At 72.8% G+C, this 54,069-nt stretch carries 58 protein-coding genes and 2 tRNA genes (1 of these 60 only partly in view); 40 read left to right on the top strand and 20 right to left on the bottom strand.

Features of this window, described 5'->3' with window-relative positions:
• From AB0302_RS04755 to tadA, 11 genes are all read right to left on the bottom strand, one after another.
• On the bottom strand, positions 1-1,933 hold the 5' portion of the coding sequence (locus tag AB0302_RS04755; protein ID WP_366370689.1) for a hypothetical protein. Its footprint begins 230 nt before the window's first position; 1,933 of the gene's 2,163 nt are visible here — the first part of the coding sequence; it begins with the start codon at positions 1,931-1,933; the stop codon falls past the left edge of the window.
• A complete protein-coding gene (locus AB0302_RS04750; RefSeq protein ID WP_366370688.1) occupies positions 1,930-2,571 on the bottom strand; it encodes a VTT domain-containing protein in 642 nt (213 codons plus the stop codon). The genes AB0302_RS04755 and AB0302_RS04750 overlap by 4 nt, the downstream gene beginning before the upstream one ends.
• The gene (locus AB0302_RS04745) at positions 2,568-3,620 is read right to left on the bottom strand and encodes a pseudouridine synthase (RefSeq protein ID WP_366370687.1); all 1,053 of its coding nucleotides are present in this window, start codon (positions 3,618-3,620) and stop codon (positions 2,568-2,570) included. The genes AB0302_RS04750 and AB0302_RS04745 overlap by 4 nt, the downstream gene beginning before the upstream one ends.
• Positions 3,621-3,659: 39 nt before the next feature.
• Positions 3,660-4,910 carry a sugar phosphate nucleotidyltransferase gene (locus AB0302_RS04740; protein ID WP_366370686.1) on the bottom strand — a complete coding sequence of 417 codons (1,251 nt, stop codon included), beginning with the start codon at positions 4,908-4,910 and terminating at the stop codon, positions 3,660-3,662.
• Between the two features lie 13 nt (positions 4,911-4,923).
• Positions 4,924-5,823, bottom strand: coding sequence for a DNA-formamidopyrimidine glycosylase family protein (locus tag AB0302_RS04735; protein ID WP_366370685.1), 900 nt, complete (start codon positions 5,821-5,823; stop codon positions 4,924-4,926).
• Between the two features lie 27 nt (positions 5,824-5,850).
• Entirely contained in the window at positions 5,851-6,420 is a 570-nt protein-coding gene (locus AB0302_RS04730; RefSeq protein WP_298713594.1) for a VOC family protein, read from the bottom strand.
• Positions 6,421-6,545: 125 nt separating this feature from the next.
• Positions 6,546-11,750: an ATP-dependent helicase gene (locus AB0302_RS04725; protein ID WP_366370684.1), complete on the bottom strand. Its 5,205-nt coding sequence runs from the start codon at positions 11,748-11,750 to the stop codon at positions 6,546-6,548.
• The gene (locus AB0302_RS04720; protein WP_248118072.1) at positions 11,747-12,205 is read right to left on the bottom strand and encodes a 23S rRNA (pseudouridine(1915)-N(3))-methyltransferase RlmH; all 459 of its coding nucleotides are present in this window, start codon (positions 12,203-12,205) and stop codon (positions 11,747-11,749) included. Before AB0302_RS04720 ends, AB0302_RS04725 begins: the two co-directional genes overlap by 4 nt.
• A gap of 67 nt (positions 12,206-12,272) precedes the next feature.
• On the bottom strand, positions 12,273-12,791 hold the full coding sequence (locus AB0302_RS04715; RefSeq protein ID WP_366370683.1) for a hypothetical protein: 519 nt from the start codon (positions 12,789-12,791) through the stop codon (positions 12,273-12,275).
• Between the two features lie 154 nt (positions 12,792-12,945).
• A tRNA-Ser gene (locus tag AB0302_RS04710) sits at positions 12,946-13,036 on the bottom strand.
• A gap of 98 nt (positions 13,037-13,134) precedes the next feature.
• A complete protein-coding gene (tadA, locus tag AB0302_RS04705) occupies positions 13,135-13,686 on the bottom strand; it encodes a tRNA adenosine(34) deaminase TadA (RefSeq protein ID WP_366370682.1) in 552 nt (183 codons plus the stop codon).
• Between tadA and upp the strand changes: the two genes are divergently transcribed.
• From upp to AB0302_RS04690, 3 genes are all read left to right on the top strand, one after another.
• The gene (gene upp, locus AB0302_RS04700; protein WP_248118076.1) at positions 13,685-14,320 is read left to right on the top strand and encodes a uracil phosphoribosyltransferase; all 636 of its coding nucleotides are present in this window, start codon (positions 13,685-13,687) and stop codon (positions 14,318-14,320) included. The genes tadA and upp overlap by 2 nt on opposite strands.
• Positions 14,321-14,740: 420 nt before the next feature.
• Complete coding sequence (locus AB0302_RS04695) at positions 14,741-15,538, top strand: winged helix-turn-helix domain-containing protein (protein WP_248118078.1); 798 nt, start codon at positions 14,741-14,743, stop codon at positions 15,536-15,538.
• A gap of 10 nt (positions 15,539-15,548) precedes the next feature.
• Positions 15,549-16,073: a histidine phosphatase family protein gene (locus AB0302_RS04690; RefSeq protein ID WP_319075581.1), complete on the top strand. Its 525-nt coding sequence runs from the start codon at positions 15,549-15,551 to the stop codon at positions 16,071-16,073.
• Positions 16,074-16,157: 84 nt separating this feature from the next.
• Here AB0302_RS04690 and AB0302_RS04685 read toward each other — a convergent pair.
• A tRNA-Arg gene (locus AB0302_RS04685) sits at positions 16,158-16,234 on the bottom strand.
• Between the two features lie 245 nt (positions 16,235-16,479).
• Here AB0302_RS04685 and AB0302_RS04680 point away from each other — a divergent pair.
• The gene (locus AB0302_RS04680) at positions 16,480-18,321 is read left to right on the top strand and encodes a phosphoenolpyruvate carboxykinase (GTP) (protein ID WP_366370681.1); all 1,842 of its coding nucleotides are present in this window, start codon (positions 16,480-16,482) and stop codon (positions 18,319-18,321) included.
• 36 nt (positions 18,322-18,357) lie between these two features.
• Here AB0302_RS04680 and AB0302_RS04675 read toward each other — a convergent pair whose 3' ends face one another.
• Positions 18,358-19,542, bottom strand: a complete 1,185-nt coding sequence (locus AB0302_RS04675) for a globin domain-containing protein (RefSeq protein ID WP_366370680.1) — start codon at positions 19,540-19,542, stop codon at positions 18,358-18,360.
• Between the two features lie 44 nt (positions 19,543-19,586).
• On the bottom strand, positions 19,587-20,060 hold the full coding sequence (locus tag AB0302_RS04670; protein ID WP_366370679.1) for an Rrf2 family transcriptional regulator: 474 nt from the start codon (positions 20,058-20,060) through the stop codon (positions 19,587-19,589).
• A 117-nt stretch (positions 20,061-20,177) separates the two neighbouring features.
• Here AB0302_RS04670 and AB0302_RS04665 point away from each other — a divergent pair, with 117 nt between their 5' ends.
• Positions 20,178-22,391 carry a RecQ family ATP-dependent DNA helicase gene (locus AB0302_RS04665; RefSeq protein ID WP_366370678.1) on the top strand — a complete coding sequence of 738 codons (2,214 nt, stop codon included), beginning with the start codon at positions 20,178-20,180 and terminating at the stop codon, positions 22,389-22,391.
• 129 nt (positions 22,392-22,520) lie between these two features.
• On the opposite strand, the gene AB0302_RS04660 is transcribed toward AB0302_RS04665, so the two are convergent.
• Positions 22,521-23,996: a phosphomannomutase/phosphoglucomutase gene (locus tag AB0302_RS04660; RefSeq protein ID WP_248118085.1), complete on the bottom strand. Its 1,476-nt coding sequence runs from the start codon at positions 23,994-23,996 to the stop codon at positions 22,521-22,523.
• Between the two features lie 167 nt (positions 23,997-24,163).
• Here AB0302_RS04660 and AB0302_RS04655 point away from each other — a divergent pair, with 167 nt between their 5' ends.
• Positions 24,164-25,294: an MFS transporter gene (locus AB0302_RS04655; RefSeq protein ID WP_366370724.1), complete on the top strand. Its 1,131-nt coding sequence runs from the start codon at positions 24,164-24,166 to the stop codon at positions 25,292-25,294.
• 28 nt (positions 25,295-25,322) lie between these two features.
• On the opposite strand, the gene AB0302_RS04650 is transcribed toward AB0302_RS04655, so the two are convergent.
• Positions 25,323-26,621: a hypothetical protein gene (locus AB0302_RS04650; RefSeq protein WP_366370677.1), complete on the bottom strand. Its 1,299-nt coding sequence runs from the start codon at positions 26,619-26,621 to the stop codon at positions 25,323-25,325.
• A gap of 231 nt (positions 26,622-26,852) precedes the next feature.
• Between AB0302_RS04650 and AB0302_RS04645 the strand changes: the two genes are divergently transcribed.
• A complete protein-coding gene (locus tag AB0302_RS04645) occupies positions 26,853-27,722 on the top strand; it encodes a hypothetical protein (protein ID WP_319075589.1) in 870 nt (289 codons plus the stop codon).
• A gap of 379 nt (positions 27,723-28,101) precedes the next feature.
• Here the strand turns inward: AB0302_RS04645 and AB0302_RS04640 are convergent, their stop codons facing one another.
• Both AB0302_RS04640 and AB0302_RS04635 read right to left on the bottom strand, forming a co-directional pair.
• Positions 28,102-28,374, bottom strand: coding sequence for a DUF3263 domain-containing protein (locus AB0302_RS04640; protein ID WP_366370676.1), 273 nt, complete (start codon positions 28,372-28,374; stop codon positions 28,102-28,104).
• A gap of 30 nt (positions 28,375-28,404) precedes the next feature.
• Positions 28,405-28,821 carry an ImmA/IrrE family metallo-endopeptidase gene (locus tag AB0302_RS04635; protein WP_366370675.1) on the bottom strand — a complete coding sequence of 139 codons (417 nt, stop codon included), beginning with the start codon at positions 28,819-28,821 and terminating at the stop codon, positions 28,405-28,407.
• 137 nt (positions 28,822-28,958) lie between these two features.
• Here AB0302_RS04635 and AB0302_RS04630 point away from each other — a divergent pair, with 137 nt between their 5' ends.
• A complete protein-coding gene (locus AB0302_RS04630; RefSeq protein WP_366370674.1) occupies positions 28,959-29,714 on the top strand; it encodes a phage Gp37/Gp68 family protein in 756 nt (251 codons plus the stop codon).
• Here the strand turns inward: AB0302_RS04630 and tcmP are convergent.
• Together tcmP and AB0302_RS04620 are read right to left on the bottom strand one after the other, a co-directional pair.
• Positions 29,686-30,894 (bottom strand): three-Cys-motif partner protein TcmP, encoded by a 1,209-nt coding sequence (tcmP, locus tag AB0302_RS04625; RefSeq protein ID WP_366370673.1) that lies wholly within the window; start codon positions 30,892-30,894, stop codon positions 29,686-29,688. The genes AB0302_RS04630 and tcmP overlap by 29 nt on opposite strands.
• Positions 30,891-31,532: a hypothetical protein gene (locus AB0302_RS04620; protein WP_366370672.1), complete on the bottom strand. Its 642-nt coding sequence runs from the start codon at positions 31,530-31,532 to the stop codon at positions 30,891-30,893. The genes tcmP and AB0302_RS04620 overlap by 4 nt, the downstream gene beginning before the upstream one ends.
• Positions 31,533-31,759: 227 nt before the next feature.
• On the opposite strand from AB0302_RS04620, the gene AB0302_RS04615 reads away from it, so the two are divergent.
• The 32 genes from AB0302_RS04615 to AB0302_RS04460 form a co-directional block, all read left to right on the top strand.
• Positions 31,760-32,029 (top strand): helix-turn-helix transcriptional regulator, encoded by a 270-nt coding sequence (locus tag AB0302_RS04615; RefSeq protein ID WP_366370671.1) that lies wholly within the window; start codon positions 31,760-31,762, stop codon positions 32,027-32,029.
• Positions 32,026-32,427 carry a DUF4326 domain-containing protein gene (locus AB0302_RS04610; protein ID WP_366370670.1) on the top strand — a complete coding sequence of 134 codons (402 nt, stop codon included), beginning with the start codon at positions 32,026-32,028 and terminating at the stop codon, positions 32,425-32,427. Before AB0302_RS04615 ends, AB0302_RS04610 begins: the two co-directional genes overlap by 4 nt.
• The gene (locus AB0302_RS04605; protein ID WP_366370669.1) at positions 32,424-33,209 is read left to right on the top strand and encodes a BRO family protein; all 786 of its coding nucleotides are present in this window, start codon (positions 32,424-32,426) and stop codon (positions 33,207-33,209) included. Before AB0302_RS04610 ends, AB0302_RS04605 begins: the two co-directional genes overlap by 4 nt.
• Entirely contained in the window at positions 33,206-33,472 is a 267-nt protein-coding gene (locus AB0302_RS04600; RefSeq protein WP_366370668.1) for a helix-turn-helix domain-containing protein, read from the top strand. The genes AB0302_RS04605 and AB0302_RS04600 overlap by 4 nt, the downstream gene beginning before the upstream one ends.
• 62 nt (positions 33,473-33,534) lie before the next feature.
• Positions 33,535-34,323 carry a hypothetical protein gene (locus AB0302_RS04595; protein ID WP_366370667.1) on the top strand — a complete coding sequence of 263 codons (789 nt, stop codon included), beginning with the start codon at positions 33,535-33,537 and terminating at the stop codon, positions 34,321-34,323.
• On the top strand, positions 34,323-34,580 hold the full coding sequence (locus AB0302_RS04590; protein WP_366370666.1) for a hypothetical protein: 258 nt from the start codon (positions 34,323-34,325) through the stop codon (positions 34,578-34,580). Before AB0302_RS04595 ends, AB0302_RS04590 begins: the two co-directional genes overlap by 1 nt.
• Positions 34,577-34,924, top strand: coding sequence for a hypothetical protein (locus AB0302_RS04585; RefSeq protein WP_366370665.1), 348 nt, complete (start codon positions 34,577-34,579; stop codon positions 34,922-34,924). The genes AB0302_RS04590 and AB0302_RS04585 overlap by 4 nt, the downstream gene beginning before the upstream one ends.
• Positions 34,917-35,240, top strand: a complete 324-nt coding sequence (locus AB0302_RS04580; RefSeq protein WP_366370664.1) for a hypothetical protein — start codon at positions 34,917-34,919, stop codon at positions 35,238-35,240. Before AB0302_RS04585 ends, AB0302_RS04580 begins: the two co-directional genes overlap by 8 nt.
• Complete coding sequence (locus AB0302_RS04575; RefSeq protein ID WP_366370663.1) at positions 35,240-36,613, top strand: ParB/RepB/Spo0J family partition protein; 1,374 nt, start codon at positions 35,240-35,242, stop codon at positions 36,611-36,613. The genes AB0302_RS04580 and AB0302_RS04575 overlap by 1 nt, the downstream gene beginning before the upstream one ends.
• Positions 36,613-36,948 (top strand): WhiB family transcriptional regulator, encoded by a 336-nt coding sequence (locus AB0302_RS04570; protein ID WP_366370662.1) that lies wholly within the window; start codon positions 36,613-36,615, stop codon positions 36,946-36,948. The genes AB0302_RS04575 and AB0302_RS04570 overlap by 1 nt, the downstream gene beginning before the upstream one ends.
• A gap of 196 nt (positions 36,949-37,144) precedes the next feature.
• A complete protein-coding gene (locus AB0302_RS04565) occupies positions 37,145-37,708 on the top strand; it encodes a hypothetical protein (RefSeq protein WP_366370661.1) in 564 nt (187 codons plus the stop codon).
• Positions 37,709-37,889: 181 nt separating this feature from the next.
• Positions 37,890-38,309, top strand: coding sequence for a hypothetical protein (locus AB0302_RS04560; RefSeq protein WP_366370660.1), 420 nt, complete (start codon positions 37,890-37,892; stop codon positions 38,307-38,309).
• On the top strand, positions 38,306-39,247 hold the full coding sequence (locus tag AB0302_RS04555; protein ID WP_366370659.1) for a hypothetical protein: 942 nt from the start codon (positions 38,306-38,308) through the stop codon (positions 39,245-39,247). Before AB0302_RS04560 ends, AB0302_RS04555 begins: the two co-directional genes overlap by 4 nt.
• Positions 39,247-40,554, top strand: coding sequence for an HNH endonuclease (locus tag AB0302_RS04550; RefSeq protein WP_366370658.1), 1,308 nt, complete (start codon positions 39,247-39,249; stop codon positions 40,552-40,554). Before AB0302_RS04555 ends, AB0302_RS04550 begins: the two co-directional genes overlap by 1 nt.
• Complete coding sequence (locus AB0302_RS04545; RefSeq protein ID WP_366370657.1) at positions 40,551-40,874, top strand: VRR-NUC domain-containing protein; 324 nt, start codon at positions 40,551-40,553, stop codon at positions 40,872-40,874. Before AB0302_RS04550 ends, AB0302_RS04545 begins: the two co-directional genes overlap by 4 nt.
• Entirely contained in the window at positions 40,871-41,587 is a 717-nt protein-coding gene (locus tag AB0302_RS04540; protein ID WP_366370656.1) for a hypothetical protein, read from the top strand. Before AB0302_RS04545 ends, AB0302_RS04540 begins: the two co-directional genes overlap by 4 nt.
• Before the next feature lie 283 nt (positions 41,588-41,870).
• Entirely contained in the window at positions 41,871-42,140 is a 270-nt protein-coding gene (locus AB0302_RS04535) for a hypothetical protein (RefSeq protein ID WP_366370723.1), read from the top strand.
• 149 nt (positions 42,141-42,289) lie between these two features.
• Complete coding sequence (locus tag AB0302_RS04530) at positions 42,290-42,757, top strand: hypothetical protein (RefSeq protein ID WP_366370655.1); 468 nt, start codon at positions 42,290-42,292, stop codon at positions 42,755-42,757.
• Positions 42,732-44,219, top strand: coding sequence for a hypothetical protein (locus AB0302_RS04525; protein WP_366370654.1), 1,488 nt, complete (start codon positions 42,732-42,734; stop codon positions 44,217-44,219). Before AB0302_RS04530 ends, AB0302_RS04525 begins: the two co-directional genes overlap by 26 nt.
• Positions 44,220-44,238: 19 nt before the next feature.
• Positions 44,239-46,227 (top strand): phage portal protein, encoded by a 1,989-nt coding sequence (locus AB0302_RS04520; protein WP_366370653.1) that lies wholly within the window; start codon positions 44,239-44,241, stop codon positions 46,225-46,227.
• 14 nt (positions 46,228-46,241) lie between these two features.
• The gene (locus AB0302_RS04515; RefSeq protein WP_366370652.1) at positions 46,242-47,057 is read left to right on the top strand and encodes an HK97 family phage prohead protease; all 816 of its coding nucleotides are present in this window, start codon (positions 46,242-46,244) and stop codon (positions 47,055-47,057) included.
• Positions 47,054-48,298, top strand: coding sequence for a phage major capsid protein (locus tag AB0302_RS04510; protein ID WP_366370651.1), 1,245 nt, complete (start codon positions 47,054-47,056; stop codon positions 48,296-48,298). The genes AB0302_RS04515 and AB0302_RS04510 overlap by 4 nt, the downstream gene beginning before the upstream one ends.
• 17 nt (positions 48,299-48,315) lie before the next feature.
• Positions 48,316-48,534, top strand: a complete 219-nt coding sequence (locus tag AB0302_RS04505) for a hypothetical protein (RefSeq protein WP_366370650.1) — start codon at positions 48,316-48,318, stop codon at positions 48,532-48,534.
• Between the two features lie 14 nt (positions 48,535-48,548).
• On the top strand, positions 48,549-49,070 hold the full coding sequence (locus tag AB0302_RS04500; protein ID WP_366370649.1) for a hypothetical protein: 522 nt from the start codon (positions 48,549-48,551) through the stop codon (positions 49,068-49,070).
• Entirely contained in the window at positions 49,070-49,402 is a 333-nt protein-coding gene (locus AB0302_RS04495; RefSeq protein WP_366370648.1) for a hypothetical protein, read from the top strand. Before AB0302_RS04500 ends, AB0302_RS04495 begins: the two co-directional genes overlap by 1 nt.
• The gene (locus tag AB0302_RS04490; RefSeq protein ID WP_366370647.1) at positions 49,395-49,670 is read left to right on the top strand and encodes a hypothetical protein; all 276 of its coding nucleotides are present in this window, start codon (positions 49,395-49,397) and stop codon (positions 49,668-49,670) included. The genes AB0302_RS04495 and AB0302_RS04490 overlap by 8 nt, the downstream gene beginning before the upstream one ends.
• Before the next feature lie 5 nt (positions 49,671-49,675).
• Positions 49,676-50,047: a hypothetical protein gene (locus AB0302_RS04485; protein WP_366370646.1), complete on the top strand. Its 372-nt coding sequence runs from the start codon at positions 49,676-49,678 to the stop codon at positions 50,045-50,047.
• Positions 50,048-50,091: 44 nt separating this feature from the next.
• Positions 50,092-50,766 (top strand): hypothetical protein, encoded by a 675-nt coding sequence (locus AB0302_RS04480; RefSeq protein WP_366370645.1) that lies wholly within the window; start codon positions 50,092-50,094, stop codon positions 50,764-50,766.
• A 90-nt stretch (positions 50,767-50,856) separates the two neighbouring features.
• Positions 50,857-51,015 (top strand): hypothetical protein, encoded by a 159-nt coding sequence (locus tag AB0302_RS04475; protein WP_366370644.1) that lies wholly within the window; start codon positions 50,857-50,859, stop codon positions 51,013-51,015.
• Between the two features lie 19 nt (positions 51,016-51,034).
• Complete coding sequence (locus tag AB0302_RS04470; RefSeq protein WP_366370643.1) at positions 51,035-51,436, top strand: hypothetical protein; 402 nt, start codon at positions 51,035-51,037, stop codon at positions 51,434-51,436.
• Between the two features lie 59 nt (positions 51,437-51,495).
• Complete coding sequence (locus tag AB0302_RS04465) at positions 51,496-51,888, top strand: hypothetical protein (RefSeq protein ID WP_366370642.1); 393 nt, start codon at positions 51,496-51,498, stop codon at positions 51,886-51,888.
• Positions 51,889-51,903: 15 nt separating this feature from the next.
• Positions 51,904-54,069 (top strand): phage tail tape measure protein (locus AB0302_RS04460; protein WP_366370641.1); only part of this gene is annotated, 2,166 nt, incomplete at its 3' end.

Below are 54,069 nucleotides of genomic sequence, written 5' to 3'. Positions count from 1 at the left end.
CGAGGACCAGCACGGCCAGCAGCAGGAGGGTGGCGAAGAGCTCAGTGGGGAACCACGGCAGGGCCACGCCCCACGCGTTCAGCGCCGAGCCCAGCGTGGTGGGCAGGCCCGCCAGCAGGACACCGGCGAGCAGACCGGCGGCGCCGTCGGTGACCACCCGCTCCGCGCCCGTGCGCGCGGGCCGGTCCGTGAGACGCCGGATCACGCGCACCATCAGCGCCAGGGCCACCAGCCACACCAGCACCTCGAGCCCCCACGGGACGAGCACGGCGAGCGGGAACCACGTGCTGACGGCCAGGAGCGCGCCGGCCAGGGGCCAGCCGACCTCCCGCTGCCGTGAGGAGGCCGCCTGCCCGGGGGCCCACTGGTGGAGCACGTGCACGCCCACCGCCGCCCACAGCCCCGGCCACACGAGCGGGTGCAGCGGATACAGGGAGAAGACGGTGGTGGTGAAGCCGTAGCGGCCGTCGTGTGCGGCGCGGTAGGAGCCGAAGTCCAGGGCGTCCAGCCCGGGGAGGCGGCCGAACAGGCCCAGGCCCCACACGCCGGCGAGCACGAACACCAGCCACGCGAGCGTCAGGCCGGCCTGCCGCCGGCGGTCCTTGGCCGTCGCCGCGCGGCGCGGCTCGGGCGCACCCAGGGGCGCAGTGTAGGACGGGATCAGGGGGATCGCCGCGGTCGTGGGGCCGTCGGGTGCCGGCGCAGGAGCGGCCGCCGAGCGGATGGCCTCGGCCTTCGTGCTCAGGCGGTCCCGGCGGCGCCACTCGGGCAGCGCGACGCGGGCGCGGGCGAACAGCTCCTCGTCCGTCACGTCCTCGTCCGGGTGGGCGAGGAAGGGCCGCTGGGACGCCACGGGGATGATCTCCGGGCCCTCGAGCTCGCGCGCCGCCCGGTAGAGGGCCTGCGACTCCCGGTCCTGGTGGGCGCGCAGCCGGCTCGCCTCCTCGAGGGCCTGCTGGTCGCCCAGGTGGCGCTCGCGGTCGGCGAGCAGGCGAGCCTGGCTCAGGGCGCGGTCCGCGGAGTGCCCGGCGTAGCGGCGCGCGCGCTCGATCCAGCGCCGGCGCGCCTCCTCCGCCTCCCGGCGCAGACGCTCCTCCTCCGTGCGGCGGCGGCGGCGCTCGGCCTCCTCGGCGGCCGCGGCCTCCTGGCGGGCGCGCTCGCGCTCCTCGGCCTCGCGGCGCAGGCGTTCGGCCTCCACGCGTGCCGCGTGGCGCCGGCGCTCCTCCTCCGCCAGGAGCCGGGCGTGCTCGGCCTCGGCGCGCCGGCGCTCACGCTCGGCGGCCTCCGCCTCCTCCCGGGCGCGACGCTCGGCCTGGACGCGGGCGCGCTCGGCGGCCACCTCCGCCTCGCGGCGGCGCCTCTCCTCCCGCTCCTGGCGGTGGCGGGCGGCCTCCTCGGCCTGGCGGGCCTTCTGCTCGGCGCTCGCGCGGCGCTGGCGCTCGGCCTCCCGCTGCCGGCGGGCCCGCTGCTCCCCCTTGCGGCGGCGGGCGAGCTCGGCGGCGCGGCGACGGCGCTCCTGCTCCTCGGCCTTCTCCAGCGCCAGGGCCTCGGCCGCGCGCCCGGGGTCGACCGTCGGGGCCGCCTCGGGCTCCACCGGGCGGTGGCCGAGGGTCCCCACGAGGGGCGTGGTGAAGCGGGCGAGGTCCTGGCCGCCGATCCGGTCGAGGATGGCGCGCAGGTCTCCGTGGGAGCGCTGGCCCGCCGGCGAGCCCTCCGCGCGCAGGCTGTCCATGGCGGCGTTGACGTCCGCGCGGCGGCCTTCACGAGTGGTGCGCTGGGCGGGCGTCTCCGGGCGCGTCGGCGTGCCGCGCAGGGCACGCGCGTGGCGCTTGATCTGCCGGCGGGAGATCTCCCCGGGGGCGGCGAGCGCGTGCCGCGGGCGCGAGCGAGGGCTCTCGGAGGACTCCGCGGGCTCGGGAGACGCGCCGGTCATGCTGCCCCCTTCCCGGATCGTCGGCGCCATGCCACGATCCCCGCGATGATCATCCCTGCAAGGGTACCCAACGCCACCCCCACCAGTGCCGACGCCCACCAGGGGAGCCCGGTGGTCTGACCGGACACCCACCCGAGCCCCACCATGTAGACGCTCCAGGTCAGCGAGCCGAGGCCGGAGAGCCACAGGAACACGGGCCACCGGATGCCCGCGACCCCCGCCGCGGCCATGGAGGCGGTGCGCCCGCCGGAGACGAACCGCAGCACGAACAGCCCCGCGAGGCCCGTGGCCGGCCCGGCCTTGACCAGCAGGGAGCGGATCCCGCGGTGCACCCAGCGGCCCCACGCCCAGCGGTCGAGGCGCCTGGCCAGCCCGTGCCGGAAGAGCGCGTACAGGCCGATGTCGCCCGCCCAGCAGCCGAGCCACGCGGCGAGGACGGACGCCCACAGGCTGACCCGGCCCGCCAGCGCGAGCGAGCCCGAGCCGATCACCAGGATCTCCGACGGCACCGGCGGGACGGGCGCGTCGAGGGCCACGAGCAGCGCCGTGAGCGGGTGGAACCACGCGCCGAGGCGGTCCAGGAGGTCCGCGGGTCCGGTCTCCGTGGAGGCCGCCGCCAGGGCGGTCATGGCCGTCATCGCGGACGCTCCTGGAGCTGTGCCGGGGAGGCGAAGGTGCGCGGCTCGCCCGTGACCGGGTCGGTGAAGCTCAGGGACCGAGAGAGCAGCTGGAGCGGGCGGGCGAGGTCGTCCGGCGCGGCGTCCAGCAGCTCGGGGTAGAACGGGTCGAAGGCGATGCCCAGGCCCAGCGACGCGAGGTGGATCCGCAGCTGGTGCGTCCGCCCCGTGCGCGGGGTGAGCCCGAGGTGCACCACACGCCGCCCCGCGAGCATGCCCGCCGAGCGTCCGACGCCCAGCACCTCCACGCGCGTCTCCGCGTTGGCCCCGGCGTGGGCCACGTTCGACTTCTTCGTGCGCACCGGCGCCCCGGCGGCCCGGCCCGAGGCCGCCGCCGGGATCTCCTCGACCACCGACCGCAGGATCCCCCTGTCTTTGCGGATGCGGCTGCGGATGGTCAGGGGGAACCGCGTGAGGCGGGGGTCGTCGTCGGGGCGGGCCGCGTCGTCGTCGGGGTCCGCGGGCGACTCCGGGAGCACGGCGACCGCCTCGTACCGCTTGGCCACCGCGCGCCGCTCGAAGTGCAGGTGGTAGGCGCCGCGCGTGGCGGGGTTGGCGGAGAACATGACGACGCCGGCCGTCGCCCGGTCGAGGCGGTGCAGGGGCACGAGGTCGTCGAGGCCGAGCTCGTTGCGCAGGCGGACCAGCGCGGTCTCCTGGATGAAGCGCCCGCCCGGCGTGGTGGGCAGGAAGTGGGGCTTGTGGACCACCACGAGGTGCTCGTCCGCGTGGAGGATCTCGTGGGCGACCGGCAGGGGCTGCTCGTCCGGCAGATCGCGGTAGTACCAGAGGTCCTCGTGCGCGCCGAGCGGGGTGTCCGCGGGGATGGGCGCGCCGTCCACGGCCACGACCTCGCCCGCCGCGAAGCGCCGCCGGATGCCGTCCGGGTCCACGTGGCCGAAGCGGTCCAGCACGTACTCCTGCACGCTCGCCCAGGGCCCGGAGGAGGGCAGGCGCAGTCGGGTCGCGTTGACGCCGTCGCGCAGGGGAAGGGGGGAGGTCACGGCCACGGCCCCATCATTCCAGGCCGGGTGGACGGGCCCGCGCAGTCAGCCCTTCACGGGGGAGCCGGTGCCGGTGGTCTCGTCGCCGCTCTCGGGGGAGCGGTCGCGCGGGCCCAGCACCACGACCTCGTCGGCCGGCTCAGCCTTTCCGAACACCTCGCGCGCCGGGACGTGCCCGCCGACGTCGACGATGACCGTGTCCAGCACCGCGCCGGAGGGGACCGTGGCGTCGCCGAGGAGAAGGGATCCGCGCACCGTGGCGCCGGCCTCGACCACCACGCCCGGGCCGACCACGGAGTCCACGACCTCGCCCGCGATGCGGCAGCCCGGGCCGAGCAGTGAGCCGGTGACTCGCGCGTCGGGGGCCACCCACGCCGGGGGCGACTGGCGTGCGTTGGTGAGCAACGGCCAGCCCTCGGCGGTGAGGTCCAGCCCGGTGCCGTCGAGGATCTCGCGGTGGGCCCGGAAGAACGCGTCGAGCGTGCCGATGTCCCGCCAGTAGCCCTCGAGGCGGTGCTCGCGGACCCGCCCGCGGTCCACGAACGCGGGGATGATGCTCTCCCCGTAGTCGCCGAGCGAGCCGCCGACCGGATCGCCGTCCTCGTCGGTCTCGCCGTCCTCCTTGGTGCCGGCCTCGTCCTCGTCGGCCAGGAGCTCGCCCACCACCTCGGAGAGCGCCGCGACGTCGAACACGAACACCTCCGTGGCCACGAGCGAGCCCTCGGGGTCCTCGGGCTTGTAGTCGTAGGCGGTGACGGCGCCGTCGTCGTCGGCCTGGACCACGCCGAAGCGGGAGGGGTCCTCGTCCGTCCGGGTGGTCACGACGGTGAGCTCCGCGCCCGAGGCCGCGTGCTCGGCCAGCACGGGGCGCAGGTCCAGCTGGTAGAGGTGGTCCGCGGACATCACGACGACGGTGCTCGCCCCGAACTGCTCGAGGACGGGCACCTGCTGGGCGATCGCGTGGCCGTTGCCGCGGGAGAAGCCCTCTTCGGCGCGGCCCTGCGCGGGAGGCAGGATCCGCAGGCCGTGGCGCGTGCCGTCGAGGTCCCAGGGGCGGCCGCCGGCCAGGTGCTGGTTCAGCGTGAACGGGCGGTACTGCTCCACGATCCACACGTCCTGCAGCCCCGAGTGCGCGAGGTTGGACAGCGCGACGTCGATCAGCCGGTACTGGCCCGCGAGCGGGACCATCGGCTTGGCACGGGCCTGCGTCAGCGGCATGAGACGCCCGCCGGTGCCGCCGGCGAGCACGAGCGCGACCGTGGCACCCTCCGGGTCCTGGGGAAACGGGTCAGCCATGTGACCACCGTAGTCACCACTGGCAGTTCGGGCACCACCACAGCTGCCGCTCGGCGTCCTCGGGGGAACCGTAGTCCTCCTTGCGCACGCGCCCGCCGCAGCGCAGGCACGGGAAGCGATCGTGGCCGTAGACCCAGTAGCTCGGCTGCCGGCCGCGAGGCGGTCCGTCGAGGACCTCGATCGCGAACGGCCGGGACTCGTTGCGGCGGACATGCGTCGTGGCCCGCTGTGAACCGATCACCGGCGACGCCGGCGGGACGTTGGCGCGCAGCAGGTCCCCGGCCAGCAGGACGAGTCCCGGGACGTCGTCGACCTCGCCGATCGGGCGGTGGGGGTCGATCCCGGCGAGCAGCAGCGTCTCGCAGCGGTAGATGTTGCCGATCCCGGAGACGAGGCGCTGGTCCAGCAGGGCCAGCCCCACGGGACGCCCGGGCCGCTCGGTCAGGCGGCGCACGCCCTCGGTGAGCAGTGCCGCGGCGGTGGCGGGGTCGGCCCACCCGGGGTCGAGCAGGTCGGGGCCCAGGTGACCCACCACCGTGTGCTCGCGATCCGTGCGGACGAGCTCGAGCAGGCCCAGCTGCGCGCCGATCACGCGGTGCTCGTCCGTCTCCAGCACGCACCGCACCTGCCACGCGGGCGCGCCCCAGGGCGCGTCGAGGCCGGAGTCGAGCCAGCGCCCCTCCATCTTCAGGTGGGAGATCAGCGTGAGGGGCGCGGCGCCGTCGTCCTCGGCGGGTGGCGTGAGCCGCATCAGCAGGTACTTGGCCAGCGGCCGCACCTCGGCCACCGTCCACTCCTCGAGGCGCGCGGTGGCGTGCCGGGGCACGCGCAGGTCAGCATGCCGCAGCACCCGTCCCGCGAGCAGGGGGCGCAGGCGGTGCGCGGCGCGGACGAGCGAGTCGCCCTCGGGCATGTCAGGCCACCGCCACGACGGCGGCGCTCACACCGCGTTGAGCTGCCACGTCACGCCGAAGCGGTCGGCCACCCACGCGAAGCGGCGGGAGAAGCCGTAGTCGTCCGGGGGCATGAGGTCGGCGCCGCCGCCGGAGACGAGGGCGTCGTGGATCGCGTCCACCGCCGTGGGGTCCGGCAGCTCCACGAAGAGGCTGATCGAGGGGGTGAAGGAGAAGCCGTGCGGGGTGAACGAGTCGAAGAAGCGCAGCCGCTGGCCCGCGATCTCGAGCTCGCCGTGCGAGACCTTGCCCGCCCACTCGGCGCCGCGGGGCGTCGAGTCGTCGAACAGGTCGCGGCGGACCTCGGTGACTGGCAGGTGCTCCACGAACGCGGTGAGGTAGGCGTCCATGGCGGCGCCGGCGTCGCCCTCGAACATGAGGAACGGCGTCACGGAGGGCTCGGAGGGGTGCGGCATGGACTCGCCGAGGAGCTCGGCCTCGGGGTCGGCGCCGAACGGGCCGTCCGGCTCGGACGGGGCCACGGGATCCGTGCCGGCCAGTCCGCTCGCGGGGTCGTGCGTCAGGGTGTCCTCGGCGGTGCTCGGGTTCTCGCTCATGGGCGCGAACCTACCCGGCGCCGCCCGGTGCTGTCGTGCGCCCGCCGCCCGAGCCGCCACGCCTCCCGCGTGACGCCATGATGACGCGCCGCGGCTGCGGTGGGGCCTCCCCACGACGGCCTGCCTCAGCTGCGGTACCGGATGCCCGACGGCGACGAGTAGAACCCCGCGTCGAGCATCGCCCCGGAGAGGGGCGTCCCGAGGATGGGCGCGCCGTTGACCTTCTCGAGGCTCAGCCGCTCCGTCCTCCCGGTGCGCAGCGCCCACACGAGCGCCGCCGCGGCGGCCCGCAACTCCGCGGCGTGCTCCGTGAAGCACAGCAGGGTCTTGCCGCCGCGCTCCATGTACAGCACCAGCCGGCCGCGGATCAGCACGACGACGGCGCCCGCCTTCCGGCCCGGCCGGTGCCCCGTGGGGACCACCCCGCCCGGGCCCGGCGGCACCGAGGGCCAGTCGAGGGCCGCGCCGTAGGGGTTCGCGGGATCGGTGGCCGCGAGCGCCAGCGCCGGTGGGTCCGGCTCCTCCGGCCGGGCATGGGGGTTGACGGCCGGGCGGCCGGGCGGCGGTCCGAGCGGGCTGACCCAGCCAGAGGGCGGACCGCCGATCGCGCCGGGACCGTCCGCGCCCTCGCCGTCCTCGGTGCCCTCCTCCTGCGCGCGCTGGAAGCCGCGCAGCCGGTCCACCACGGCGCCCGTGGAGAACTGGGCGCCGCCGAGGCCCTCCACGAAGTGGCCGCGGCGCACCTGGCCGGCGTCCTCCATGCGGGTGAGCAGCTGGTACTGCCCCGCGAAGCCGCCGGGCACCTCCTCGGCCACCACGGAGCCGCGCGTGATCACGCCGTAGCGGTCCAGCAGCAGCTCGGCGGTGGCGTGGGCGCGCACGGTGGGATCCTGCTCCGCGGCGGGCAGTAGGGCCCAGCGCCCCGCCGCGCGCGCCTGCTCCGCGGCGGAGAGCCCGCCCACGCCGGGGGCGATGCCCGCGCTCGCCGACCCCGCCGCGCCGTCGCCGGCTGCGAGGCCCGCGTACCGGCCGCGCCCGCGCACCCCCGCCAGCCGACTGCCCAGCCCGCGGCCCGCACCGCCCGTGCGAGCGGTCCGCGCCCGCGGGGACTTCCTCCCCGTGCGGTGGGCCGTCTTGCCGAGCGAGAGCAGTCCGCGCACGGGCGCGAAGGTGTCGTTGCCGACGCGCCCGGCCCACACAAGCCCCCACAGCGCCTCGAGGACCGCGGGGCCGCGGACCGGGTCGGCGCCCTGCTCGGCCCCGAGGGCCACCACCCGCTCCACGAGCTGCGGGAAGAACCACGCGCCGCCCGAGCCGAGCACCGCGAGGATCCGCTCGCGCAGCGCGGCGTCCGCGGGGGCGGGCCCCTGCTGGGCCTCGGGCAGGCGGAGCGTGAGGTCGACGGCGTCGGCAGGGTGGATCGCCACCCAGCCGTCGTTGCCGGCGGCCTCCGCGGTCCCGGACCACACGTACTCGCCCGTGGAGAGCAGCTCGTCGAGCATCGTGGGCGCGTAGTCCCGCACGCGCGCCGGCAGCACGAGGGACTCCCACGCGCTCGCGGGCAGGGGCATGCCGGCCAGCTGGTCCAGGGCGACGGCCACGCCGTCCACGCCCTCGAGCGACGCCGGGGACGGGTGCCCGGGGCGGGGGCGCAGGTGCTGCCAGTCGGCGAGGAACCGGCCGTAGGCGGCCTGCTCCACCGGCTCCACCTCGGCGCGCAGGGCGGCGAGGGAGCGGCGGCGGATGCGGCGCAGCACCTCGGACTCGCACCACTCGGCGTCCAGGCCCGTCGCGCCGGGCGCGCCGTCCGGGCGGAACGCGCCGGTGCTGACCCGGCGCTCGGAGGCCAGGCGCTGCAGCACCCCCAGCACGACGGCGCCGCCCAGTCCGAGCGCCGCGCCCGCCTCGGCGGCCGTGAAGGGCCCGTGGGTGCGGGCGTAGCGGCCCACGAGGTCGCCGAGGGGATCCTCGACCGGCTCGAGGAACGTGACCGGCACGCCCATGGGGATCGGCACGCCGAGGGCGTCGCGCAGGCGGGCCGCGTCCTCGACCGCCGCGTAGACCTCCCCGCCTTCGCGGCGCAGGCGGAACGCCCGGTTGGCGCGGACGAGCTCGTCCAGCATCCCGGCGACGGCGGCCTCGTGCGCGGCGGGGTCCGGCTCAGACGCGGGTGTCTCACCGGCGGCCGGCTCAGGGTCCGCCGCCCCTGCCTCGACCTCCGGCTGTGTCCGCCGCGCCGCCTCCACCACGGTGAGCGGGCCCACGAGCCGCAGCAGGTCAGCGATGCCTTCGGCCCCGCGCACGCGCCGGTCCGGGGCGAGCCGCTGCAGCTCCGCCTCGACGCCGGCGACGACGTCCGCGTCCAGGAGCTCCCGCAGCTCCTCCGTGCCGAGCAGCTCGGACAGCAGCGCCGGATCGAGGGAGAGGGCCGCCGCGCGGCGCTCGGCCAGGGGGGAGTCGCCCTCGTAGATGAACTGGGCGACGTACCCGAAGAGGATGGACTGCGCGAAGGGCGAGGGCGCCGTCGTCGTGACCTCGACCATGCGGATCGCGCGCGAGGCCACCCGCCCGGTGACGTCCATGAGCGCGGGCAGGTCGTAGACGTCCTGGAGGACCTCACGGACCGTCTCGAGGATCACGGGGAACTGCGGGAACTTGCGGGCCACGTCCAGCAGCTGGGCGGCGCGCTGGCGCTGCTGCCACAGGGGCGAGCGCTTGCCCGGGTGGCGGCGCGGGAGCAGGAGGGAGCGTGCGGCGTTCTCCCGGAAGCGGGCCGCGAACAGCGCGGAGCCGCCCACCTCGGCGGTGACGACCTCGTCGAGCTCCTCGGCCGTGAACTCGAACAGCTCGGCGCCGGGCGGCTCCGTGTCCATGAGGGGGATCCGCAGGACGATGCCGTCATCGGCGGCCATCGCGGCGCCGGAGCCGGTCTCCAGGCCGTACCGCTGGGCCAGGCGCGCGCCCACCGCGAGCGCCCACGGGGCGTGCACCGCCATGCCGAAGGGGGAGTGCAGCACCACGCGCCAGTCGCCGAGCTCGTCCGTGAACCGCTCCACCACGAGGGTCTGCTCGGTGGGCAGGGTGCCCGTGGCCTCACGCTGCGCCTTGAGGTAGGCCACCAGGTTGTCCCGCGCCCACGGGTCCAGGCCCGCGGCCTCGAGGCGGGCGGGCGCGGACTCCGGGTCCGCGTCCACCTCGCGGCGGAAGCGCCCGACGGCGGCGCCGAGCTCGGCCGGCCTCCCGGCCGCGTCGCCGCGCCAGAAGGGGAGCTTGCCGGGTTGGCCGTACGCGGGGAGCACGAGCACGCGGTCGGCGGTGATGTCCACGATCCGCCAGGACGTGGCCCCGAGCAGGATCACGTCCCCCACGCGGGACTCGTAGACCATCTCCTCGTCCAGCTCGCCGACGCGACGCCCGCCCGAGCGCGCGGAGCCGGCCGAGGACTTCGCCGCGGTCTCGCCCGTGTCGCCTCCCGCCGCGCCGTCCGGGCCGCCGCCCGCGCCGGCGTCCGTGGCGAGGAAGACGCCGAACAGGCCGCGGTCCGGGATGGTGCCGCCCGAGGTGACGGCGAGGCGCTGGGCGCCGGGGCGGCCGGAGAGCGTGCCCTCCTCGCGGTCCCACAGGATGCGCGGGCGCAGCTCGGCGAACTCGTCCGAGGGGTAGCGGCCGGCGAGCAGGTCCAGCACAGACTCGTAGGCCGAGTGCGGCAGAGCCGAGAACGGGGCGGAGCGGCGCACGAGGTCGAACCAGGCCTCGGCCTCCACGTCCTCGATCGCGACGGCGGCCACCGTCTGCTGGGCCAGGATGTCCAGCGGGTTGGCGGGGACGCGCAGGGACTCGATGCACCCGGCCACCATGCGTTCGGCGACCACGGCGGTGTCGACGAGGTCCCCGCGGTGCTTGGGGAAGAACACGCCGCGGGAGACCTCTCCCACCTGGTGGCCCGCGCGGCCCACGCGCTGCAGGCCCGAGGCCACCGACGGCGGCGACTCCACCTGGATCACCTGGTCCACCGCGCCCATGTCGATGCCGAGCTCGAGCGAGCTCGTGGCCACGACGCAGCGGATCTGCCCGGTCTTCAGCGCCTCCTCCACGATGGCGCGCTGCTCCTTGGAGACGGAGCCGTGGTGGGCGCGGGCGAAGTCGGAGACCGTCCCCGAGCCGGTGCCGGTCTGCCCGGCCACCTGGGCGGGTCCGTGGACCGGGGTGCGCGGCGTCGCGGGGGCCGCGTCCCGCTGCGCCAGCCATCCGGCGACGACGTCGCCCGCCTGGGCCGGCTCGCGGAAGCCCGGGACGGCGTCGGGCAGGTCCGCGGCGGCGGCCGCCTCCTGGCGGGCCTCCCAGATCTCGTTGAGGCGGCCCGTGAGACGTTCGGCGAGGCGGCGGGAGTTGGCGAACACCAGGGTGGAGCGGCGCTCGGACACCAGGTCCACGATCCGCTCCTCCACGTGCGGCCAGATGGAGCCGCCCATCGCCGCGCCCCCGTCGGCCCCGCCCGGGGCGCCCGCCGGAGAGGATCCCGGACCCGTGTCCTGGGCACCCGAGGGGGCGGAGAGGTCGGTCATGTCCGGGATGGGGACGCTCACCGTGAGGTCCCACTGCTTGGCCGAGGCGGGCCGCACGATGGTGACCGGCTGCACGCCGCCGAGGAAGCGGGCGACCTCGGAGGCCGGCTCCACCGTGGCGGAGAGGCCGATGCGCTGCACGGGCCTCTCGAGCAGCGCATCGAGGCGCTCGAGGGACACGGCCAGGTGGGCGCCGCGCTTCGTGCCGGCGACGGCGTGCACCTCGTCCACGATCACGGTGCGCACGCCGGCCAGGGCCGAGCGACCCTTCGAGGTGAGCATCAGGAAGAGGGACTCGGGCGTGGTGATGAGGATGTCCGGCGGGTCCTGCAGCAGACGGCGCCGCTCTGCCGCGGGGGTGTCCCCGGACCGCACGCCCACGCGCACCCGCGGCACTGCCCGGCCGAGGGTGCGTGCGGTTTGCGTGATGCCGATCAGCGGGGCACGCAGGTTGCGCTCCACGTCCACGCCGAGCGCCTTGAGCGGGGAGATGTAGAGGACGCGGGTGGCGGAGACCTCCGGGTCCGCGGGCTCGCGCACGAACGAGTCCAGCGCCCAGAGGAAGGAGGAGAGGGTCTTGCCGGAGCCCGTCGGGGCGATCACGAGGGCGTGGCGGCCCGAGGAGATCGCGTCCCACGCGCCCACCTGCGCCGGCGTCGGCCCCTCGAAGGCACCCGTGAACCACGCGCGGGTGGGCTCGCTGAAGCGGGAGAGGACGGCGGCGGCGCTCGGGGCGGGCGTCCCGGCCCCCTCGGTGCCGCTCATGCGTGGTGGTACGGCCGGCCGGCGGAGATCTCCTGCGCGCGGTAGACCTGCTCTGCCAGGATGAGGCGCACGAGCTGGTGCGGGAAGACGAGGCCGGAGAGGGACCACACGCGGTCGGACCGCGCGTGGACGCGCTGGTCCACCCCGTACGCGCCGCCGATCACGAGCGTGACGGGTGCGCCGACGTCGAACTGCGCCCGCAGGTGCCGGGCCAGGCCGGGGGAGTCGAAGCCATTGCCGCGCTCGTCCAGGAGGATCATGTGCTCGTCCCCGCCGACCTTGGCCAGGATGCGGTCCGACTCCTCGGTCCGGGCCGCGTCCTCCTGCCGCGCGGAGTGGGGGAGGAGCTGCCACGTGAGATCGTAGGGCCTCTTGAGGCGCCGCTCGTAGCGTGCGATCCCGTCCGAGACCCACGCTTCATGCTTCTTGCCGACGGCGAGCACCTTCACTGACATGGGGTCCATGATGGCACCGGGCCCGGACGCGCCAGGCACCCGACCCCGGTCGTACGACCCGGTGACGTCAGTCGACGCGCTGCGTGACCTTCGCCCGCTCGCCGGGTGTGCCGCCCCTGCGGGCCAAGAACATCAGGACGCCGGCGGCCGCGAGCGCGAGGCCGGCCAGGCCCATGAGCACCAGGCCGATGCCGGGGCTGGCGCCGTGGCCGGCCACCCTCCCGATGTTCGCGAAGCCGTCCACCATCAGGAACAGGCCGGTGAGGACAGCCAGGACGCCGGCGGCGATGCGCGCCCACGCCGCTGAGACCAGGAAGGCCGCCACGCACAGGGCGATGGTGAGCAGCAGCAGGGCCAGGATGATCCCGGCCTCGTCCGAGCTCGCCTCCAGGAAGCTCTGGCTGATCCGGCCGCCGAAGAGGCTCACGCTCGCGGCCGGCAGGAAGAGGGCGAGCAGGGACACGAGGGCGGAGGCGACCGCTGCGAGCGGCGCCCACGGGAAGCGCAGGTGAGGGGCACGGCGGGCCAGGGATGAGGCGTTCGCCGGCGGGGTGGGGCCCGCGGCGGGATCGGTGGTGGGGGACAAGGGGGGCCTCCAGGGCGGTGAGGGAGCGGCGGTGACGCCGCGCACTCTAGTGGAGGGCGGGGAACGGCCCGTGAACAGGCTGTGCGCCCGATGTGGGTGCATGACGAAGGCCCCGGTCAGCGCAGGATCACGCGGGACTCGGGGCCTTCACATCTGGCGGTGACGGTGGGATTTGAACCCACGGTACGGGGTTACCGTACACAGCATTTCGAGTGCTGCACCTTCGGCCGCTCGGACACGTCACCAGACTGGGACACTCTACCCGAGCGGCCACGACGCGCCCAAACCGGCCGCGGGCCGTCGTCGTCGTCGGCCCCGGAGCCGGCCGTGCCCGGCCGTCCGCTCATTCCCGGTGCGCGGCGAAGAACCCCCGCAGCAGCGCCGCGCTCTCCTCGGAACGGACGCCGGCGCGGACCTGCACCTGGTGGTTGAAGCGGGGGTCGCGGACCACATCCAGCACCGATCCGCACGCGCCCGCCTTCGGGTCCCACGCCCCGAACACGACGCGCGGGATCCGGGCCAGCAGCAGCGCACCGGCGCACATGGGGCAGGGCTCGAGGGTCACCACGAGGGTGCAGTCCGTCAGGCGCCAGCCGTCGCCCGCTCCGGCGGCGGCCCGCAGCTCCGCCCCGCGGCGCAGCGCCAGGACCTCGGCGTGGGCGGTGGGGTCGTGGTGCTGCTCGCGCTCGTTGCCCTCCGCCGCGAGGACGGTCCCGTCCCCGGCCACGAGGACCGCGCCGATCGGGACGTCTCCGGCCTCGCCGGCGGCGCGGGCGACCCCGAGGGCCAGGCCCATCCAGGCGTGCTCCTGCGCAGAGGTGGGCGCGGGGGCAGACACGGAGGACACGGAGGAGGGCACGGCTCCAGCGTACGGGGGACGGTAGCGTGGGAGCATGCGCGTTCACGTCGTCGACCACCCCCTCGTCGCCCACAAGCTCACCGTCCTGCGGAAGCGGGAGACCCCCTCGATGATCTTCCGCCAGCTCACCGAGGAGCTGGTGATGCTCCTGGGCTATGAGGCGACGCGCGACGTCGCGGTGGAGCCCGTGACGATCGAGACGCCCGTGACCACGACGACGGGCACCCGCCTGGCCCGCCCGCGTCCCCTCGTGGTGCCCATCCTGCGCGCGGGCCTCGGCATGCTCGAGGGCATGGTCAAGATGGCGCCCTCCGCGGAGGTCGGCTTCCTGGGCATGGCGCGCAACGAGGAGACCCTCGACATCGTCACGTACGCCGAGCGCCTGCCCGCCGACCTGACCGGACGCCACGTCTTCCTCCTGGACCCGATGCTCGCCACGGGCGGGACCCTGGTCGAGGCCATCCGCTTCCTCTACGAGCGCGGTGCGGCACGGGTGACATGCCTCTGCCTGCTCGCGGCGCCGGAGGGCATCGCGCGCCTCGAGGAGTCCCTGGGCGACATGGAGGTGGACCTCTACCTCGCGGCCCTCGACGAGCGGCTCAACGAGCGCTCCTACATCGTCCCGGGACTCGGCGACGCGGGAGACCGCCTCTACGGCCTGGCCGAGTGAACCGGCTGCACCGCCGGTCCCGGCCCTGGAGCCCGCTCCCCGAGACCCCCGCTCCGGCGGGGGTCTCGTGCTTTCGGTGACCACCGTGTCGAATGTGTCGTCCACCAGATGGACGGGCGGGGGGCGACGTCGGAGGCAATCCGGCGTGGGAGATCTCAACTGGGACTCGGCTGGGAGAAGATGCGGCATACATATGCGATGCCCTCGATGGGGGCGGCGTCGGGTCGAAAATGACACGGCGGGGTTATGCAGGGCGACGAATGGTGATCTTAGACACAAATGGATCCAGAGCGTCCGATATGCGAGACGAATCACTCAGTGTTACTTGCCAGATCGCCGGGCGACGTCACATAGTCGTCATATGACGATCCCGCCCGCGTTCTCGCGAGCAGGCGGGGAACCGACTGAGGAGTGACGGTCATGAGTGAGTCCGCCGGATACGTGCATGTCTCGGTGCGCAACGCGCAGCGCCGGACCCCGGGCCACCGGGTGCGGGGCGCGGCAGGCCGCGGCGACCTCCGCCTCGCCGGGACGCCCGCGCCGGGCCCGCTCCCCGCACAGACCGATCCGACTCCCGTGCTCGCGCCCAACGGCGTCCCCGGTCCCCAGGCGGTGGCCCGGGAGAACGAGGCCCGCGGCTTCGTGATCTACGTGGGCATGGACGAGCTCGCGGCCTCGGCCGCCGGCACCTCGCTCACCCGCCTCGCCAACGAGCTGCGCCACTACGTCGAGTCGCTCGTCCCGGGCTCCCAGTCCCACGCCGCCGTCGCCCTGGCCCCGGCCGGCGCTGAGGGCGACGACCTCGAGGTGGTCCGCCAGGTGCTGGGCGACCCCACCGTGCAGGGCGCCTTGCGCCCCGACCTGGCCCAGGCGCCCGCCCCGGTGTCCACGCGGCAGCCCGGCGTGCTGATCGACCTGTCCCGTCGCGAGGTGCAGCTGGACGGGGAGCCGCTGAACCTCACGTTCAAGGAGTTCGAGCTGCTCAACTACCTCGTGGAGAACGGGGAGCGCACGGTGGGCCGCGACGAGCTGCTCGAGGCGCTGTGGCGCACCTCGGACGAGGTCCCCAACGAGCGCACGATCGACGTCCACATCCGCCGCCTCCGCGCCAAGCTCGGCCGCCTGGCCAACACCGTGCGCACCGTGCGCGGCCAGGGCTACCGCTTCTACCGGCACCCCGAGGTCGTCGTGTGGGCCGCTCCCGAGTACTCCATCTGACCGCGGCGCCATGAGCGGCTCCGACGCGAAGACCCTGATCGTCCTGCGGCATGCCAAGGCCGGCTGGCCCGAGGGGGCGGACGACCACGACCGCCCGCTCGCCGCGCGCGGGCACGATCAGGCGCCCGCCGCCGGCCGCTGGCTCCGGGAGAACGGGCTCGTCCCGGACGGCATCGTCTGCTCGGACGCGTTGCGCACCCGGCAGACCTGCGTGTGGGTGTGCGAGCAGCTCGGCGAGCTCGCCCCCACCCCCTATCTGGACCGACGGCTCTACGAGGCCGACGCCGCCCGCGCGCTCTCGATCGTCAACGAGACCGAGGAGGGCGTCCGCCGCCTCCTGGTGGTGGGTCACATGCCGTGGGTGCAGAACCTCGGCATGCGCCTCATGAGCCTCGACTCGGACCAGGACGCAGCGCTGGCCATGACGGAGCACTACCCCACGCTGGGGCTGCAGGTCTTCCGGGTCGACAAGCCGTGGGCCGAGCTCGACGGGCGCGACGCCGCCCTCACCCACTTCGTGGTGCCGGGCCGCTGACGCCGCCGGAGCGGGCCCCGACGTCGCTGGACCTCTCGGGGACGACGAAGGCCCCCGCTCTCCGAGGAGCGGGGGCCTTCCCTGTGGTGCGCCCAAAGGGATTCGAACCCCTGACCTTCTGTTCCGTAGACAGACGCTCTATCCAGCTGAGCTATGGGCGCATCTTCCGTTCCGCCGGAGCGGATCGAACTCGTAGAACTATACACACCTTCCCCCGCACGTGCAAAACGGGCCCCGTGGGCGGCCGGGCCGCCCTCGGGTGAGGCCGCCCTGGGCGGCCTCGCCGCAGGCCCCTCGGGTACCATGGCCCCAAGACCGTGCGACCACAACGGCGTGGCGCACCATGATCGGTGTGCACGTCTGTGGTGGGACGGAACGGTACAGGACCCCTACGGGAGGACTCTCCATGGCTGACAACGCCACCCCCACCTTCGCGGAGCGTGCTGTGCAGGACGCGCCCACGGACTACGCCCAGCTGCGCGACTGGGTCGCCGAGATCGCCGAGCTGACGCAGCCGAACGAGGTCCACTGGGTGGACGGTTCCGAGGAGGAGTACGACCGCCTCGCCGCCGGGCTCGTCGAGGCCGGAACCCTGACGAAGCTGAACGACGACCTCTTCCCGCACTCGTTCGCCGCGTTCTCCGACCCGGCCGACGTCGCCCGCGTGGAGGACCGCACGTTCATCTGCTCCGAGAAGGAGGAGGACGCGGGCTTCACCAACAACTGGAAGGCCCCCGCCGAGATGCACGGCATCCTCGACGACGCCTTCCGCGGCTCCATGCGCGGCCGCACCATGTACGTGATCCCGTTCGTCATGGGCCACCTCGACGCCGAGGACCCCAAGTACGGCGTGGAGATCACCGACTCCGCCTACGTCGTGATGTCCATGCGCATCATGGCCCGCATCGGCACCGACGTGCTGGAGAAGATGTCCCGCGAGCAGGCCTTCTACGTGCCCGCCGTGCACTCCGTGGGCGCCCCCCTCGCCCCCGGCGAGCAGGACGTGCCGTGGCCGTGCAACGCCACCAAGTGGATCGTGCACTTCCCCGAGGAGCGCTCCATCTGGTCGTACGGCTCGGGCTACGGCGGCAACGCCCTGCTGGGCAAGAAGTGCTACGCGCTGCGCATCGCCTCCGTGATGGCGCGGGACGAGGGCTGGCTGGCCGAGCACATGCTGATCCTCAAGCTCACCAACCCCGAGGGCCGTGCCTTCCACATCACGGGCGCCTTCCCCTCCGCGTGCGGCAAGACCAACCTCGCGCTGATCGACCCCACGATCGAGGGCTGGAAGGCCGAGACCCTGGGCGACGACATCACGTGGATCCGCGCCGGCCACGACGGCGAGCTGCGCGTGATCAACCCCGAGACCGGCTACTTCGGCGTGGCCCCCGGCACGGGCTGGTCCACCAACCCGAACGCCATGCGCGCGATCGCCCGCGGCAACTCCATCTTCACCAACGTCGCCCTCACGGACGACGGCGGCGTGTGGTGGGAGGGCATGACGGACGAGGTGCCCGCGCACCTGACCGACTGGCGCGGGAACGACTGGACGCCCGAGTCCGACACCCCGGCAGCCCACCCCAACTCGCGCTTCTGCACCCCGATCGAGCAGACCGACATGCTCGCGGACGAGTACCGGGACCCGGCCGGCGTGAAGCTGGACGCGATCCTCTTCGGCGGCCGCCGCAAGACCACCGTCCCCCTCGTGACGGAGGCCTTCGACTGGGAGGACGGCATCCTCAAGGGCGCCACCCTCTCCTCGGAGACCACCGCGGCCGCCGCCGGCGCTGTGGGCGTGGTGCGCCGCGACCCGATGGCCATGCTGCCGTTCCTCGGCTACGACGCCGGCGACTACCTGGCCCACTGGATCGAGGAGTCCGGCAAGGCCGACGCGGAGAAGCTGCCGCGCATCTACCTCGTGAACTGGTTCCGCCGCAACCGCGACGGCGGCTTCGCGTGGCCCGGCTTCGGTGAGAACTCCCGCGTGCTCAAGTGGGTCGCGGAGCGTCTCGAGGGCAAGGCCGACGCCGTGGAGACCCCGATCGGCTTCACCCCCACCCCCGAGTCCCTCGACCTGACCGGCCTGGACGTGTCCGACGCGGACCTCGAGGACGCCCTCAAGGTCGACCGTGAGGAGTGGGCCAAGGAGTCCGAGCTCATCGAGGAGTGGCTGGAGCGCTTCGGCGACTCGCTGCCCGCCTCCATCCGCGAGCGCTACGAGGCCCAGAAGGCACGCTTCGCGCTCTGAGCCCCGCCACCGACGTCGTCCTGCGGGCGGCTCCGCTCAGACGGCGAGCCAGAGGTCCGGGCCGAAGATCTCGTAGCGGATCCCGGTCGCCGGCACGCCGGCGTCGATCAGCGCGGAGCGGGTGGCCTGCATGAAGGCCAGCGGGCCGCAGAGGATGACCTCGGCGCCGGCGGGGAGCTCGATCTCGGAGGGGTCCATGCGGCCCTCGTGGACGGTGACGCCCTCGGGCGCCTGCTCCGGGGCCACGCCGAGCCACAGGTGGGCCTGGGCGTTCGGCAGCGCGGAGAGCGACTCCGTGAGCTGCCCGAGCAGGGCCACGGACTCCAGGGAGGCATCGGCGTGCAGGACGACGACCTCGCGGTCGGACCCCTGTTCGGCCAGCGAGCTCAGGATGGAGGCGGCCGGCGTGATGCCGATGCCCGCGGTGGCGAGCATGAGGGGCGCCGAGTCGTCCTTCGGGGTGATCTCGCCGTAGGGGTTGGACAGCTCGACGACGTCCCCGACCTCCACCGCGTTGATGAGCGTGGGGGAGACCTCGCCGGCCTCGTCCAGCTTCACGGTGATCACGCGCTCGGTGGTGGAGGCGGCGTGGTCCGAGAGCGAGTACTGCCGGGCCTGGCGCAGGCCGTCGGCCACCTTGACGCGCACCGAGACGAAGCCGCCGGCCTCGCCGGGGGTCTGCGGGGTGTCGTCGGCCGGCTCGAAGCGGAAGGTCACGGCGGCGTTGCCGGTGGGCTCCTTGGAGACGACCTTCCAGTCGAGCCACATCTTGTCGTTGGCCTGCTTGGCGTAGAGGCCGTTCTCGAGCTTGATCAGGGCGTCGGCCATGAGCCAGTACACCTCGGTCCAGGCCTCGGCGACCTCGGGGGTCACGGCGTCGCCGAGGACGTCGGCGATGGCCCAGAAGAGGTTCTCGTAGACGATCTGGTACTGGTCCTCGGTGATGCCGAGGGCGGTGTGCTTGTGCGCGATCCGCGCGAGCACGGCCTCGGGCAGGGAGTCGGGGTGCTCGAGCTGGTGCACCGCGAAGCGCACGATCGAGCCGGCCAGGGCCTGGGCCTGCTCGCCGCTGCGCTGGTTGGCGCGGGAGAACAGCCCGTCCAGCAGCTCCGGATGGGCCTCGAACATGTGGGCGTAGAACTTCGGCGTGATCTCCGGCATGTGCTCGGCGACGACGGCGGCGGTGGCCTCGATGACGGGGCGGGACTTCTCGGACAGCATGGGGGTCTCCTCGGGAGCCTTATATGTGCATTGTCGATGCAAGATTACACGGTGGCCGCGTGGGATCCCATCGCGGGCAGGCCCAGGGAGACCGGCCCCGTGGCGCCCGCTCCGCCCGGACGCGCGAGGTCACGGACCGTCAGGAGGTCGAGCTCGGCCATGAACGCCTCCCGGGCGCGCGCGAGGGCCTCCCGCAGTCGGCAGTCCGCCGCGAACGGGCACGGGACGCCCGTCTCGTGGCCGGCGCAGTCGAGGACCTCGGCGCGGGGGCTCAGGTCGCGCACGAGCTCTCCGACGCGCTGGTCCAGCCCCGCCTCCGTGATCCGGGCGCCGCCCAGCCGGCCGCGGGCCACCTGGATGGTCCCGCGGCGGCGCAGCTCGGCCACGGCCTTGATGACGTGGTTGTACGGCACGTGGATCTCGTCCGCGATCCGTTGGCTGGTCAGCTGGCGCCCCTCGGCGCGGGCGAGCACCATGAGGACGCGCAGGCTCACGTCGGTGAACGCGTTCAACTTCATGGCGCCGATTCTCCCATCGGGGGGCACGCTCCTGCACAGGCGCCCCACGGGAGGCCTGCGTCCCCGGCGTCCCGGCGCCCGCCTCATCCTGTCCGCCTCCGTTGGCATACTGGCGCCATGACCTCCCCCAGGCACGACGCCGGCCCGCCCCTCCCTCCCGTCGCCGCCCCGGGCGGCCCGCGGCGTGAGCCCGCGGCGGACCCGGAGCTGCACTCCCAGGCCCTGGAGGTCCTGCGCCGCCTGGTGGACCGGCCGGACGCCGAGTTCAAGGAGGGCCAGTACGAGTCCGTCGAGGCGCTCGTGGCGCACCGCCGGCGGGCGCTGGTGGTGCAGCGCACCGGCTGGGGCAAGTCCGCCGTGTACTTCGTGGCGTCCCTGCTGCTGCGGGCGCGGGGCGCCGGCCCCACGCTCATCGTCTCCCCGTTGCTGGCCCTCATGCGGGACCAGGTCTCGGCGGCGGCGCGCGCGGGCGTGCGGGCCGTGTCCGTGAGCTCCGCGAACTCCACCGAGTGGGACGAGGTCCGGGCCAAGCTCGCGGCGGACGAGGTGGACGTGCTGCTGATCTCCCCGGAGCGGCTGACCAATCCCCGCTTCCGCGAGGAGCAGCTGCCGGACCTCGTGGCCCGCATGGGCCTGCTCGTGGTGGACGAGGCCCACTGCATCTCCGACTGGGGGCACGACTTCCGGCCGGACTACCGGCGCATCCGCGACCTGATCGGACAGCTGCCCTCCCAGGGACCCCGGGCGGTGCCCGTGCTGGCCACCACCGCCACGGCCAACGCGCGCGTCGTGCAGGACGTGGTGGAGCAGCTCGGCGTGGACTCGGCGCAGGACGTCTTCGTGCTGCGCGGTCCGCTGGCGCGCGCCTCGCTGCGCCTCGGCGTCCTGCGGCTGCCGAACCCCGCGGCCCGCCTCGCGTGGCTGCTGGCCCACCTGGGAGAGCTGCCGGGCTCAGGCATCGTCTACGCGCTCACGGTCTCCGCGGCGGAGGACACGGCGCGGGTGCTGCGCGAGGCCGGCCACGAGGTGGTGGCCTACACGGGCCGCACGGACCCGGAGCAGCGCGCCCGCATCGAGGAGGACCTCAAGGCCAACCGCGTGAAGGCGGTGGTGGCCACGTCCGCGCTCGGCATGGGGTTCGACAAGCCGGACCTCACGTTCGTCGTGCACCTCGGGGCGCCGAGCTCCCCGGTGGCGTACTACCAGCAGGTCGGCCGCGCGGGCCGTGGAACGGACCACGCGGACGTGCTCCTGCTGCCCGGCGCGGAGGACCGCCAGATCTGGCAGTACTTCGCCACGGCCTCCATGCCGGACGAGGCCCAGGCCCACACGGTGCTCGCGGCGCTCTCCGCGGACGGCGGGGCGATGTCCGTGGCGGCGCTGGAGCCCGCCGTGAGCATCAAGCGCACCGCCCTCGAGCTGCTGCTCAAGGTGCTCGCCGTGGACGGTGCGGTGGAGCGCGTGGGCGGCGGCTGGCGGTCCACGGGCCGCCCCTGGACCTACGACGGCGAGCGCTACGCCCGCGTGGCCGAGGCCCGCCGTGCGGAGGAGCGCCTCATGCTGGACTATCAGACGACGCAGACGTGCCGCATGGAGTTCCTGGCGCGGACCCTGGACGATCCCACGGCCGCGCCGTGCGGGCGGTGCGACGTCTGCGCCGGCCCGTGGTACCCCACGGGCTCGGACGGCGCCGCTCGGGAGCGCGCCGAGCACGCCCTGCACCGGGCCGGCGTCCCCATCGAGCCGCGCCGCATGTGGCCCTCCGGGATGGACCGGCTGGGCGTGCCGGTGACGGGCCGCATGGCCGCCGGCGCGCAGGCGGAGGAGGGGCGCGCCCTCGCGCGTCTGACGGACCTGGGCTGGGGCGGAGTCCTGCGCGAGCTGCTCGCCGCGCCGGATGCCCCGGTGCCGGAGAACGTGCTGCAGGGCGCCGTGGGGGTCCTCGCCGGGTGGGGCTGGCAGGACCGCCCCATCGCGGTGGTGGCCATGCCCTCGAGGGGGCGGCCACAGCTCGTGGGCTCCTTCGCCGAGGGGGTCGCACGGATCGGCCACCTGCCGTTCCTCGGCACCCTCGACCTCGTGGGCGGCGGCCCGACGGCCGGCCCGGGCGGCAACAGCGCCTACCGGCTGGCCTCGGTCCACGGCCGCTTCGCCGTCCCGGAGGTCATGGCCCACATGCTCCGCACGGCGCCTGAGGCGGGGCACGTCGGCCCCGTCCTGCTCGTGGACGACCTCGTGGACTCCCGGTGGTCGCTGGCCGAGGCCACGCGGGTGCTGCGCGAGACCGGTGCCCAGGGGGTGCTGCCCTTCGTCCTCGCCCAGTCCGGCTGATTCGACAGAGCTGAGGCGGCGGAGGCTGATTCGCCGGGACCCGACGTGACGAGGGCTGACACGCCGAGGGGGCCGGACCGGATGGTCCGGCCCCCTCGGGCCCGTGGAGGGCAGTCCGCCCGCCGTCCGTCAGCGCTCGGTGCGGACGATCTCCAGCACCGCGTCGCGGATGGCCTCCATGGTCTCCGGGGTCCGGGCCTCGCCGTTGTAGCGCAGGAACGGCTCCGTGTTGGAGGGGCGCAGGTTGAACCACCATGAGCCGTCGGCCGCGGAGACGGTGGTGCCGTCCATGCGGAGCACGCGCGTGGCCACGCCCGCGAAGTCCCCGTGGGTGGCCTGGCCGGCGTCGCCGCCGTCCTCGGCGCCCGCGGCGAACTGCGCGAGCACGGCGGCCACGGCGGCGTCCTTGTCCTCCACCTTCGAGTTGACCTCGCCCGAGGCGAAGTACGGCTCGTACTCCTCGGCCAGCTCGCTCAGGGGCTGCTCCTGCTCGCCCAGGGCGGCCAGGACGTGCATCGCGGCCAGCATGCCGGTGTCCGCGTTGAAGAAGTCACGGAAGTAGTAGTGCGCGGAGTGCTCGCCGCCGAACACGGCGCCCTCGGACGCCATGACCGCCTTGATGAAGGAGTGGCCCACACGGGTCACCACGGCGCGGCCCCCGTCGGCCTCCACCAGCTCGGGCACCGCTCGGGAGGTGATGAGGTTGTGGATGATCACGGGGGTCTCCTCCCCGTCCGCCTTCGCGCGGGCGATCTCGCGGCGCGCCACGAGGGCGGTGACCGCGGACGGGGACACGGGGTCACCGTTCTCGTCGATCACGAAGCAGCGGTCGGCGTCTCCGTCGAAGGCCAGGCCGAGGTCCGCGCCGCGGTCCGTCACGGCAGCCTGCAGGTCGCGCAGGTTCTCCGACTCCAGCGGGTTGGCCGGGTGGTTCGGGAAGGTGCCGTCGAGCTCGAAGTAGAGCGGCTCGATGGTGAGCGGCAGGCCCGGCAGCAGCGTGTCCCCCAGGACCGCCGGAGTCGTGCGTCCCGCCATGCCGTTGCCCGCGTCCACCACGACCTTCAGCGGGCGGATGCCCCGCAGGTCCACGAGGGAGCGCAGGTACTCGGCGTAGGCGCCCAGGATCTCCTGCTCGGACACGGAGCCCGGGGCCTCCACCGCGGGGATCTCGCCGCCGTCCAGGTAGCGCTGGGCCACGTCGCGGATCTCGTAGAGGCCGGTGTCCGAGGAGACGGGCACCGCGCCGGCCTTGGCCATCTTCATGCCGTTGTACTCGGCCGGGTTGTGCGAGGCCGTGAACACCACGCCGGCGGCCTGCTTCACGCCGGCCGCGTAGTACAGCATGTCCGTGGAGATGAGGCCCAGCAGCAGCACGTTCGCGCCGCGAGCCGTGGCGCCGGCCGCGAAGGCGTCCATGAACTCGGGAGAGGAGGGGCGCATGTCCCCGCCCACCAGCACGGTCTGCCCGGCCAGCTCGAGGACGTCCACGAAGGCTGCGCCCACGGCTCGGACGGACTCCGCCGTGATGGTCTCGCCCACGATGCCGCGCACGTCATAGGCCTTGAAGGAGTCACGCAGGTCGATGGGTCCAGAGGAAGTAGTCACGCGACCGATGGTAGTGGACCCCTGGATACAGTGGGCTGGTGGCCTCCGCAAACCGATTCCCGCGCTCCGGCGGCGTGCCGGGCGGCCCGTGGCCGGAAGCCCCGGAGCCGCTCTCGCCCGGCACGCCCGCCTACCGCCGGCTGCTGCTCGGCCTCTTCCTGGCCGGCGTGGCCACGTTCGCCCAGCTCTACTCGCCGCAGGGCCTGCTCCCCCTCGTCAGCGCCGACCTGGGCGTGCCGGCCCACGAGGCGGCGCTGCTCGTCTCCGCCGCCACCCTCGGCCTGGCCGTCTCCGTGGTGCCGTGGTCGCTCGCGGGCGACCGGTGGGGCCGTCGACCGGTCATGGGGGTCTCGCTCGCCGGCGCGAGCGCGCTCGCGGTGGCTAGCGGGCTGGCCCCCTCGCTCGAGGCCATGATGGTGCTGCGCCTGTTCGAGGGGATGGCGCACGGCGGCGTCGCGGGCCTCGCCGTGGCGCTGCTCGCGGAAGAGGTGGCTCCGCGCGCGGTCACCGCGGCGGCGGGCACCTACATCGCCGGGACCACGCTGGGCGGCCTGTCCGGCCGGCTCATCGCGCTGCCCGTCGCCGAGGCGGCCTCGTGGCGCGCGGGCATGCTCGCGGTGAGCGCGGTCGGCGTGCTGTGCACCCTGGGGTTCCTCTGGGTCACCCCGCGGGCCCGCCGCTTCGTCCCCTCCCGCACCTCCGTGCGGCAGGTCACCCGCACGGTCCGTGCGCACCTGCACGCGCCCGCGCTCGTGGCGGTGTACGCGCAGGCGCTGCTGCTCATGGGCGGCTTCGTGGCCCTGTACAACTACGTGGGATACACGCTCCTGGCCCCGCCGTTCTCCTGGGACCCCTCGGCCGTGGGACTCGTGTTCCTCGCCTACCTCGCCGGCACCTGGGCGTCGCCGTGGGCCGGCCGGCTGGCCGCACGGCATGGCCGGCTGCGGGTCCTGGTCGCGGCGACGACGGCGATGGCCGTGGGCGTGGCCCTCACCCTGGTGCCCCACCCGCTCGTGCTCGTGCCCGCACTGGTGCTGGCCACCGGGGCGTTCTTCGCGGCGCACTCGGTGGCCTCGGCATGGGCCGGCACCGCCGCGGTGACGGGCCGCGCGCAGTCCACCTCGCTGTACAACCTGGCCTACTACGCGGGGTCGAGCCTCTTCGGCTGGCTGGGCGGGGTGTTCCACGAGGCCCACGGCTGGCCCGGGACGGTGGTGATGGTGGTGGCGCTCGTGCTCACCGCCACCGTGGTCGCCGTCGTCGTCCTGCGCGGAGACGAGACGGCCCCGGCTCGATGAGCCGGGGCCGGGCGGGTGCGGCGGACGGTCACCTGCCGCGGCCAGCGGCGTCCGTGCCGTCGGCGGAGCGGGCCTGCTCCTGCCACTGCTTGAGCACGGCCGGGTCCTGCAGCTCGAGCCAGTCCAGCATCTGCTGGTAGGTCACGCAGTACGTGTCCTCCTTCTGGCAGACCTCGCGCATGACCTGGTCCACCGCGGGGTTGAACGTGTTGTCGTTCCACGTGTTGAAGTGGTTGCCGAACACGAGCGGGGCGCGGTTGCCGTTGAACGCCGACTCGTACACGTACAGGTAGGTCTCCCGCTGGAACCTGCCGAGGCGCTCCTTGTCTGCGGGGACCTCCTTGCCGCCGTTGCCGTCCATCCAGAAGTTGTAGTCCATGGCCAGGACCATGGGGTACTTCTTGCCCTCCTCGGCGAGCACGGGGGAGTAGACGGTGGGCATGTCGAACTCCCAGATGCCGTCCTTCTGGTAGGGCCAGGCCACCCCGGGCTTGCGCTCCCAGTGCGACGTGTCGTACTCCAGGCCGTGCTCCTTCCAGACCGGCACGAGCGCGTCCCACTCCCCGTCCAGGCAGGGCAGGCGGCCGCCCTTGACGTCCTCCGCCTCGACCTCGAGCTCGGGGAAGTCCTCCCCGTAGCCGTTCACGCGGCGCGGGTCGTCCAGGAACTTGTAGAACGTCCCGATCTCCTGCTCCCACTCGGCGGTGGACCACTTGTTCGCGCCGTACTCCGCCGAGGCACAGAGGTGGCCGCTGTAGTGGGTGCCGATCTCGTGGCCGCGGGCGTGGGCCTCGTTGATGTTCTCCACGCGCTGGGCCACCTCGGCCTCCGGTCCGCCGAACTCGGTCTGCACCACGCCGGGCTCGTTGCCCGGGGCGCTGTAGATCTCCTTGTTCGCACTGCCCACCAGGTTGATGCCGGACTGGAACACGGTGAACTTGGCGCCGGCCTCGTCCGCGGTCTCCATGAACGACTTCCAGCGGGCGTCCTGGTTGCCGCCGTCAAAGGAGAACAGGACGAACTGCGGAGGGCGCTCGTCCGCGCCGTATGCGCGCATCGGCACGTCCGGGTTGGACCGGGCCGCCAAGGGGCCCTCGGTCTCCGCCTCCGAGGACGACGCCGCACTCGAGTCCGCGCTCGGCCCCGTGCCGGTCGTCGCCGAGGCGGACGCATCGCCGCCCTGAGCAGCCGGACCGCCGGGTGAGGCGCCGTCGCTCTGGGGGGCGGAGCAGCCGCTCAGGAGCAGGGCCAGGGCCGCCGTCGCACCCCACACGCGGTGCCGCCGAGACCCGGAGCGCTCGGTGAGGGACGAAGGGGGAAGGAGCATGGTGATCTCCTGCGTGGTGGCCGGTGCTGCCGGTGGTGTCGTTGCTGTTCGGGGCGGGCGAGGTCGCGCGCGCGGTGCCGCGGCCGTCCAGCGGCCGCCGCCTGTTCACCCTAGGCACACCCGAGGGCCCCGGCCGGCGATTTCCCGGGAACTGTGACGAAGGTGTGACCCCTCGCCGCGGCGGGCTCTTCGGCCGCCGGGGCCCCGGAGCGCCGACCTAGACTGACGGGCATGGAATACCTCGTTCCCGCCCTGGCCGTGCTGGCGATCGGCGTGCTCACGCTGGCGGTCGGCAACCGGATGGCGCGCAGCGCCCACAGCGGGAGGACGGCCGCGCCGGCGTCCACCCAGCGGGCGGAGGCGAGTGAGGCCCGGGCCAGGGAAGCCGTGTCCCTGCTCGACGAGGGGGGCCACCGCGCCGTCTACGGGCACATCGCCCAGAGCCGCGTCATGGAGGCCATCCGCGCCTACCGGGGCATCACCGGCCGGAGCCTGAAGGACGCCGTCCTGGACGTGCAGTCCCTGGCCGCCTACCCGCAGGTCTACCCGACGCGCCCGCCCGCAGGGCTCGAGGACCTCGACGGCTCGCACGCCTCGACGCCGTCCGCAGGTGGGGACGAGCCCGTGGTGCCCGAGCCTGCCCCCCAGGAGAGGGGCGGGACGCAGAGGGGTGGGGCACCCCGCCGGGTCGGGGAGACCGAGGGCCCGGACGAGGCCGGCGGCGGCGCTGGGTCCCACGCCGCGGCCCCGGGCGCGGAGTCCGGGGCGCCGCGCGAGGCGGACGGCTCCGCCGACGCCGTCCCGGCACCCGCGGAGGCGTCGGCCGGCGCGGAACCCCTCACGATCCCGACCGAGTGGATGGGCGATCCCGCGCCGGAGGAACAGCCGTTCGAGGTGGAGGTGCTGCGCGGCGAGGGATCCGTGCGCGTCTCCTCCCGTGACCTCCCGCCGTGGCTGCGCGATCAGCTGGCCGCCATGGTGCGGGATGGGAACCTGGAGTCCGCGGCCGTGCAGCTGTCCACCCATTCGGAGCTCACAGTCCCGGAGGCGTTCGAGCTCCTGCGCCGCATGCGGGAGCGCCGCGAGGGCCACGGGGCCTGAGGGTCCTTGGACGCGGAAAGGGCCGGAATCTCAACGATTCCGGCCCTTCCTGGCGGAGACGGGGGGATTTGAACCCCACCTGCCCGCCGGACGCTCTGCCCCGGTCGGACGCCGAATCCGGCGTATTCATGCGGGAGAAGGGTCCTCCCGCCGGGTGACAGAACAAGACCCTACAGGACCGGAGAGGACCAGAAAGGGCCGCCCCTGTCCCCAATGGGGACAGCCCCGCCCCGCCCCGGGGGTTCAACCCGGAACATCTCCGCACCCCGCCCGCGCCGCGCCCCGCGGACAGCAAAAGGCCCCGCCCAGCTGGCTGCTGGACGGGGCCTCACACGCGCTTCCCAGTCGCACGCACCAGTCTCCCCAGGGGGCGGACACGTTAAGCCACCGCCCGCACCACCCGCTCCCGAGTGCCCCTCGACTCCCGCACCCGCCGCGTCAACACCGGGTACGCCGCGATCGCCACCGGATCCTCAGCCAGCCGCGCCACACGCAACGCCAGCGCCGTCCCGCTCAACCCCAGCAACCGCCGAGCCTCCCCATCCCGCGCCGCCCCGTACCGCCACCGCCGCCCCCACAACTGCAACGCCATGTGGTCACGCACGGACAGGCCAGGCTGGGCGCTCGCGGGCGCCTCGGTGGTGGTGGTCATGACGGCAGGGTACGGGCCACCCCGGACGCGCTAAACGCCGTCCTCGTGGTGCTCGGGGAGCCGGGCGGCGAGGTCGGCGCGCTCGGCGGCGGTGAGACCCGCGAGCCGGTCCGCGGCGACGAGCGGGGTCACCCAGAGCTCGTCGGCCAGCTCCTCGAGGCTCATGGCCCACGGCAGGGCGGCCAGCAGGTCCTCGGTGGATACGAGCAGCCGCGCGGCCTCGGCACGCACGGCCCTTTCGACGGCGGGCGGCTGGCACCCGCGGTGGCCGTGCATCACGTGCACGAGCTCGTGCGTGAGAACGCTGCGCCGCTCGGCCTGGCTCATGCGGGGGTCGAGCCAGATGCGGGAGGCGCCGTCCGTGGCGCCCGGCGCCTCGTGATGCGGGCGCCGCCACTCCACGACGACGTGCGTCATCGCGCGCAGGGACCTCCACGGGTGGAACATGTGACCATCGTCGTTGTGGGGACGGACACGGTATGGGTGAGCTCGAGCTGGACTGTGATGGACTGAGCGCGCCTGCGTGACAAGGGGTCGAACATCTGTTCGACTGGAGTAGGTCTTCCAGGGAAGGAGCGATCGCGATGGCGCATACCTCTGCGATTGAGTGGACCGAGGTGACGTGGAACCCCGTGACCGGTTGTGACCGCGTGGCGGCTGGCTGCGACAACTGTTACGCGCTGACCTTGGCCAAGCGGCTCAAGGCGATGGGGGCTGAGAAGTACCAGAACGATGGGAACCCGGTGACGTCCGGCCCCGGGTTTGGCGTCACCCTCCATCCGAAGGCCCTGGACCAGCCCCGCTCGTGGAAGGCCCCGCGCGTGGTGTTCGTGAACTCCATGAGCGATCTCTTCCACGCCAAAGTTCCGTTGGAGTTCATCCGAGACATCTTCGACGTCATGCGCGAGACGCCGCAGCACACGTACCAGGCGCTGACGAAGCGCTCACTGCGGATGGCCCGTCTAGCCGACCGCCTCGACTGGCCGGCCAACTTGTGGATGGGCGTCTCCGTGGAGGACGAGACTGTGACGGGCCGCATCGACCATCTCCGCGAGGTGCCGGCAGCGGTCCGGTTCCTCTCCTGCGAGCCCCTCATCGGCCCCCTGCGGGATCTGGATCTGGCCGGCATCGACTGGGTCATCGCGGGCGGCGAGTCTGGTGCGAACCATCGCACCATGGACCAGGCCTGGGTGGAGGACATCCGCGACCAATGCATGGCCGCCGACGTGGCGTTCTTCTTCAAGCAGTGGGGTGGGCGCACGCCAAAGGCCAACGGGCGGCTCTTGGCGGGGCGCACTTGGGACGAGATGCCTACTGCCCGCGCCGCGCTGGCAGGATAACCGCGCGCCCCTCCACCATGTCTTTGGTGTAGCCCTGGGCGATCCCGGCCTTCTGGAGATTCTTGATGGCCTGCCGTACCTCTGAGGCGCCTGCAGTGCCGAGGTGTTCGCCCAGCCAGTGGGGCACGTCGTCGCAGATCCGCACCGCCTGGCCATGGCCGAGGTGAGACGAGAGCCTCGTCTGGATGGCGGCGATTGCCCGGTTGCTGACGTCGGTCTGCTCTGCGGCCACCTGCTGGTCGAACGTCTCCTGCAGGTCGAAGAGCGACCCCTGGGTGTCGTCGAGCAGGCCCTGGTAGTAGTTCTCGGAGTTGAACTGCCGCCACTTCCTGTGAGCCCGAGCCGCGGCGTCAGCGAAGAGCATGGGCGCAGCGAAGTGCTGGTAGAAGAGCATCAGCGTGAAGATCGGCCCCTCAGACGGGGTCCGGCGGATTGGGACGGAGATGACGTTGTGGGCGGTCTCGCCGGTCATGCGCTGCATGTACTCGCGCGCTACGTAGGAGGCGGCTGTTGCGGCGGAGGAGCTGTCGCCACTCACGTCAGCCTGCCGCCGGGCCTCAGCGAAGACCTCCCGCCACCACGGCCCACCAAGAAAACGGTCACCGCGGAGGAGGGTGACGGTCTCGCCACTTGAGGCGGAGGCTCCCTTCCGGACGATCCCGCCGATGCGCCACACGGTGGAGAGACTGAAGTTCAAGAGGACCTCGGTCGACCGGGCTGGCCGCAGGAGCAACTTCGAGGCGACGACGTCGTACGGCAGGGCCGTGCCGAACGGGTCGAGAAAGAACAGAGCTGGGCGGGTGCCGATGTCGTTGAGGATCGCGTCGATCTGCTCCTCCACGCCACCGTGGTGCAGATGGACGGGCCCCGCCCCCTGCCCCTGGTCGGCGACCGCGTGTCGGAGGGTCTCTGCATGAGCCCTATCTCGCTCCACGAGGTGGATGTGCATGGTGCTGTTCTGCGCTGCAAGCTTGCGTGCGATGTCCACCGCGTAGAGCGGCGACCCCTTGTGCGCGTCGTCGTACTGCCCCGCGCCGGCGTAGCCATCGACATAGGCCACCTCCCGAGGGGCCCTGCTGGCAACCTTCATGGCCCACGGTGTGAGGTAGTCCTCCAGCACCTTGAGCTTGAAGACCGCGGCGGGCTGCTGCGACGTGAAGAAGTTCTTGTTGGCGCTCATGCGCCGGCCTCGTCGCCCGGGTCCTGGCTCTCCTCGCCGACGTCGCCCCACGCGGCGTCCTGCCGATCACGGCTCAGCTCCATGTACGGGTGCGCGGCGAGGTCCAGATCCTCCGGCCGCACACCAGCATCCTCGGGCGCCGGCACACCGGCCGGCGCCGCGGTCTTCTCTCCAGCGCGAGCGTCACCGCCGCGCGCTCCCCCACCGCGGGCCGGCGCGGCGCCATCCGGCTCTTCGCGCTCGCGGGCGTCGGGCTGCTCTTCGTGCTCGGTGTGCTCGTCATGGTTGCTCTCCAGGTCGATGAGGACCCGCAGCATCTGGATGACGGCGGCCCGGGACTTCGGGGACAGGTTGTCCGATCCCGGGGGCAGTTCGTCGGCCAGTGGCGGGCCCGGGACAGGAAGTCCCGCGGCGTGGAAAGCAGCCTCGACCGAGATGCCGGCCAGCTCGGCCAGCGCACGGACCGTGTCTTCGCGCGGCACGAACTTATAGCTACCGGACTTCATCTGATTGAGGGTCGTGTCCGTGAGCTTCAAGCCCTTGGCTTCTGCCCGAAGCGCCACCTGGCGCGCCGAGGTGCCCTGCACGTCGATGACGAGCTGGGCAAGTTCCTGCAGCGAGGTCGGGGTGCGTTCCACGGGGACGAGACTCCTGATCGTCGTGGCGCTTGAGCAACGGGCGGCGCGGCTGGCAATACAAGCAGACACCACATCATCGCAGGCAGGGCAGGCCGCCGCCCACTTGTGGGATTGACAACGCGTGAGAAGTTCGGAACTCTGTACTTGTAACTACCACCAGGAGGGATCTAGAGTCCATGCGTACCAGCCGTCACCGTCACCTCGCCGTCGTTCGAAAGGAGACCTGGATGCGGGTCAAGGACCCGGCAGCGCTCCGCCGCCGCCGAAAGAACAAGCGCTTCAGTCAGGGGGACCTGGCGCACCTCGTGCGGCGCTCGCAGAACACCATCAGCCTCCTCGAGCTTGGGAAGATGAAGACCCTCTCGGAGGACTTGGCCGTGGCGATTGCTGCGCGCCTCGACTGCGACTGGGAGGATCTCTTCCTCCTCGAGGAGGCCGAAGTCGCGCCCACGATGAGAAGTTCGGAGTCTCGAACTGTCGATCCGGTGGCGGCATGAGCGCTCCGCACCGCGTTCAGCGATCCCGCGAGAAGGGCTGGCGCATGCCCGCGAACACCGTCTACGTCGGCCGCGGCACGAAGTGGGGGAACCCCTGGAAGGTGGGACACCGCTTCTCGCTGACCTCCGGCGACCCCGCGAAGCTCGACGCAACCCTCCGCGCCCCCATCGAGGAGTACATGGGCGGCTCGATCGACCCCGAGACCGCCGTGGAGCTGTACCGGCTGATCCTCCCGTGGCGCACAGCGCCATGCAGCGACGCCATCCGCCACCTCCCAATGCTCGCCCAGGTGACCGAGCTCGCCGGGAAGAACCTCGCCTGCTGGTGCCCACTCGACCAGCCCTGCCACGCGGACGTGCTGCTCGAACTGGCCAACACCGAGGCGGTGACCGCATGAGCGCCGTCGTCCCGTTCCAGTACGGCGAGCACGCCGTGCGCACCGTCGTCCTCGACGGCGAGCCGCACTTCGCGGCCGTGGACCTCTGCACCGTGCTGGAGATCCGCAACTCCCGCGACGCCGTCGCCAGCCTGGACGCCGACGAGAAGGGTGTCGCTACTACCGACACCCCGGGCGGCGCCCAACAGCTCACAGTCGTCACCGAGCCCGGCATGTACTCGCTCGTGCTGCGCTCGCGGAAGCCGGAGGCGAAGGCCTTCAAGCGGTGGATCACGCACGAGGTGCTCCCGGCGCTGCGCAGGACGGGCACGTACTCGGTGCCCGCGCAGCCGGCGCTGCCGCAGTCCTACTCGGAGGCCCTGCGCGAGCTCGCGGCGTCGGTCGAAGCAAAGGAGGCTGCGGAGGCGCGCGCGGCGCAGCTCGAGCCGGCGGCCGCCGCGTGGGACACCCTCGCCTCCGCGCGGGGCGACTACTCCGTCGCGGACGCCGCGAAGGTCCTGTCCCGGGACGAGCACATCGAGATCGGCCGGGACCGCCTGTTCGCGCTGATGGAGCAGCTGCGCTGGGTGTTCCGCACGGGCGCCCGGGGCCGGTGGCACGCCTACCAGTCGCAGATCACCACGGGTCGCCTCGTGATGCGCGCAGGCGCCTCGTTCCAGAACGCCCGGACCGGGGAGATGGAGGTCGCTGACCCCACGATCCGGATCACCGCGAAGGGCCTGCAGGCCCTCCACGCCCACCTCGCCCACCTCGCGAAGCAGAAGGAGCTGGTTCCGGCATGAGCGCACCCACCCTCACCTCGACGGCCCCGCTGACCGCGGACGAGCTCGCCACGCATCTGCGGATCTCCGTGGCGACGGTTCGCCGCCGGTGCCGGGCGGGGGAGTGGCCCGCCCGACGGATCGGCCGGACCCTGCACTTCACCCCGGAGCACGTGGCCCGCATCGAGCGGCTGCTCGAGGCCCCGCCCCCGCGCCGGCCGCGCCGGGCCCGCACGAAGGACAACGACGTCGCCCGCGCGCTCGAGGCACTCGCCTCGGGCTGACCCATCAACCCCCTGGACCGCCCGCATCCTGCGGCCGGCCACCCCATGAAGAGGAGCACCCCATGTGGTTCAAGATCACCGCCGGCGGCACGGACTACGTCCAGCTGTCCATCGACGTGCACAAAGACCAGCTGTCCGAAGTCATCTGCGAGCTCACCGGGCTGAGAGCAGATGCGCCGAAGACGACCCCGGGTGAGTTCGCAGCCGCGCGGCGGGAGGCGGCGTTCAGTGGGCCGACACTCACTGTCGGAAACCGGGCGTTCAGCTCGTTCGTCGAGAACCCCAGGTCACCCGGCTCGCCCCGCGGCGAGGTTGAGCGTGACCTCACCAGTGTTCATGAGCGACTCCTCCATCACGCCCCGCAGTTCGATCATCTCTCCGGTGAACTGGGCATCACGGTGTTCGTACTCCACGGTGACGAGCGCCGTCGCCGGGATCTGGGTGAGGGAGTAGAAGCTGCCGTCGGTGGTGATGCGCACGCCGGAAGCCTGCCCGGCTCGGAGACGATCGACGATGACTTCCCCCAGGACGTAGAGGAACTGGCTGGCACGGGCGTTTCCGGAGCTAGCAATGGGACGGTCGTTGACGAAGATCCGGGTCATGGGTGCTGCTCCTCGTGTGGGTACCGGTGCGCCGGCGCGGCCCGCGCGTGTGGTGCGGGTGATACCGAGGCTACGGAGCCGCCGCTGACGAAGGAAGAGCGGTGGCTGTGGGCGGCGCAGGAGCTTGGGGCCATGCTGTCTGCTCTCCTCGAGACCGGACCGGAGGCGTACGAGGACACCGAGGGCGTCGAGCTGGGCGGCCCGGACTGCGGCGATGGTGCTGAGGGCCTCGAGGGTGGTGACGCCTGATGAGCGCGCAGCCGATCTACGTCGTGGAGGTCGAGGCGTTCTTCGTCTCCCCGCGGCCGGCCCTGGCCGCCGTCCCGACCCCGGCCCCCGTTCCCGCTGTGGTCGCCCCGTGGTGGGCGCCGGAGGCGGGCTCGGCCGCGGCCTACCTGCAGGCGCTGGCAAGGTTCGTCGTCGCGGGCCTGCTGTGGCTGCTCGTGGTGTGCGCGGCCCCGCTCGCGGAGCTCGCGGTCGTGTGGGCGCTGGGGGGTGCCCTGTGAGTGCGCTCCTCGATCACGTCCTCATCCGCGTCCTCACCGCGCAGACCGACGACACCGGCACAGGCCAGAGCCTCGCGCCTGCCGACGCCGTGCGGGCCGTGGTGCCCGTGGGGCCGCCGTCGATGGGCGGGAGCGTGCCCTCGGTGATCCTCTGGCCTGGCCCGGGTGGGTCGTCGTCGGCGCCGGGCACGTACGTGTGGTGCCCCGCGTGCACGCAGACCGACGCCCCGGCGCCGTGGTTCCCGAAGAGCAAGCACGGCGCGGTCCTCCTTCTCGAGGCCCTGGACGAGCACCTCACGCACCGCGCGCCCGCGCCCGCTGGGGGTGGCCGCCGTGATGGCTGAGCCGCGCCGTACGCACCAGGTCATCTTCCAGGTGGCCGGCCGCAAGCCCATGCCGAAGCTCGGCGCCCGGTACCCGCAGGTGTCGTACCGCTCCAAGACCGAGCTGCGCACCGCGGTGGTGGCAGCGGCCCGCACCTACTGGCCGTCCCTCAAGACGCCCTACGTGACGCTCGACGGCTCGGACTGGAGGCAGTGCCGCGGCCGGATCGCGCTCTCTCTTCCCGGCGCCACCTCCGTGGACGCCAGCTTCGCTCCCGTGTTCGACCCGAACCGGCCCGCCGATGAGCAGGCCCGCAGACAGGCAGGAGGCCACTGATGGCCACGCAGAAGATGCAACCCACAGCGCAGGCCACGTTCGAGCAGATGCTCGTCGCCAAACTGCGCCCCCACCCGAAGAACGTGCGCGCCCGCGCTGTCGCGGACGAGGAGATGGTGGCCTCGGTGGCCACCCAGGGGATCCACCAGCCGCTCGTGGTCGCCCCGCATCCCACGCTCCAGGGTGACTACACGGTGATCATGGGTCACCGCCGCCTGGCCGCCGCCCACAAGGCCGGCCTTGACGTCGTCCCGGTGCTCGTGCGCCACGATCTCCTGGACGAGCGGGACCAGATCGCGGCCATGGTCCAGGAGAACGTGCACCGACAGGACCTCTCGATCACGGAGGAGGCCGACGCCGTCCAGACCATGCTCGACTTCGACGGCTGGGACGCCAAGCGCGTGGCCAGGGAGACCGGGCTCTCGGCGCGCCGGGTCAGGTCTCGGGCCAAGCTCACCCGCCTGCCGGACGCGGCCTACGAGAAGCTCCAGATCGGCCAGCTCACCCTCGAACGTGCCGAGGCCCTCGCGGACTTCGCAGGCGACCCGGAAGAGGAGCAGCTGCTCGAGGTGCTGGACACGCACCCGACGAACTGGGAGTGGCACCTCAAGCGCGCGAAGACGGCGCGGGAGTGGCGCAAGCGCCGGCCGAAGGTGGTCGCCGAGATGGTGGCCGCCGGCGTCCCGGTGGTCCAGGCGCCGGATGAGCCGCTGTGGAGCTCGGAGCAGCCGTGGCAGGAGGCCCAGTTCGAAACCGCGGAGGAGGCGAAGGCGGCGGGTGCTTCGGTGATCGTGCACGAGCACTCCGATGACGTCGTCTACGTGGTGCCGCGCCCGGTGAGGGAGCAGTCCGTGGAGGATGAGGCCCGCGCGGCCCATCGGGCGCTGACGGCCGAGCTCGACGCTCAGCTGGCGGACGTGGTGGGCCTGGAGGACGAGTGGATTCGTTCCACTGTGCTTCCCGCGGTGAAGGCCGGGGACGAGCGCACGCTGCGGGTGCTCGCCCGCTACCACCACCAGGCGACGTACGGCGCGGGCGGCGCGGGCGGCATGAACGAGTTCCCCGCCATGGCCCGTGTGCTGCAGCTCGGCGAGATCAGCGGGCCCGTCCCGGAAGCCGTGGGTGAGGCCTTGCAGGGCCGGTCGCTCGTGGAGCAGGCCGCGCTGTGGCTGTTGTGCAGGAGCCGGCCGTTCTATCTGGGCTTCAACTGCTATGTGCAGCCCCGCGGAAGGACCATGACGTGGTTCGAGCTGCGCCACGCGCTGGGGTGGGAGTGGACGGAGCCGGAGGCCCGTGCCATCCGTGAGCTCGGCGCGGCGGACCCGCTGGCCTCGCAGGCCGACACGGGTGCCGCCGCCGGTGGAGAGCTGTGATGTCGGCGCCCGCCCTGGCCGTGGCCACTGCGGCGCCTGGGCTGTCGCCGCTGTCGGACCCGGATCTGGTGACGCCGTGCCGTCAGTCCGGTGCGGACCCGGAGCTGTGGTTCGCGACGGCGCCGGCCGCGGAGTCCGCGGCGGTGGAGGCGTGCCGGGGGTGCCTGGTACGTGAGGCGTGTCTGCGCGCGGCGATGGAGTACGAGGTGGGTGCTGGCCCGCGGAATCGGTTCGGCGTGTGGGGCGGGATGACGGCGCTGGCCCGTCAGCGTCTGGCTCGCGCGCGGGCCGAGGAGCGTGCCCGTGCCGAGCGTCAGCGGAGGGGGCGGCGATGAGCCAGAAGAGGGCTGCGGCGTACCACGGGACGCCGTGCGATGGCCGGTGCTGCCGGCAGAACCGGCACCTGGGGGTGTGCCCGCATCACCGGGTGTGCGCCTGGCACCTGATGGAGGACGCCCGCGCGGCTCGCGCGGAGCGTGAGGCAGATGTGGTCGCGGACCTGAATCGGGCCGCCCAGATGAGGAGGAGAGCATGAGCGTCGAGCAGATCGAGTGGAAGGACCCAGGCCCCTCGCGTGGGGCTGGCCGTGGAGGGGGCAAGAACCTCCGTCTCCTCGAGCAGTTGCAGGAGCGCCCCGGTCAGTGGGCTGTCGTCGCGCGCGGCAAGAGCTCGGGGCAGGGCACCTGGTGGAAGCGGAAGGGCTGCGAGACGACCAGCCGTCGCCAGCCGGACGGCACGGTCGAGACCTTCGCGCGCTGGCCGGAGGGCGACACGGCCGCCGCGCCCGCCCCGCCGGCACCGCCCGCCCCTGGCCCGACGTCCGTGCCGGCGACGTCGGCACCTCCTGCACCTCCCGCGCCGCGGGCACCGCGCCCGCCCCGCAAGGCGCCCGCCGCGCCCGCCGCGCCCGTGGCCCCGGCCCCGCCGGCTGATGTCCCGGTGCAGCTGCCCCCGCCGCGCTCCCCTGACCTGGTGGGCCACAAGATGGGCGACTGCACCTGCGGCCGCCGCGATGTCCTCCTCGATCGGGATGACCTCTGCATCCTCTGCCGTACGCGCCGCGCGTCGGCTCCTGCCGCCGGGGGTGAGTCCTGATGCCCGCCGCTCTCCCCACCTGGCCTCAACCCGGACCCCGCCCCCGCGTCCTGAAGATCACCGACTCGGCGTGGGCCGCGGTCCTGCCCAGCGGACCCCTCCTCGTTCACCCCACCCACACCCTGGCGCTCACCGCGGCCCTGGACTGGGTCAAGCACCGCGCGCACCTGGAGGCCTGCTCATGAGCGACGAGCCGCACATGATCGCGCCCGCCCTGACCGCGCTGGCCGGCTTGGAGCAGTCCCTGCCGGCCGCCAGTGACGAGCGGGAGCACGCGGAGTACGTCCGCCGCGTGTTCACCTCGGCCGCCCAGGCCGCTACCCGGGAGGGCCGGTTCGTCCCGGGGTTCACCACGTACTCGCCGCGTCTGCGCTCGGTGGTTTGCGACGTCGTGCGCCGCGCGCAGGAGGACCTGGTCGAGGCCCTCGTCCTGCAGCGCTCCGCCCTGACGGCCGCGCTCTCCCGGATCGAGGCGTTCGACCGGGCCCTGACCCACGACCTCGACGCGGGCAAGATCCCCGCGGACGAGGCCGCCCGCCGCCGCACCGAGCATCACGCGCTCGTGCGCACCATCACCGACGCCCTGGAGGGAAGAGCATGAGGATCACCCTGGACATGATGCAGTTCCGTACAGCGGTGGCCGTGGCGCTGCCGCACAGCGCGGGCCCGAAGGCGGGCGTGCGCGGGGACCTGCGCGTGCAGGTCACGGAGGACTGGGCGTGGGTGATGGCTTCATCGGGTTCGACGTCGGTCATGGCCCGCGCGGCCGTGCTCGAGGCGGAGGGCCTGACGGGTTCCCCGGCCGACGACGCCTTCCACCTCTCCCCGGCGGCCGCGAAGAAGTTCCTGGCCGTGTTCGCCGCGACGTCCTCGAAGGACGACTTCGACCAGGCGCAGCTCCTGGTCGAGTGCGAGTCACGGGAGTCGGGCCACCAGATGACGTTCCAGGACGTGGGCGGCCTCATCGACGGCAACGAGCTCGTCCTCCAGGGCGGCGCCCCGGACCCGGAGTTCCCGAACGTGGCCGCCACGGTCATGCCCGCCCCGTTCTCCGGGGAGGACCTGCCCCTGCACACGATCGTCGGCGCGATCGGCCTCGGCCGGTGGGTGCGCTCCGCGAAGGAGCACGGGCAGGAGCTCACGATCACCGGGAACCGCCGCACCGGCCAGTCGTACCAGGTGGCGCTCGGTGGCGCGGTGCGTGGCATCCTCTCGATCGCTCGCACGGACCCCGAGGACGAGGACACCCCGGACTTCGACGGCATGGAGCTGGACTGGCGCCAGCAGACCGAGGACCTCGCCCACGCCCTGAACCTCGCCCAGCGCGAGCACCAGGCGGCCAAGGACGAGACCGAAGCCAAGGACGCCCTCGCGTCCGCCGTCCGCAAGGGCTTCAAGAACGCCCGCGTCGAAGGCCTGACGGTGACCGCCGCCGGGGAGTCCTTCACCCTCACCCGAGATGACATCGCGGCCGGCATGGCGGAAGGCACCGAGAAGGACCAGTACGCGCTCGCGGGCCCCGCAGACGGGGAGGGCTGATGCCGTGGCTGAAGGTCTCGGACGCCTCCGCGATGCACCCGATCGCGCTCGCGGCCCTGGAGACGGACGACGCGGACGACCGGCTCGTGAACGAGCTCTTCGGGTACGTCTGCCGCTGCGCGGTCATGTCCGCCCAGCACGAGCAGGACTACGTGGTCACGCTCGCCACTGCCCGCGTGACGGCCGGCGGTGACGCCCGCTTCCGGGCGCTTGCGGGCGCGGCGGAGCGGGCGGGCTACTGGACTCGGACCGTGGTCAAGGACGCCACCGGTGCTGAGCGGCCGGCGTTCCGGCTGGTGCAGGAGAAGGACCTGTTCCACATGCTCCTGAAGGCCGAGCGCGCCTGGGAGACCCAGCGCCGCGCCGACGTCGCCAACGCCGAGCTGACGGTGCCCGTGCGGCTCCGCGACGGGGACGGATGCCGCTGGTGCGGCAAGACCGTGGCCTGGCGCGACCGCAAGTCCGGCCGCGGCGCGACGTACGACCACGTGCACCCCGGCCAGGGCGCCGCGTCACCCGAGGATCTCGTGGTGGCCTGCCGGGCCTGCAACGGCGCGCGGAAGGACGAGGAGAACACCTCGTTCGACCGGACGCTGATGCAGCCGCCGGAGCGCCCGTTCTACGGAGCGGACACGCTCGCGTTCCTCGCGGAGCACGACGTCGTCCCGTCTACCCCTGAGGAGCCCGCGAGCGCGGCGCCGCAGGCAGCACCATCCTCTGCAGCAGAGCAGGCACCGCGACGCGAGAGCGCGCCGGGCCCGGTCACCGCAGCACGGTTCGACGCAGCAGGCAGCACCGCCGGCGCCGCGACCGCAGCACCCCTTCAGGGCGTGCGCGACACCGCGACCCGGCCGGAGCGCCCGCGCGCGGACGTCGTGCGCGGGGCCGGCGCCTCGGGCGTGCCCGCTGGCGCGGGCCCTGCTCAGCGCGAGCGGGTGCGCCGCGGCGTGCAGGAGCGCGAGCAGAGCTTGGACGACTGGCTGGCCGCGCGGGGCATTGCCCCGCCGCCGGCGCCGTCATTGACGCCGCTGGACCTCGAGGAGGCCGAGTGGGTGCCCGAGCTGCCGGAAGAGGTGGCTGAGGGACTGGATCTGCAGATCCTGGCAGATCGGCAGGCTGAAGGATCTGGATTCCCCGGGTCGGGTCGGGTCGGGAAGGGTCGGGAAGGGCTGGGTCTGGTCGGGCACGGGCAGGGCTCGGGCTGGGACGGGTCTGGTCTGGACGGGGACGCGGCTGGTGAAGGGCAGGGCAGGAGACGTAGACGGGGCAGACGTGGTGGCAGAGGACGAGGAGGCGGTGGGCAGTGAGGCAGGAGGAGTACGTGCGGATGATGGCTGCCGCCATGTCCGAGAGGGACCTGCAGGACGCCGTGGTGCGCATGGCTGAGTCGCTGGGCTGGAAGGTCTATCACACCTACGACAGCCGCCGCTCGGGCCCCGGGTGGCCGGATCTCGTGCTTGGCCGTGATGGTCGGGTGCTGTTCCGGGAGCTGAAGACCATGAAGGGCCGGGTGAGCAAGGACCAGCAGGAGTGGATCGGCCTGCTCGCCGCGGCTGGAGACGACGTCGCCGTGTGGCGGCCTGACCAGTGGCATGACCGGACTATCGAGAGGGAGCTGGCGGGATGAGTGAGTTGAGCATGGTGGTGGACAGACTCACGGTCGAGACCCCGCAGGTGGTGGCCACGGCGTCGGGGCCGGTGGTGATCCGTGCGCGGCCTCTGCTGGTTGAGCTGCAGGATGCGCTGCACCCCTCGGGTGAGGCTAAGGGCGGCGCCGGCGGATCGGCGTCGGGCTCGGGCGCCCCGCTGGACATGACGGCGCTGAGGCTGATGTGCCAGGTGCAGGACGAGGCAACGCACTTGCAGTGGCTGATGCGCTCGGCCGGGCCGGTGAACCCGCTCGCTCTCACGCTGGCGGCACAGGAGTTCCGGGTCGCCCCCGCCGCGGTGGCTGGTCCGCCGAGGCCAGGCTTCGGTGGGCTCACCCTGCTCGAGCGGATCCGGTGGGTGGCGGTGCGGGCGACTGCGCTCGGCCGGGAGGCGGAGGTGCTCGCCGTCGTCCGCCCGTGGGTCCTGTCCGTCGAGCGGCTGCTCGATCCGCCGAAGGTCGTGGCCCTGCGCGGGGTGGAGTGCCCGGCGTGTGGAGTGGCGAAGACCCCGGTGTGGGATGCGGACCACGAGGAACTGGTGGACACGCCCGCGCTGGTCGTCACGATGGGCACCACCCCGCGCGCTCGGTGCGGGGAGTGCGGTGCTGAGTGGGTCGGCCCCGAGGTCGTGGACCTCGCCACCCAGTGCGGTGCGGCCGCCGGTCAGGTGGCGCACCTGCTTGGCGGGTGAGGTGAGCAGGGTGTACGCTCGGCAGTGCTTGGGATAAGTGCGCCCAAGCCCAGACACTTCGCGAAGGCCCCGACCGCCACGGTCGGGGCCTTCGTCGTTCCCAGCTCCGCCGGCCTTCGGGTGCGCGCGGTGCCCACTGGTTCACGTCACCCCGCCCCGGAGTTCACGACCGGCCCGGGGAGCGAAGGACGCGGCAGCCGAACACCAGCGCCCGACGAGGCTCCTTTCCGTCGGGGCTGCTCCTGCCAGTGGACAGACCACCGAGGCGAGGACGGTGAGAGTGATGGTCCTGGCCTCGACCACGGCCCGCGGGTACGGAGCCGAGCACCAGCGGCTCCGCGCCCAGTACGAGCCGACCGTGAAGGCCGGCCACGCGGCGTGTGCCCGATGCGGCGAGCCGATCGAGCCCGACGAGCCCTGGGACCTCGGACACACCGACGACCGCAGCGGCTACCAAGGCCCCGAGCACCGCCGATGCAACCGGGCCGCCGGACAGGCCAACGCCACCGCGGCCCGCGCCGCGAAGTCCGCCACGACGGTCCGCGACTGGTAACCCCCCAGGGGTAGGGGGTTCGGATCTTCAGGAAGCTCGGGCCAGCTGACTCCGCCCGGTAGTCAGGCCTCTCCCCGGGGTCTGGACGTAACGTAACCACCCCCCGCGATCCCTGTAACGGCGCGGATTCTCGACCCACGGAGGTGCTCGTGGAGATCGCGTGCGCCGAGTGCGGGAACGCGTTCGAGGCCAAGCGGGACACGGCCCGGTACTGCTCCACGACATGCCGCGTCCGCGCGCACCGCAAGAAGGGCCCGAAGCTTCCCGCGGACGTGAAGACCGCGCTGGCCGAGCGCTCGCGGACTGCCGAGGAGGCTGGCCCCGAGGTCGTGACCGGGCGGGTCGTCATCGACGACGAGCCCGAGGTCGAGGGCGTCGCCGCGGCGACGCGCAAGGCGCTGCGCGACGGCGGGGTGCTCTTCACCCCGCGTGGGCAGTCCGCGATGGTCCTGGCCCAGCGCCTCGACGCCCCGATGCTCGACACCGGCTCCGCGGTCGCCGCGCTCGTGAAGCAGCTCGAGGTCACCCTGGCCGCCGCGCTCGCGGACACGGTGGAGGAAGTGGACGAGCTCGAGGAGCTGAGACGCCGACGTGAGGAACGACTCCGCACTGGTTGAGCCGTACTACCGCTCGACGCCGCAGGACCGCTGGACGACCTACGGACCGGACGTCGCGGACCTCTGCGACGTCGTCGGCTTCAGCCCCGACCCCGAGCAGCGCCTCGTCCTGGACGACGCGTTCGCGGTGGACCGCCGCGGGAAGGCGTGCTCGTTCGAGGTGTGCGTGATCTGCGCCCGCCAGAACATGAAGACGGGCCTTCTCAAGCAGATGGCCCTCGGCTGGCTGTTCATCACCGACCAGCAGCTGATCATCTGGTCCGCCCACGAGTTCTCCACGGCGCAGGAAGCGTTCCGGGACATGGAGCTCCTCATCGAGGGCTCCTCGTTCCTCTCCAAGCGCGTGAAGAAGATCCACCGCGCGAACGGCGACGAGGCCATCGAGCTGCGCACCGGGGCGCGCCTGAAGTTCCGGGCACGCACGAAGGCCGGCGGCCGTGGCCTCTCCGGCGACAAGGTCGTCCTCGACGAGGCGTTCGCGCTGCAGCCTGACCACATGGGCGCCCTGCTCCCGACGCTGTCCGTGCGGCCCGACCCGCAGGTGATCTACGGGTCCTCCGCCGGTGTCGCCCACTCCGACGTGCTCCGCAAGATCCGTGACCGCGGCCGTGCCGGCTCCTCGCCGCGCCTAGCGTACTGCGAGTGGTGCGCGCCCGTGCTGGCCTGCGCCTCGGAGAAGTGCGACCACGAGCCCGGGAAGTGGGCCGGCTGCCAGCTGGACGACCGGGACAACTGGAAGCAGGCCAACCCCCTGCTCGGCCGGATCCGCGCGAACGGCACCGGCCTCACCGAGGGCTACGTCGCCGCCGAGCGCGAGGCACTCCCCCCGGCCGAGTTCGCACGCGAGCGGATGGGCTGGTGGGACGACCCCTCCACCTCGGACATCTTCGGCCCCGGCAAGTGGGAGCAGGGCGCCCGCGAGGACGACGAACGGCCCGCCGACCTGAAGATGACCGGCCTCGCCGTCGCCGTGGCCATGGACCTGAAGTCCGCGGCCCTCGTCGGCGCCGGCGTGGACGACGCCGGACGCGTCTGGCCCCGCGTGCTCCAGCACGGCCCCGGCACCGCCTGGACCGTGGACCGCGCCCACGAGCTGCAGGCCCGCTTCGAGGTGCCCCTCGTCATTGACGGCAAGGGGCCCGGCGCGATGCTCATCCCCACCCTCGAGCGCGAGGGCGTGGAGCTGCACGTCGCCACGACCTCCGACGTGCTCGACGCCTTCGCGAACCTGCGCTCGCGGGTCTCGGACGGGGCGCTGCTGCACACGCCGGCCCCGGAGCTGGACGCCGCGGTGGCCGGCGCCGCACTGCGCCCGGTCGGGGACCGCTTCGCGATCGGCCGGAAGGCGTCCACCGCGGACGTCTCCCCGCTGGAGGCCACGTCGCTGGCCGCCTGGCAGGCGACCATCGGCCCGACCACCGCCCCTTCCGTGTACGAGACACGGGGCGTGATGACCATCTGAAGCTCCGAGGAGGTGCTGCATGGCGTTCTGGCAGTCGATCCTCGGCGCGGTCTCCGGGTCCGCGGTGTTCACGCCGCGCGTGACGCATCTCGGCTCCCCCGAGCTCGTGTCCCTGGCCAACCCGTCGAACATGACCGCGACCCAGATGTGGCGCACGCAGCCGCACCTGCGCACCGTGGTCGCCTTCCTCGCCCGGAACGTGGCTCAGCTGGGCTTGCACGTGTTCGAGCGGGCCGCGGACGGCGACCGCCACCGCGACCGCACCTCCGACCTCGCGCGGGTGCTGCGCGAGGTGGACGGGACGATGACCCCGTACGAGCTCACGTTCGCGCTCGTGGGCGACCTTGCCCTCTACGACCGCGCGTACTGGTGGGTGGCACCGTCCTCGGACACCACGTCCGGGTGGATGATCCGCCGTCTGCCGCCCACCTGGGTGGAGCCGGTGCGCGAGACCCCGTGGAAGGTGTCCGCATACCGCGTGTACGTGCGCGCCGACGGCGCGCCCGAGACCATCCCCGCGGAGAACATCCTGCCGTTCGCCGGCTACGACCCGGACTCGGCCACGGCCGGTTCCCCCACGGTGGACGCGCTCCGCGAGACGCTGCGCGAGCAGGTCGAGGCCGCGAAGTACCGCTCCCAGGTGTGGCGCCGCGGCGGCCGCGTCTCCGCCGTGCTCGAGCGGCCGGCGAACTCCAGGCAGTGGTCCGACGAGGCCCGCGCCGCGTTCCGCGAGGACTGGTACGCCAAGTTCACCGGGGACGGCTCCCGCGCCGGCGGCACGCCGATCCTCGAGGACGGCATGACCCTCAAGACCGTGGACTTCTCCGCCCGCGATCAGCAGTTCGTGGAGGCCGCGAAGCTCTCCCTCACCACCGTCGCCGCCGCCTACCACGTGAACCCCACGATGATCGGGCAGAACGACGGCGCGACCTACGCGAACGTCCGCGAGTTCCGCAAGATGCTCTACGGCGACACGATCGGCCCGCTCCTGGCGCAGATCGAGTCCCGTCTGAACACCTTCCTCGTGCCCCGCCTCGGCCTCGACCCCGCCACGCACTACGTGGAGTTCAACATCGAGGAGAAGCTGCAGGGCAACTTCGAGGAGCAGGCCGCCCAGCTGCAGGCCTCCGTCGGCGGCCCCTGGATGACCCGCAACGAGGCCCGCGGCATGCGCAACCTCCCCGCACTCCCCGGAGGGGACGAGCTCATCACCCCGCTCAACGTCATCACCGGCGGCCAGGCCTCCCCCCTGGACTCCGGCTCACAGAACCGCAACACCGCCCCGGCGACGGCCAGCAAGGCCGCCCCGCCGACACGCTTCGAGCTCAAGGCCCCCGCCGAGGACACCATCCCCGCGGACCAGGCGGACGCGCTCGGGGAGGTGTTCGCCCGTCACGCCGGCCGCCAGCGCGCCGTGGTCCTCACGGCGCTCGGCGCGAAGGCGCCCACGTGGTGGGACGCCGAGCGGTGGGACCGCGAGCTGACCGAGGATCTGCTGGACCTCGGCCTCGACGTGGCCACCACGGCCGCGCGCGAGGTCCTCGAGCAGATGGGCGGCGATCCTGCCGCCTACTCCGAGGCCCGCACCCGCAAGTTCCTCACGGCCGTGTCCGAACGGATCGCCCGCCAGGTCAACGCCTCCACCCTCACTCAGCTCGAGGACGCACTCGCGGCCCGCGATGACGAGGAGGAGGACGCGGACCCGGTGGACGCCGCCGCCCATGTGTTCGACGTGGCCGAGGACTCCCGTGCGGCGCAGTCCGGCATGACCGCGGCCGCGACCTATGTGGGCTTCGGCCTCGCCGAGGGGCCGCGGCAGACCATGCCGCGGGCCATGAAGACGTGGGTCGTGAACAGCGACAACCCGCGCGCCTCCCACGCCGCCTTGGACGGTGAGGAGGTCGGCATCGACGAGGACTTCTCCAACGGCATGCCGTGGCCGGGCTCCTTCACCGGAGACCCCGAGGACATCGCCAACTGCCAGTGCTCGCTGATCATCACCCGCTGACCCGAGGAGGGCTCATGCACATCAAGACCATCCCGGTCGGCCAGGTCAAGGCCGGCGTGGAGGACGGCCTCGCCGAGGGCGAGTTCATCGTCTACCCCTCCACGTTCACGAAGGAGCCGGACTCCTACGGCGACGTCGTCGCCCCCGGCGCGTTCGCGGAGACCCTGCAGAAGTGGAAGGACGCCGGGGACTCCCTGCCGGGCCTCTACGGACACCGCATGGACGACCCCGACTTCTTCGTCGCCTACGCCACGGACATGGGCGAGGACGAGCACGGCTGGTGGGTGCGCGGCATGTTCGACATGGAGTCCCCGAAGGGCCCCCACGTCTACCGCCTCGTGAAGGGTCGGCGTCTGCGCCAGCTCTCCTTCGCCTACGACACCCTCGAGGAAGGCGCCGTGGAGCTCGAGGACGGCCGCAAGGCCAACGAGCTCCGCAAGCTCGCCGTCCACGAGTTCAGCTTCGTGCCGATCGGCGCGAACCAGGACACCTCCGTCGTGGCCGTGAAGGGCCTCGTGGACGGCATCAAGGCCGGCCGCGTGCTCTCGGCCAAGAACGAGACCGCGCTGCGCGACGCGCGCGACGCCATCGATTCCGTCCTCGCCGCGCTCGCGGACGAGGACGGTCAGGCCGCGCCCGCGGCCACCCCAGACGACCAGGAGAAGGCCAGCGCCGGAACCGAAGGCAAGGGCACGGCCAGCGACGAGGAGCCTCGCGGGGCCAAGTCGTCCGTCGAGTCCGAGGACCTGAAGTCCGCGGCGTCCGTCGATCTGCTGGCGGCAGAGCTCACCTACTACGCGCTCCTGGAGAGCGCAGAGAGGGGTTCATGATGAACCTCAAGGCCCAGCGCGCCGCCGCCCTGAAGGCGGCCCGCGACATCATCGACGGCGCGAAGAGCGCCAAGCGCGCCCTGACCCAGGACGAGCAGACCACCGTGGAGGCGAAGTTCGCCGAGGTGGAGCAGCTCGACGTGAAGATCAAGGACGCGGAGAAGTCCGACGCGCTCATGGCGCGCCTGGAGTCCCACGGCGCGGACCCGGAGGGCACCGACCGCGACGCGAAGTCCGCGCGCACGCTCGGCGAGCACTTCGTGAAGTCGATCGGAGCCGCGGGCCTGTCTCGCGTGAAGTCCGTCTCGGGGGCCACCGTGGCCGCGCCGGAGTTCGCTCCGCAGGCCAAGGCCGCGACGGACACGCAGGGCACCCCGGCCGTCGTCGCCCCCTGGCTGACCACCTTCGATCAGACCGTGGTCCGTGCCTTCCGCCGCCCGGTGGTCTCCGACCTCCTCGGTCAGGGCACTCTGGGCGCCGGCTCCAACGCGGTGTCCTACCTGGTGGAGGACGCGCTCGTGGAGGGCGGCTTCACCACCGTCGCCCCCGGCGGCAAGAAGCCGCAGCTGCACTTCGAGGACCCCGAGCAGCGCACCGACGCTCTGAAGAAGATCGCCGGCTTCATCAAGTTCACCGACGAGATGGTCGAGGACGCCGCGTTCCTGGTGTCCGAGATCAACGAGCGCGGCCTGTACCTGCTCGCCCTGGCCGAGGAGAACCAGCTCCTCAACGGCGACGGCACCGGCTCGAACGTGCTCGGCCTGCGCATGCGCTCGGGCATCCAGACCGAAACCGCCGCCTCGGCCGCGGACAACCCCGACGCCCTGTACCGGGCGCTGTCCAAGGTGCAGACCGCCACCGGCCTCACCGCCGACGGCATCGTCATCAACCCCATGGACTACCAGGCGCTGCGCCTGCGCCGCGACGGCAACGGCCAGTACTTCGGCGGCGGTTTCTTCGCCGGCGAGTACGGCAACGGCGGCATCGAGTGGCAGCCCCCGCTGTGGGGCGTGCGGACCATCGTGTCCGCCGCGGTCCCCGCCGGCCGCCCGCTCGTGGGCGCGTTCGGGGCGGCATCGACCGTGTACCGCAAGGGCGGCGTGCGCGTGGAGTCCACGAACTCCCACGACGTGGACTTCACGTCCAACATCATCACGACCCGCATCGAGGAGCGCGTGGCCCTGGCCGTGCGCGTCCCCACCGCGTTCGTGGACGTCACGCTCGCCGCTGCCGCGGCCTGACCCGAAGGACGGCTCACATGGCTGACAACCGCAAGCAGTACCTGCTGACCATGGCCGGGGTCGAGCACACCGTGCTCCTCACCCCGCAGGACGCCGAGCGCTACGGCGAGCTCGCCGTGGAGTTCAAGGAGGCCAAGGCCACCGCGAACAAAGCTCGCCGGGGCCCGGCGAACAAGTCCGCCGCCGCGGCCCCGGAGGCCGACCAGAAGCCGGCCGAGCCGGCTGACACCGAGTGACAGGAGGGGCCACCGTGGAGATCACGCTGACCGACGCCGCCGCACTTCCCGACCTCGTGGGAGCCCAGGCGCTGGCCGGCTTCCGCGGTGGCCCCTTCCCGTCCTCGGCGGTGGCTGCGGCCGCCGACGCCATCCGCGCCGAGTGCGGCTGGCACATCGCCCCCGTCATCACGCAGACCGCGCGTCTGCGCGTCGAGGGCGACCTTCTTCTTCTCCCCTCCCTGCGGGTGCTCGAGGTGCTCGCCGTCGCGGCCCCCGATGGCACGGCCGTGCCCGGGTGGGTGTGGGAGGGCGACGCCGCCGTGCGCATGCCCTCCGCCTGCCGCGGCCCGCGCGTCGTGGACGTGACCTTCCGGCACGGGTACCTGGAGTGTCCGCCTGCGCTCCTGCCGGCGCTCGCAGAGCGGGCCGCCGCGCACACCGGCGGGCGCATCAAGCAGGAGTCCCTGGCCGGCCGGTCCGTCTCGCTCGAGGGCGGCTACGACCCCACGACGTCGGCGGCCATGGACCGGCACCGTCTGCACTGGAGGCCCTGATGCAGCTGATGACCGAGACCTGCCAGCTCGTTCTTCGGGCCACCCCCACCGGGGAGTACGACGACTACGGGCTGCCGATCATCGGCGGGCCCGAGACGATCACCGTGCCCTGCTGGTACGAGCCCCGCGGATCCTCCGAGGAGACCACCGCGGCCGAGCAGCAGATCGACGGCTACTGGATCTACCTGCCCCTGGATACCGACCTCGAGGCCGCCGACGCCGTGCGCCTGGCCGGCCACGAGTACCAGGTCGTCGGCGAGCCCGGCCGCCAGCCCGGCGGGTTCATCACCCCCGGCTTCATCCGCGCCGCCCTGGAGCGGGTCCGTGGCTGAGGTCCGCATCGGCCCCGAGCTGATGGCCAAGGCCGTCAACCATCCGGACATCCCGGGGGCCCTGCAGCAGGTCGCCGACCGCATCGCCTCTCGGGCGCGCGGGCTGGCGGCCAGCGAGGGCGTGGAGATGAACGTGACCACGCAGGGCGGCGTCCGCCCGCAGGGCCGCCCCTACGTGAACGTCGTGGGCGACAACGTGGACCAGGAGTGGGGCACGACCCGGTCGGGCCGGCGCCGCATCCTGGGCCGCGCCGCTGAAGGAGGGTGAGCCGCATGTGGCCCGACGTCGAGAAGGCCCTCGTGAAGTATCTGGCCGACACCCTCGGTGTGCGCGTGGCCACGGCCACCCCCACCGACCTCGAGCAGCTCCCCGGCTTCGTGCGCATCACGCGCGGCCCGGGCGAGGACGACGGGATCACGGACTCCGCGGCGATCGACGTCGAGGCGTTCGCCCCGTCGCGCGCCGCGGCCCGTGACCTCGCCGAGCGGGCGAGGGCGGCGATGGCCGCCGTCCGCGCCCACCGTGCCGGCGCGGTGCTCTTCGACTCCGTCCGCACGGTCTCCGCCCCGCAGTGGGTGGACTTCCGCAACCCCGCGGTGCACCGCTTCGTGGCCGTGTACCGGGTCGCGCTCCGCCGCTACTGACCCCAGCACCCCCTCTCTTCCGACCGCCCCTCTAGGAGGCACCCATGGCCACCGCCACCCCCACGACCGGCACCTTCGACGACATCAAGGGCCACAACAACGACCGCATCCGCAAGGTCCTCGAGATGGCGCTGTTCGCGAAGCGCTACGCCCCCGAGGACGAGGCTCCCGTGCAGATCTGGGACGGGACCAAGCTGGTCCTCCCGGCCGGGTACACGCCGATCGGAATGACGACCAAGGAGGACGGCGCGACCTGGACCCGTGAGCAGGAGACCTCCGACGTCACCTCTCATGGCTACGCGGAGCCGACCCGCCGAGACATCCTCTCCGACGTCGCCGGCCTGCAGTTCACCGCGCAGGAGACGCACCTGACGACCCTGGAGATGGACAAGGGTGTGGACCTGTCCGGGCTCACCACCGACGCCAAGGGCAACGTGGTCATCGACAAGCCCTCTCGGCCGGCGTCGCTGCTGTGGCGCGTCCTTGCTGTCGGCAAGGACGGCGACGGTCCGGACGCGATCTACGTGGTCCGCTGGCTGCCGCGCGCGCAGGTGTCCGAGTCCGCGGAGCAGAAGTGGTCCGAGGAGGAGGAGCTGCGCTACGGCCTGACCCTCACCGGCTACAACGACCGCACCGTGGGCACCGCGATGCGCGAGATCTGGGGCGGCCCCGGCCTGGACCACGCCGCGATGGGCTTCCCTGCCCCGGCCGCCGCCTGATCCCTCCCTCTGACCGGCGGCGCGGGTTGTAGCTGGTGGGCCGCCCGCGCCGCCTTCCCACCCCTGCCCACCACCCTCACGGAGGCACCCATGGCTGAGAAGGCCGAGACCCTCGTTCACCCCGACGGCCGGGAGTGGACGACCACGTCCCCGACCGAGCGCACCGACCTGATCGCCCGCGGCTGGAAGCCCCGGGAGCAGGAGGGCGCCACGCGCGCCGCCCGCAAGACCCCCGCCAAGCAGGACTGACCAGAAGGGCCCACCACCCATGAGCAAGAACACCTTCAAGACCTGGGACGACTACACGGCCGAGGCCGCGCACGCCCCGTTCCAGCTCAAGGTCTCCGCCGAGGAGACCATCGAGATCCCCGCCCCCACCGGCGCCTCCCTGCTCCAGTGGGCACGCGCGCAGCGCACCGGCGACATGGAGGCCATGCTCATCGTGCTCTGCGGCGACCAGTGGCCCCGCATCGAGAAGCTCCTCGCCGGCGCCCCGTACAAGGCGATGGAGAACCTCATCACCGACCTCGCCCTGTTCTTCGACCTCGCCGAGGACGTCGAGCTCATCGGCCCCGGCGGCGGCAAGGTCCACGAGAAGGACCCCCGCAAGATCCGCGCCCTCATCAAGCAGGGATACCGCCCCGCGGGGGAAGCCGTCTCCCGTACCTGATCGCACTCGTCAACAGGTACGGGCCGCACCTCGAGTGCGACCTCCTCGACGTCTACGGGGTGGACCTCCTGGACTTCTTCCGCGGGGTCCACTCCTGGCGTCGACTGCACACCCTCATCCAGGGCCTGCCCCCGCGCTCGCGGATGGAGCTGGCGCAGCTCGACGACGACGAGTTCATTGAGGCGCACCTGGATCAGATCCCGGAGAAGTCCGGGCCGCCGCGCCTGTCCGAGTACGGCCCGGTTGAGCAGCGTCTGGATCGGCTCACGGGCGCCACTGAGGCGCTGTTCAAGCTCGTGGCTGACGTCGTGAAGGCGAAGCCGAAGATGCCAGCCGCTCCGCGTCCTGCGGAGACGGCGCTGCAGCGCGCCCGGAAGCGGCGCGCTGAGCGTCGCATCGCCGCGCTGCAGAGCGAGGCGCTCGAGGCGATCGCCCGCGCGTCCACACACTGACCCGAGGAGGTCGTCATGGCACAGGCTGATGAGGCTGTTTGGCTGCCGGTCCTGCCGTCCTTCCGGGGCTTCGGTCCCGCGCTCGTTACGGGCGCCGGGGCCGAGGCGGACGGTGCGGGCTCGCAGATCGGCAAGCGGTTCGGGAAGGCCATGGCTACGGGCGTCGCGGCCGCCGGCGCGGGGGTCCTGGCGGCGGGGGCGTTCCTGTACAAGGTGGGTGAGGTCTTCGATGACGTCGCTGACACCATCCGTGTGGGCACGGGTGCCTCGGGTGACGCACTGGATGGGCTCGTGGACTCCGCGAAGCGTGTGGGCCAGTCCGTGCCGGCCGAGTTCTCCCAGGTGGGGCAGACGGTCGCAGACCTGAACACCCGCATGGGCCTCTCCGGCGGGACGCTGGAGACCGTGGCCGCGCAGTACCTCGAGGCTGGCCGCATCCTCGGCGAGGACGTGGACATCAACAAGACCTCGGCGGCCTTCAACGCGTTTGGCATTGAGGGCGAGAACGTGGTCGGGGCGATGGACCACCTCTTCCAGGTCTCCCAGGCCACCGGCGTGGGCATGAACGACCTCGCGTCCATCGTCGGCACGAACGCGCCAGCGATGAAGGCCCTGGGGTTCTCGTTCGAGGAGACGGCTGTGATGGCCGGCGAGCTCGACAAGGCGGGCCTGAACTCGAGCAAGATGATGGCCTCTATGTCCAAGGGCATGGTTACCCTCGCCAAGGATGGGGAGGCCCCCCAGGAGGCGTTCAAGCGCGTCGTGGGCGAGATCAAGGGCTTCATCGCCTCGGGGGACCAGGCATCCGCGATGGAGCTCGCGGCAAAGGTGTTCGGCACCAAGGGCGCCCCGCAGTTCATCGACGCGCTGCAGTCCGGCGCGCTGAACCTGGATGACCTCACCCGGGCCGCGGGCCAGTCCTCGGACTCCATCCTCGGCGTCGGCCAGGAGACCATGGACTTCGCCGAAGCCTGGCAGCTCTTCAAGAACAACGTGCTGGTCTGGCTAGAGCCCCTCGGCGCCACAGTCTTCGGCGCGCTGGGCGAGTGGATGGGCAAGGCCGTGGAGGCCGTGGGCGCGTTCACCGACGCCTGGGGTCGGGCGGACGGGTCGATCACACAGGGCGGGCTGCTCGGCTTCATGGAGATCCTCGCAGCCCGCGCGCTCGAGGTGTACGGCTGGTTCCAGAACTCCCTCGTCCCCGCGTTCCAGGCGTTCGGCGGCTGGGTGCAGCAGAACTCGGCGTGGCTCGGCCTGCTGGGCGCGGTCCTGGGTGGCGCGGCCGGAGCCGTCGGGCTGCTCATGGGCGCGTTCCGGGCGTGGTCCGCGATCACGACCGCAGTGGCCACCGCGAAGGCGGGTCTCACCGCCGGTATGGCAGCGCTGAATGCGGTCATGGCTGCTAATCCCATTGGCGTCGTACTGGTGGTGCTCGCTGCGCTCGCGGCCGCCGCGGTGTTCGCATATCAGAACTTCGAGTGGTTCCGCACCGTCGTGGACGGCGCGTGGACCGGCATCCAGGCCGCAGCGCAGGCGGCATGGACTGGTGTCATTCAGCCCGTGTTCGCGGCCATTGCTGGGTGGATCACTGGCACCCTGGTGCCGGCGTTCATGGGTTTCTGGCAGGGCGTTATCGTTCCGGCGTGGACCGGGATCTCCGCGATCATCTCCACCGCATGGTCTGGGGTCATCTGGCCTGCCCTGCAGGCGTTCGGCGGGTGGATCACGGGCACGCTGGGGCCGGCCATTGTTGCGTTCTGGCAGGACGTGATCGTGCCTGCGTGGTCCGCTATCTCCGGGGCCGTGTCCGCCGCATGGTCTGGGGTCATCCAGCCAGCCCTGCAGGCATTCGGGGACTGGGTGGTCAACACGCTCGCGCCGGCGATCTCCTGGCTCTGGCAGAACGTGATCGTCCCGGCGTGGTCCGGGATCAGCTCGGCGATTCAGGTCGCCTGGGCCGTGATCAGCACGGTCTTCGAGCTCCTCATGGGTGGGGTCCGCCTGCTGGGCGACATCGTGGGCTGGCTCTGGCAGAACGTGATCGTCCCGGCGTGGTCCGGGATCAGTTCGGCGGTTAAGGTCGCGTGGGCCGTGATCAGCACGGTCTTCGAGCTCCTCATGGGTGGGGTCCGCCTGCTGGGCGACATCGTGGGCTGGCTCTGGCAGAACGTGATCGTCCCG

This window comes from Micrococcus sp. NPDC078436, from assembly GCF_040702705.1.
In the GTDB taxonomy this organism is placed as follows: Bacteria; Actinomycetota; Actinomycetes; order Actinomycetales; family Micrococcaceae; genus Micrococcus.
This window is presented reverse-complemented; position numbering and strand designations above follow the sequence as displayed.

What these genes read in the sequence shown, in the direction of transcription:
- AB0302_RS04560 (WP_366370660.1), top strand. Translation starts at nt 37,890, where the DNA reads ATGAGCGACGAGCCGCACATGATCGCGCCCGCCCTGACCGCGCTGGCC.
- AB0302_RS04590 (WP_366370666.1), top strand. Translation starts at nt 34,323, where the DNA reads ATGAGCGCGCAGCCGATCTACGTCGTGGAGGTCGAGGCGTTCTTCGTC.
- AB0302_RS04750 (WP_366370688.1), bottom strand. Translation starts at nt 2,571, where the DNA reads ATGACGGCCATGACCGCCCTGGCGGCGGCCTCCACGGAGACCGGACCC.
- AB0302_RS04475 (WP_366370644.1), top strand. Translation starts at nt 50,857, where the DNA reads ATGGCTGAGAAGGCCGAGACCCTCGTTCACCCCGACGGCCGGGAGTGG.
- AB0302_RS04665 (WP_366370678.1), top strand. Translation starts at nt 20,178, where the DNA reads ATGACCTCCCCCAGGCACGACGCCGGCCCGCCCCTCCCTCCCGTCGCC.
- AB0302_RS04670 (WP_366370679.1), bottom strand. Translation starts at nt 20,060, where the DNA reads ATGAAGTTGAACGCGTTCACCGACGTGAGCCTGCGCGTCCTCATGGTG.
- AB0302_RS04640 (WP_366370676.1), bottom strand. Translation starts at nt 28,374, where the DNA reads ATGACCACCACCACCGAGGCGCCCGCGAGCGCCCAGCCTGGCCTGTCC.
- AB0302_RS04675 (WP_366370680.1), bottom strand. Translation starts at nt 19,542, where the DNA reads ATGCTGTCCGAGAAGTCCCGCCCCGTCATCGAGGCCACCGCCGCCGTC.
- AB0302_RS04505 (WP_366370650.1), top strand. Translation starts at nt 48,316, where the DNA reads ATGGCTGACAACCGCAAGCAGTACCTGCTGACCATGGCCGGGGTCGAG.
- AB0302_RS04735 (WP_366370685.1), bottom strand. Translation starts at nt 5,823, where the DNA reads ATGCCCGAGGGCGACTCGCTCGTCCGCGCCGCGCACCGCCTGCGCCCC.
- AB0302_RS04535 (WP_366370723.1), top strand. Translation starts at nt 41,871, where the DNA reads ATGGTCCTGGCCTCGACCACGGCCCGCGGGTACGGAGCCGAGCACCAG.
- AB0302_RS04740 (WP_366370686.1), bottom strand. Translation starts at nt 4,910, where the DNA reads ATGGCTGACCCGTTTCCCCAGGACCCGGAGGGTGCCACGGTCGCGCTC.
- AB0302_RS04720 (WP_248118072.1), bottom strand. Translation starts at nt 12,205, where the DNA reads ATGTCAGTGAAGGTGCTCGCCGTCGGCAAGAAGCATGAAGCGTGGGTC.
- AB0302_RS04520 (WP_366370653.1), top strand. Translation starts at nt 44,239, where the DNA reads ATGGCGTTCTGGCAGTCGATCCTCGGCGCGGTCTCCGGGTCCGCGGTG.
- AB0302_RS04725 (WP_366370684.1), bottom strand. Translation starts at nt 11,750, where the DNA reads ATGAGCGGCACCGAGGGGGCCGGGACGCCCGCCCCGAGCGCCGCCGCC.
- AB0302_RS04470 (WP_366370643.1), top strand. Translation starts at nt 51,035, where the DNA reads ATGAGCAAGAACACCTTCAAGACCTGGGACGACTACACGGCCGAGGCC.
- AB0302_RS04610 (WP_366370670.1), top strand. Translation starts at nt 32,026, where the DNA reads ATGAGCGCTCCGCACCGCGTTCAGCGATCCCGCGAGAAGGGCTGGCGC.
- AB0302_RS04595 (WP_366370667.1), top strand. Translation starts at nt 33,535, where the DNA reads ATGTGGTTCAAGATCACCGCCGGCGGCACGGACTACGTCCAGCTGTCC.
- AB0302_RS04570 (WP_366370662.1), top strand. Translation starts at nt 36,613, where the DNA reads ATGTCGGCGCCCGCCCTGGCCGTGGCCACTGCGGCGCCTGGGCTGTCG.
- AB0302_RS04515 (WP_366370652.1), top strand. Translation starts at nt 46,242, where the DNA reads ATGCACATCAAGACCATCCCGGTCGGCCAGGTCAAGGCCGGCGTGGAG.
- AB0302_RS04605 (WP_366370669.1), top strand. Translation starts at nt 32,424, where the DNA reads ATGAGCGCCGTCGTCCCGTTCCAGTACGGCGAGCACGCCGTGCGCACC.
- tadA (WP_366370682.1), bottom strand. Translation starts at nt 13,686, where the DNA reads ATGCTCCCACGCTACCGTCCCCCGTACGCTGGAGCCGTGCCCTCCTCC.
- AB0302_RS04550 (WP_366370658.1), top strand. Translation starts at nt 39,247, where the DNA reads ATGCCGTGGCTGAAGGTCTCGGACGCCTCCGCGATGCACCCGATCGCG.
- tcmP (WP_366370673.1), bottom strand. Translation starts at nt 30,894, where the DNA reads ATGAGCGCCAACAAGAACTTCTTCACGTCGCAGCAGCCCGCCGCGGTC.
- AB0302_RS04580 (WP_366370664.1), top strand. Translation starts at nt 34,917, where the DNA reads ATGGCTGAGCCGCGCCGTACGCACCAGGTCATCTTCCAGGTGGCCGGC.
- AB0302_RS04600 (WP_366370668.1), top strand. Translation starts at nt 33,206, where the DNA reads ATGAGCGCACCCACCCTCACCTCGACGGCCCCGCTGACCGCGGACGAG.
- AB0302_RS04485 (WP_366370646.1), top strand. Translation starts at nt 49,676, where the DNA reads ATGTGGCCCGACGTCGAGAAGGCCCTCGTGAAGTATCTGGCCGACACC.
- AB0302_RS04695 (WP_248118078.1), top strand. Translation starts at nt 14,741, where the DNA reads ATGAGTGAGTCCGCCGGATACGTGCATGTCTCGGTGCGCAACGCGCAG.
- AB0302_RS04480 (WP_366370645.1), top strand. Translation starts at nt 50,092, where the DNA reads ATGGCCACCGCCACCCCCACGACCGGCACCTTCGACGACATCAAGGGC.
- AB0302_RS04495 (WP_366370648.1), top strand. Translation starts at nt 49,070, where the DNA reads ATGCAGCTGATGACCGAGACCTGCCAGCTCGTTCTTCGGGCCACCCCC.
- AB0302_RS04730 (WP_298713594.1), bottom strand. Translation starts at nt 6,420, where the DNA reads ATGAGCGAGAACCCGAGCACCGCCGAGGACACCCTGACGCACGACCCC.
- AB0302_RS04680 (WP_366370681.1), top strand. Translation starts at nt 16,480, where the DNA reads ATGGCTGACAACGCCACCCCCACCTTCGCGGAGCGTGCTGTGCAGGAC.
- AB0302_RS04635 (WP_366370675.1), bottom strand. Translation starts at nt 28,821, where the DNA reads ATGTTCCACCCGTGGAGGTCCCTGCGCGCGATGACGCACGTCGTCGTG.
- AB0302_RS04575 (WP_366370663.1), top strand. Translation starts at nt 35,240, where the DNA reads ATGGCCACGCAGAAGATGCAACCCACAGCGCAGGCCACGTTCGAGCAG.
- upp (WP_248118076.1), top strand. Translation starts at nt 13,685, where the DNA reads ATGCGCGTTCACGTCGTCGACCACCCCCTCGTCGCCCACAAGCTCACC.
- AB0302_RS04645 (WP_319075589.1), top strand. Translation starts at nt 26,853, where the DNA reads ATGGAATACCTCGTTCCCGCCCTGGCCGTGCTGGCGATCGGCGTGCTC.
- AB0302_RS04650 (WP_366370677.1), bottom strand. Translation starts at nt 26,621, where the DNA reads ATGCTCCTTCCCCCTTCGTCCCTCACCGAGCGCTCCGGGTCTCGGCGG.
- AB0302_RS04690 (WP_319075581.1), top strand. Translation starts at nt 15,549, where the DNA reads ATGAGCGGCTCCGACGCGAAGACCCTGATCGTCCTGCGGCATGCCAAG.
- AB0302_RS04565 (WP_366370661.1), top strand. Translation starts at nt 37,145, where the DNA reads ATGAGCGTCGAGCAGATCGAGTGGAAGGACCCAGGCCCCTCGCGTGGG.
- AB0302_RS04540 (WP_366370656.1), top strand. Translation starts at nt 40,871, where the DNA reads ATGAGTGAGTTGAGCATGGTGGTGGACAGACTCACGGTCGAGACCCCG.
- AB0302_RS04630 (WP_366370674.1), top strand. Translation starts at nt 28,959, where the DNA reads ATGGCGCATACCTCTGCGATTGAGTGGACCGAGGTGACGTGGAACCCC.
- AB0302_RS04555 (WP_366370659.1), top strand. Translation starts at nt 38,306, where the DNA reads ATGAGGATCACCCTGGACATGATGCAGTTCCGTACAGCGGTGGCCGTG.
- AB0302_RS04510 (WP_366370651.1), top strand. Translation starts at nt 47,054, where the DNA reads ATGATGAACCTCAAGGCCCAGCGCGCCGCCGCCCTGAAGGCGGCCCGC.
- AB0302_RS04615 (WP_366370671.1), top strand. Translation starts at nt 31,760, where the DNA reads ATGCGGGTCAAGGACCCGGCAGCGCTCCGCCGCCGCCGAAAGAACAAG.